The organism is candidate division KSB1 bacterium, from assembly GCA_034506395.1.
Lineage (GTDB): Bacteria > Zhuqueibacterota > Zhuqueibacteria > Thermofontimicrobiales > Thermofontimicrobiaceae > Thermofontimicrobium.
Window position 1 is genome coordinate 1 of record JAPDPQ010000035.1, and the last position, 51,586, is coordinate 51,586.

General features: G+C 44.7%; 43 protein-coding genes. 25 read left to right on the forward strand and 18 right to left on the reverse strand.

The genetic code is table 11. From position 1 onward, the window contains the following. The 18 genes from ONB37_17070 to ONB37_17155 form a co-directional block, all read left to right on the forward strand. Positions 1 to 835 (forward strand): phytoene/squalene synthase family protein (locus tag ONB37_17070; protein ID MDZ7401871.1); only part of this gene is annotated, 835 nt, incomplete at its 5' end. A gap of 522 nt (positions 836 to 1,357) precedes the next feature. Then, entirely contained in the window at positions 1,358 to 2,065 is a 708-nt protein-coding gene (locus tag ONB37_17075; GenBank protein ID MDZ7401872.1) for a lysophospholipid acyltransferase family protein, read from the forward strand. Positions 2,066 to 2,558: 493 nt separating this feature from the next. Then, the gene (locus ONB37_17080; GenBank protein MDZ7401873.1) at positions 2,559 to 3,680 is read left to right on the forward strand and encodes a glycosyltransferase; all 1,122 of its coding nucleotides are present in this window, start codon (positions 2,559 to 2,561) and stop codon (positions 3,678 to 3,680) included. A 389-nt stretch (positions 3,681 to 4,069) separates the two neighbouring features. Further along, on the forward strand, positions 4,070 to 5,545 hold the full coding sequence (crtI, locus tag ONB37_17085) for a phytoene desaturase family protein (protein MDZ7401874.1): 1,476 nt from the start codon (positions 4,070 to 4,072) through the stop codon (positions 5,543 to 5,545). 459 nt (positions 5,546 to 6,004) lie between these two features. Beyond that, entirely contained in the window at positions 6,005 to 6,805 is an 801-nt protein-coding gene (locus ONB37_17090) for a GxxExxY protein (protein MDZ7401875.1), read from the forward strand. 276 nt (positions 6,806 to 7,081) lie between these two features. Next, positions 7,082 to 8,500, forward strand: a complete 1,419-nt coding sequence (locus ONB37_17095) for a carotenoid oxygenase family protein (protein ID MDZ7401876.1) — start codon at positions 7,082 to 7,084, stop codon at positions 8,498 to 8,500. A 284-nt stretch (positions 8,501 to 8,784) separates the two neighbouring features. After that, positions 8,785 to 10,203 carry a hydroxymethylglutaryl-CoA reductase, degradative gene (locus tag ONB37_17100; protein MDZ7401877.1) on the forward strand — a complete coding sequence of 473 codons (1,419 nt, stop codon included), beginning with the start codon at positions 8,785 to 8,787 and terminating at the stop codon, positions 10,201 to 10,203. Between the two features lie 154 nt (positions 10,204 to 10,357). Continuing rightward, on the forward strand, positions 10,358 to 10,960 hold the full coding sequence (locus ONB37_17105) for a hypothetical protein (GenBank protein ID MDZ7401878.1): 603 nt from the start codon (positions 10,358 to 10,360) through the stop codon (positions 10,958 to 10,960). Between the two features lie 233 nt (positions 10,961 to 11,193). Further along, positions 11,194 to 13,584, forward strand: a complete 2,391-nt coding sequence (locus tag ONB37_17110) for a TonB-dependent receptor (protein ID MDZ7401879.1) — start codon at positions 11,194 to 11,196, stop codon at positions 13,582 to 13,584. A 114-nt stretch (positions 13,585 to 13,698) separates the two neighbouring features. Continuing rightward, positions 13,699 to 14,376, forward strand: coding sequence for a carotenoid biosynthesis protein (locus ONB37_17115; protein MDZ7401880.1), 678 nt, complete (start codon positions 13,699 to 13,701; stop codon positions 14,374 to 14,376). Positions 14,377 to 14,592: 216 nt separating this feature from the next. Then, positions 14,593 to 14,874: a DUF4258 domain-containing protein gene (locus ONB37_17120; GenBank protein MDZ7401881.1), complete on the forward strand. Its 282-nt coding sequence runs from the start codon at positions 14,593 to 14,595 to the stop codon at positions 14,872 to 14,874. Between the two features lie 19 nt (positions 14,875 to 14,893). Further along, entirely contained in the window at positions 14,894 to 15,157 is a 264-nt protein-coding gene (locus ONB37_17125) for a type II toxin-antitoxin system MqsA family antitoxin (protein MDZ7401882.1), read from the forward strand. 243 nt (positions 15,158 to 15,400) lie between these two features. Beyond that, positions 15,401 to 15,718, forward strand: coding sequence for a DUF5343 domain-containing protein (locus ONB37_17130; protein MDZ7401883.1), 318 nt, complete (start codon positions 15,401 to 15,403; stop codon positions 15,716 to 15,718). Between the two features lie 53 nt (positions 15,719 to 15,771). Then, complete coding sequence (locus tag ONB37_17135; GenBank protein ID MDZ7401884.1) at positions 15,772 to 16,014, forward strand: hypothetical protein; 243 nt, start codon at positions 15,772 to 15,774, stop codon at positions 16,012 to 16,014. 8 nt (positions 16,015 to 16,022) lie between these two features. Beyond that, a complete protein-coding gene (locus ONB37_17140) occupies positions 16,023 to 16,562 on the forward strand; it encodes a hypothetical protein (protein MDZ7401885.1) in 540 nt (179 codons plus the stop codon). Between the two features lie 104 nt (positions 16,563 to 16,666). Then, on the forward strand, positions 16,667 to 17,386 hold the full coding sequence (locus ONB37_17145) for a fatty acid desaturase (protein MDZ7401886.1): 720 nt from the start codon (positions 16,667 to 16,669) through the stop codon (positions 17,384 to 17,386). Positions 17,387 to 17,462: 76 nt separating this feature from the next. Further along, positions 17,463 to 18,041 carry a Uma2 family endonuclease gene (locus tag ONB37_17150; GenBank protein ID MDZ7401887.1) on the forward strand — a complete coding sequence of 193 codons (579 nt, stop codon included), beginning with the start codon at positions 17,463 to 17,465 and terminating at the stop codon, positions 18,039 to 18,041. A gap of 101 nt (positions 18,042 to 18,142) precedes the next feature. Continuing rightward, entirely contained in the window at positions 18,143 to 18,742 is a 600-nt protein-coding gene (locus ONB37_17155) for a Uma2 family endonuclease (protein ID MDZ7401888.1), read from the forward strand. A gap of 15 nt (positions 18,743 to 18,757) precedes the next feature. Here the strand turns inward: ONB37_17155 and ONB37_17160 are convergent, their stop codons facing one another. The 3 genes from ONB37_17160 to ONB37_17170 form a co-directional block, all read right to left on the reverse strand. After that, positions 18,758 to 19,294: a DNA-binding protein gene (locus ONB37_17160; GenBank protein ID MDZ7401889.1), complete on the reverse strand. Its 537-nt coding sequence runs from the start codon at positions 19,292 to 19,294 to the stop codon at positions 18,758 to 18,760. Between the two features lie 278 nt (positions 19,295 to 19,572). Next, a complete protein-coding gene (locus ONB37_17165; GenBank protein ID MDZ7401890.1) occupies positions 19,573 to 19,800 on the reverse strand; it encodes a DUF3343 domain-containing protein in 228 nt (75 codons plus the stop codon). Continuing rightward, positions 19,797 to 20,951 (reverse strand): aminotransferase class V-fold PLP-dependent enzyme, encoded by a 1,155-nt coding sequence (locus tag ONB37_17170; protein MDZ7401891.1) that lies wholly within the window; start codon positions 20,949 to 20,951, stop codon positions 19,797 to 19,799. The genes ONB37_17165 and ONB37_17170 overlap by 4 nt, the downstream gene beginning before the upstream one ends. 992 nt (positions 20,952 to 21,943) lie before the next feature. Here ONB37_17170 and ONB37_17175 point away from each other — a divergent pair. Genes ONB37_17175 through ONB37_17185 form a run of 3 tightly spaced genes read left to right on the forward strand, consistent with a single transcriptional unit; the run spans position 21,944 to position 24,674 of the window. Beyond that, positions 21,944 to 22,351, forward strand: a complete 408-nt coding sequence (locus tag ONB37_17175) for a tetratricopeptide repeat protein (GenBank protein ID MDZ7401892.1) — start codon at positions 21,944 to 21,946, stop codon at positions 22,349 to 22,351. 42 nt (positions 22,352 to 22,393) lie between these two features. Then, positions 22,394 to 23,494 (forward strand): hypothetical protein, encoded by a 1,101-nt coding sequence (locus ONB37_17180; protein ID MDZ7401893.1) that lies wholly within the window; start codon positions 22,394 to 22,396, stop codon positions 23,492 to 23,494. A 28-nt stretch (positions 23,495 to 23,522) separates the two neighbouring features. Then, complete coding sequence (locus tag ONB37_17185; GenBank protein MDZ7401894.1) at positions 23,523 to 24,674, forward strand: hypothetical protein; 1,152 nt, start codon at positions 23,523 to 23,525, stop codon at positions 24,672 to 24,674. 64 nt (positions 24,675 to 24,738) lie between these two features. Here ONB37_17185 and ONB37_17190 read toward each other — a convergent pair whose 3' ends face one another. The 7 genes from ONB37_17190 to ONB37_17220 form a co-directional block, all read right to left on the reverse strand. Next, on the reverse strand, positions 24,739 to 25,944 hold the full coding sequence (locus ONB37_17190) for an IS256 family transposase (GenBank protein MDZ7401895.1): 1,206 nt from the start codon (positions 25,942 to 25,944) through the stop codon (positions 24,739 to 24,741). 737 nt (positions 25,945 to 26,681) lie between these two features. Further along, positions 26,682 to 27,749: a Gfo/Idh/MocA family oxidoreductase gene (locus tag ONB37_17195; protein ID MDZ7401896.1), complete on the reverse strand. Its 1,068-nt coding sequence runs from the start codon at positions 27,747 to 27,749 to the stop codon at positions 26,682 to 26,684. Positions 27,750 to 27,918: 169 nt separating this feature from the next. Next, a complete protein-coding gene (locus ONB37_17200; protein ID MDZ7401897.1) occupies positions 27,919 to 28,959 on the reverse strand; it encodes a Gfo/Idh/MocA family oxidoreductase in 1,041 nt (346 codons plus the stop codon). Positions 28,960 to 29,445: 486 nt separating this feature from the next. Continuing rightward, positions 29,446 to 30,267, reverse strand: coding sequence for a sugar phosphate isomerase/epimerase (locus ONB37_17205; protein ID MDZ7401898.1), 822 nt, complete (start codon positions 30,265 to 30,267; stop codon positions 29,446 to 29,448). A 45-nt stretch (positions 30,268 to 30,312) separates the two neighbouring features. Continuing rightward, complete coding sequence (locus ONB37_17210; GenBank protein ID MDZ7401899.1) at positions 30,313 to 31,548, reverse strand: aminotransferase class III-fold pyridoxal phosphate-dependent enzyme; 1,236 nt, start codon at positions 31,546 to 31,548, stop codon at positions 30,313 to 30,315. Positions 31,549 to 31,749: 201 nt separating this feature from the next. After that, positions 31,750 to 33,687 (reverse strand): heparinase II/III-family protein, encoded by a 1,938-nt coding sequence (locus ONB37_17215; GenBank protein ID MDZ7401900.1) that lies wholly within the window; start codon positions 33,685 to 33,687, stop codon positions 31,750 to 31,752. 224 nt (positions 33,688 to 33,911) lie between these two features. Next, positions 33,912 to 35,846 carry a hypothetical protein gene (locus ONB37_17220; GenBank protein MDZ7401901.1) on the reverse strand — a complete coding sequence of 645 codons (1,935 nt, stop codon included), beginning with the start codon at positions 35,844 to 35,846 and terminating at the stop codon, positions 33,912 to 33,914. A 279-nt stretch (positions 35,847 to 36,125) separates the two neighbouring features. Here ONB37_17220 and ONB37_17225 point away from each other — a divergent pair, with 279 nt between their 5' ends. Continuing rightward, positions 36,126 to 38,363, forward strand: a complete 2,238-nt coding sequence (locus tag ONB37_17225) for a T9SS type A sorting domain-containing protein (protein MDZ7401902.1) — start codon at positions 36,126 to 36,128, stop codon at positions 38,361 to 38,363. 88 nt (positions 38,364 to 38,451) lie between these two features. On the opposite strand, the gene ONB37_17230 is transcribed toward ONB37_17225, so the two are convergent. Next, positions 38,452 to 39,012 carry a cytochrome c family protein gene (locus ONB37_17230; protein MDZ7401903.1) on the reverse strand — a complete coding sequence of 187 codons (561 nt, stop codon included), beginning with the start codon at positions 39,010 to 39,012 and terminating at the stop codon, positions 38,452 to 38,454. A 532-nt stretch (positions 39,013 to 39,544) separates the two neighbouring features. On the opposite strand from ONB37_17230, the gene ONB37_17235 reads away from it, so the two are divergent. Beyond that, on the forward strand, positions 39,545 to 40,372 hold the full coding sequence (locus tag ONB37_17235) for a hypothetical protein (protein MDZ7401904.1): 828 nt from the start codon (positions 39,545 to 39,547) through the stop codon (positions 40,370 to 40,372). Between the two features lie 352 nt (positions 40,373 to 40,724). Next, positions 40,725 to 40,892, forward strand: coding sequence for a hypothetical protein (locus ONB37_17240; GenBank protein ID MDZ7401905.1), 168 nt, complete (start codon positions 40,725 to 40,727; stop codon positions 40,890 to 40,892). Between the two features lie 152 nt (positions 40,893 to 41,044). Here ONB37_17240 and ONB37_17245 read toward each other — a convergent pair whose 3' ends face one another. The 3 genes from ONB37_17245 to nikR form a co-directional block, all read right to left on the reverse strand. Beyond that, on the reverse strand, positions 41,045 to 41,575 hold the full coding sequence (locus ONB37_17245; protein ID MDZ7401906.1) for a hypothetical protein: 531 nt from the start codon (positions 41,573 to 41,575) through the stop codon (positions 41,045 to 41,047). 284 nt (positions 41,576 to 41,859) lie between these two features. Beyond that, complete coding sequence (locus tag ONB37_17250; GenBank protein MDZ7401907.1) at positions 41,860 to 43,728, reverse strand: TonB-dependent receptor; 1,869 nt, start codon at positions 43,726 to 43,728, stop codon at positions 41,860 to 41,862. Positions 43,729 to 43,952: 224 nt separating this feature from the next. Next, a complete protein-coding gene (gene nikR, locus ONB37_17255) occupies positions 43,953 to 44,369 on the reverse strand; it encodes a nickel-responsive transcriptional regulator NikR (GenBank protein ID MDZ7401908.1) in 417 nt (138 codons plus the stop codon). A 420-nt stretch (positions 44,370 to 44,789) separates the two neighbouring features. On the opposite strand from nikR, the gene ONB37_17260 reads away from it, so the two are divergent. Next, positions 44,790 to 46,271 (forward strand): hypothetical protein, encoded by a 1,482-nt coding sequence (locus tag ONB37_17260; protein MDZ7401909.1) that lies wholly within the window; start codon positions 44,790 to 44,792, stop codon positions 46,269 to 46,271. Between the two features lie 416 nt (positions 46,272 to 46,687). Here the strand turns inward: ONB37_17260 and ONB37_17265 are convergent, their stop codons facing one another. The 4 genes from ONB37_17265 to ONB37_17280 all read right to left on the reverse strand — a co-directional run. Continuing rightward, positions 46,688 to 47,674, reverse strand: coding sequence for an alpha-L-fucosidase (locus tag ONB37_17265; protein ID MDZ7401910.1), 987 nt, complete (start codon positions 47,672 to 47,674; stop codon positions 46,688 to 46,690). Beyond that, on the reverse strand, positions 47,640 to 47,885 hold the full coding sequence (locus ONB37_17270; protein MDZ7401911.1) for a hypothetical protein: 246 nt from the start codon (positions 47,883 to 47,885) through the stop codon (positions 47,640 to 47,642). The genes ONB37_17265 and ONB37_17270 overlap by 35 nt, the downstream gene beginning before the upstream one ends. A gap of 116 nt (positions 47,886 to 48,001) precedes the next feature. Beyond that, positions 48,002 to 48,922 carry an alpha/beta hydrolase gene (locus ONB37_17275; protein ID MDZ7401912.1) on the reverse strand — a complete coding sequence of 307 codons (921 nt, stop codon included), beginning with the start codon at positions 48,920 to 48,922 and terminating at the stop codon, positions 48,002 to 48,004. 2 nt (positions 48,923 to 48,924) lie between these two features. Beyond that, positions 48,925 to 51,586, reverse strand: a 2,662-nt coding sequence (locus ONB37_17280) for a malectin domain-containing carbohydrate-binding protein (GenBank protein ID MDZ7401913.1), incomplete at its 5' end; no start/stop codon positions are given.

Consider the following 51,586-nt stretch of genomic DNA (forward strand, 5'->3'; position numbering starts at 1 on the left):
ATGGGCCAAGAGCTTCTATTTTTCGGCTCGATTTTTCCCGAAGGAGAAGCGCTGGGCGACGTATGCCGTGTATGGCTTCTGCCGCTATTCGGATAATTTGATCGATAATCCCAGGAACCGACCCAAGCAGCAGTTGATCAGTGAGGTGGCTTGCTTTCGGCGGGAGCTGCGACTGGCCTATCGCTGGGGCGAATCTGAGCACCCAATTTTGAAACCGTTCATTCTGGTGGCGAAAAAATACGGCATTCCCATCGAATATCCGCTCGATCTGCTGAAGGGCGTGGAGATGGACATCGAAGCCACTCGCTATCAGAATTTTGATGAGCTGTACGTGTTCTGCTATCGGGTCGCCAGCGTGGTGGGACTGATGATGACGCACATCATGGGCTACAAGGACGATCGGGCGTTCGAATACGCTGAGAAATTGGGCGTTGCCATGCAGTTGACCAACATCCTGCGAGATGTGAAAGAGGATAAAGAAATGGGGCGCATCTACCTCCCGCTGGATGAGCTGCAGCAGTTCGGTCTCACTGAGGCGGATGTGCTGAACGAGAATTTCAACGACCAATTCCGCCAATTGATCAAATTCCAGGTGGATCGAGCGCATCAGTATTATCTCGAGGCGCAGGCAGGCATTCCCATGCTCAACACCGATTCCCAATTTGCCATCTATTCCGCCAGCAAAATCTATCAGGGCATTCTGCGGAAGATCGAAGCGAGGGGGTACAATCCGTTCCTGGGGCGGGTGTATGTGCCGTTTGGCAAGAAGCTCAGGATTTTGATGGGGGAGGTTTTGAGGAGTAGGGTGAGGATGGTGAGGGAAAAATTGGGGTAAGTGGGTAATTTGGTAATTGGGTAATTAGTGCCCGAACGAAAACTATTGAATTTGTAACGACATTGTCATTCCGAACGAAGTGAGGAATCTGTTTTTTGCATAAGTATTGGACTTACAGATTTCTCTCCAGTTGGTGGAATGAAAGGTATCAGAATTTAAAATCAAGATTTTTTTCTGAGACCTTTAAATCAGCCAAAAGGCGGACCGCCAACTGGAGGCTCTGAGACCAAGAGTTTTTATTGGTCTTGGCTTAATGAGGTTAGGTAATTGGGGAAATCAGTATTTGGCAAAAAATGATTGTCTTATGCCCAACGGATAGATGAAGCCAACGGATTTTCTTAATGGTTGTCATCAGTTGGATTCAACTATTAGTTGGTTGAAAAAATCGAGCAACAATTATTGGATTAGTAAAATAAAAATACCAGACAGGATTAACACGATTTGCAGGATAGGATATTAAAAAATTTATCCTGTAAATTATCATCTTGTCAATCCTGTTCATCCTGTCAAGAAAAGATAATAATGATCAAAGCCAATCCCACTCGCTGGGCAAAATTTGTCTTTCATATCTACGTGATGCGGCTGATGAAGCGGCAGTTTCATGCGTTTCATCTGTTCGGCGACTTGCCGCAGCCTGATCCCAATTTGCCGCTGCTGCTGATCCCCAATCACAGCACGTGGTGGGATGGATTTTTTGTCTATCTGCTGAACGATCAGATTTTGAAGCGAGAGCCGTATTTGATGATGCTGGATCGCCAGCTTGCCAAATACAGATTTTTCGCCCGCATTGGGGCATTCGGCATTACGCCTGGTGATAGGGAAAATGTCAATGAATCATTGAATTACACAGTCGAGCTCTTGCAGAAAAAGAATGTGATGATCACCATCTTCCCGCAGGGCATTTTGCTCCCCTGGGGCAAACGGCCATTGAATTTTAAGAAGGGGATCGAGGCGATCATTCAATTGTACCAGAAACCGATCAACATTCTGCCATTGGCCATCCGAGCTGAGTACGGCGGCGAGCAACGGGCTGAGGTCTTTTTCCAATTCGGCCAGAATTTGATCGTCGATACTGATTCCTTTCAGGGCGTGAAATGGCTGGAGAGCATTGAATTGGGTTTGTTGGATGATCTGGCTGAAAAGATAAATCGAGGAGAAAAAGGAAGGCAGATTTTGATAGGGAGGGGGTCGATAAATGTCAAAATGGATCGATTGTTTGGGAGAAAATAATTTTTTTTCCAATCCGTCAGATGGCCATGCCCGTCAACCTAAGCACATGAATGGAAAAACGCTGTCACTCTGAGGACAGTGTGTGTGAAAATGATTGATTTGCCTGTCATTCCGAACGGATCCGCCAACTGGCGGAGGAGTGAGGAATCCCTATCTCACAAAAACATTGTACTTTAACCAGATTCCTCGCTTCGCTCGGAATGACTATTTTGGTCATCTATTTGTTATTTTCGCACGGTCTGGGGGCGTAGCGACGAAGAATCCCTTAGATAAATGCACGTACTTTCGATAGATCAAGAGATTCTTCGCTCCCTGCGGTCGCTCTGAATGACATTACACTCTTATGTCGACGCCAATTGCTAATTTGCACAAAATAACCTGACGGATGAAATCTTAAAATTAAATCCGTTGGGTTGTTTCAATCCGTTGGAGAAAATTCTTTTTGCTTTTTACTTAACTCACTCAACTTACTTAACCACTCAACTAAAAGACAATGGAAATCATTTTATACATCGCTCTGGGCATCCTTTTTCTGATTCTCTCAACCACGCTGTTAAACTTTTTCACCGCACCCAGGATCGCCCGAGCGCCGAAACTACGAACAACGCCTAAAGTCTCGATTCTGATCCCCGCTCGGAATGAGGAACAGAACATCGGCAAATGCCTGGATGGGCTGACAAAACAGGATTATCCGAATTTCGAAATCATTGTGCTCAACGATCATTCGGATGATAATACCCTACAGGTGATTCAGGAGCATCAAAAGCGGGACGAGCGAATCCAATCTATTAACGGCAAAGACCTGCCCGATGGCTGGCTGGGCAAGAACTGGGCCTGTCATCAACTCAGCCAGGTCGCCACGGGTGATATTTTCATTTTCACCGATGCGGATAATCGCCATGCCTCCTTCGCCGTGAAGAATACGGTGGCGCACATTCAGAATTTGAAGCTGGGACTGATCTCCGCCTTTCCGCAGCAGTGGACCGTGACGCTGGCAGAGAAGATGATCGTGCCGATCATGGATATTTTCGTCTATGGCACCCTGCCACTCTGGGCGACTTACTATCTGCCCTTCCCATCCATGGCGGCTGCCAATGGGCAATGGATCGCTTTCACCCGAGAGGCCTATCAGCAACTCGGCGGCCACGAGACCGTGAAAAATGAATTGGTGGAAGATACTTTTTTAGCTCGGCTGGCGAAGAAAAAAAGGATCAAAATTTTAACCACAGCGGGGACGGATGCCGTGTTCAGCCGTATGTACCAGAACGCCAACGAGGTCTGGCATGGCTTCTCGAAAAACTTTTATGGGCTGGCTGGGTATAATAACATTGTTTTTTTCGGGATCATCTTTTCCATGCTCATCGCCTTTGTGAGTCCGTATGTGTTATGGCTGGTCCCTGCTGTCCGAACGCTGGCTCTGGTGGCGATTGGAATGAATCTTTTGATCCGAATTCTGATTTCGATCAAATACAAACATCCCTTCTGGGTGAGCGTCCTGTTGCATCCGATTTCCATGCTTTATGCAGTTTTCATCGGGTTGAATTCATTTTTGAGCATCAATCGGGGGACGATTCGGTGGAAAGGGAGGGAGATTCGGGTGAGAGGTGGGCAGTAATCAGTAATCAGTAATCAGTGATCAGTAATCAGTGATCAGTAATCAGTTGGCAGTCAGCAGCCTTCAGTCAGCGGTTGCAAATAAGCAGTGACCAGTGATCAGTAAACAGTATGCTTTCAAACAAAGTTTTTGTTTTTAGATTGGAGGAGTTGTATAGAGACCAAAGATTCATGCAAAATTTGGTTTAGATCTTTAAAGATTTTGATATCTAATTTCTGTAGTTCTGGTTTTTGGTTGCACTTACCAAGAACAATATTACAGCCACGGATAATCGAGGCTATTTGTGAAAAAAAAATTTAATAAAATCACTGGCTGTTTTATCATCTTTGGGCAATCATATTCAACGACAGGCAAAGCAAAAATCAACTTAGCGAGAGAGGGAATATTTGATGAAAAAGAAGATAATCGTTATCGGCGGTGGGTTTGGCGGATTGGCAGTAGCCAATCGGCTGGCTGCCAAAGGTCATGAAGTGCATTTGTATGAAAAGCGGGACAAGCTGGGTGGTCGGGGTTATCAGTACGAAATTAATGGATTCAAATTCGATGGTGGACCGACCGTTATGACAGCACCCTATATTTTTGATGAAATATTCGAGGCAGCAGGAAAGAAGCGGGAAGATTATTTCAAGCTGGTGCCGCTTGATCCGTTCTATCGCCTGTTTGCGCCCGATGGCCGTTCATTCGATTATCGGCATCGACACGAGGACATGATTAAGGAGATCGAGAAATGGAATCCTGCGGACGTGAAGGGCTACAATAAATTTGTTGAGCAGACCAAAAAGATGTTCAATCTGTTTCATCCCTACACCGATCAGCCGTTCCTCGAATTCAAGAAAATGCTGAAAATCATGCCTGGCGTGATGCGGCTACAGGGGCAGTTGAGCACTTATACGTTCGTCTCTCGCTATATCAAAGATGAATATCTACGGCGGTTCTTTTCATTCCACCCGCTCTTGGTGGGCGGCAGTCCGTTCAAAACGCCTGCACTATACACATTGATCGTTCAATTTGAGAAGGAGTGGGGCGTTCATTACGCCATTGGCGGAACAGGTTCGGTAGTGGAAGGTTTGGGACGGCTGTTCAAAGAGCTCGGCGGCAAAGTTTATCTTGAAACCGAAGTCAAGGAGATTTTGGTAAACGGTCGCAAAGTGACGGGCGTGCGGTTGGCTGACGGGACGAAAGAGGCTGCCGATGTGGTGGTTTGCAATGGCGATGTGTCCTATTCCTATCGCTATTTGATCCCCGAACAATATCGCAAGAAGTACACCAATCGTTTTATTGACAAAATGAAGTACAGCATGTCGCTGGTAGTGATATATTTTGGCACGAAAAGGCGCTATCTCGATTCTCGACTGGCGCATCACAATATCATGTTTGCGTCTCGATATAAGAGCTTGCTCAAAGATATTACCACAGGGGACAAACTGCCTGAAGATTTTTCGCTTTATCTGCACATGCCGACGATCACCGATGAGTCCATTGCGCCGAAGGGCTGCGAGTCGTTTTACGTGTTATCCCTGGTGCCGACGCTGCGGGCTAAAATTGATTGGGAGAAAGAGATCGAGCCGTACAAAGAGAAGATTTTAAAATATCTGGAGGATCATTATCTGCCAGATTTGCGTGCGAATATTATTGCGCTGCATCATATCGATCCGCCGCATTTTCAGAACACGCTGAATAGCTATCTCGGAGCAGCGTTTGCCGTGCAGCCCAGTCTGCTCCAATCGGGCTACTGGCGGCCGCACAACAAGTCGGAGGAATTCGACAATCTTTATTTTGTCGGAGCAGGGACGCATCCTGGGGCAGGAGTGCCAGCCGTGCTTTCGTCGGGGAAGATTGCGGCAGAATTAATTGATCCAAGTTGATTTATTTCCCCACGGATGATAGGACTAGCGCTGATGATTTTTCTAATATGTCATCTGTGGTGGTTCTATCATCCGTTGGGAGAGAAAAATTAAATCCCCACGGATGATAGGACTAGCGCTGATGATTTTTCTAATATGTCATCTGTGGTGGTTCTATCATCCGTTGGGAGAGAAAAATTAAATCCCCACGGATGATAGGACTAGCGCTGATGATTTTTTTAATAAAGCTATCTGTGGCTGTTCTATCATCTGTTGTGAGAAATAAAATAAATCCCCACGGATGATAGGATTAACGATGATGATTTTTCTTATATGTCATCTGTGGTGGTTCTATCATCCGTTGGGAGAGAAAAATTAAATCCTCACGGATCATAAGACAACCACTGATATTTTTTTAAAAAAATTATCCGTGGCTGTTCTATCATCAGCGGGGCAAAAGAGAGGGAGGGTTATCCGATTATGGATTTGCTTTATGGCAACCTAACTTATCAAATCCGTAAAGCGATATTTTATGTTCATAATCACCTCGGATATGGGCTTACTGAGGAAATTTATCATCAAGGCTTGAAATGCTATTTTGAAAAGAATGGGATTCAGCACAAATCGAAACAGCGAGAGTCATTATTTCATCGAGGGAAAAGCATCGCAACCTTTGAATGTGATTTTCTTATTGAAGACCTTGTCATTCTGGAATTGAAAGTTATTCAAAGCAAGTTTTCGCAAGACCATCTTCGGCAAATGCTTGAATATTTAAAATTCTGGAACAAGAAACTTGGCTTATTGATAAATTTTGGATTTGAAAAAGCGAATATCCAAAGGTCGCTCTATTCTGAAAAAGATAAAAAATTATCTGAAAATTATGATCATTTTAAAAATCGACTTTGTGATGATGACAGAAAGGAATTGGCCGAAATAAGAAAAGCAATATTGAATGTGTTTGAAATTCACGGATTGGGATATGGCGACAGGATTTATTATGAGCTTTTGAAAGCTGAATTGAGTTTTAAGAATATGAATTGGAAAATGGATGTTGAAGTCCCAATATTTTTCGATGACGTTTTTTTGAGAAATTTTGAAATTCCATTTTTATTGGTTAATGACAAATTTCTGCTTGGGGTAAAAGCGCTTGCTGATGAAATTTCATCATATGATATTGCCAGAACATTGACATATTTGAGAAAATTAAACGTGAGATTTGGGCTATTTGTAAATTTTGGTAAGGAAGAGTTGCAAGTACGAGGAGTCTATAATAAAAGCTAAAAGTCCCCACAGATGATAAAACTACCACGGATGATTTTCTCAGGTAGGCTATCGGTGGCTGTTATATTATCCATGGGGAGAAAAAATGAATCCTTACGGATGATAAGACCGCTGCAGATAGTTTCTTAGGAAAATTATCAGAGGATGTTCTATCATCAGCGGGGCAAAAAAATAATATTTTCCCGAATGATAAGACCGCTCCAGATGTTTTTTCAGGAAGCTTATCCGTGGTTGTTTTATCATCCGTTGGGTATAAATCAAAAAAGGTGAGAGTATATGTCAAAAATTTACGATCTGGGCCTGACGAAAACCAAATCCGAATTCACAAATCAGGATTTGCCAGTCACAGGCAAAATCCCAGGTTGGCTGAAGGGCACCCTGTTCCGCAATGGTCCTGGGACGTTCGAGCTGGCACATGAAAAATATCGCCATTGGTTCGATGGCCTGGCCATGCTGCATAAATTTGTTATTGCCGAAGGCAAGGTGAAATATTCAAATAAATTTCTCAACTGTGCTGCCTACGATGAAGCCATGGCAACAGGACTGGTGCGCTATTCGGAATTCGCCACCGATCCAAGCCGCTCTCGATTGGGTAAAATTTTTGCTGTGTTCGATCAACGAATCACCGATAGCGCCAAAGTCAATCTGGCTAAAATTGCGGGCAAATACCTGGCACTGGGCGAGACATCGAAGCAGCTCGAATTCGATCCGAAGACGATGAAGGCGCTGGGCGTTTTTTATTATGAGAAAAAGTACAAGCAACACATCACCACGGTCCATCCGCAGTTTGATCTCAATGAAAATATGGTTTATCAATTGATCACCCGATTCAGTCGGGTGAGCCATTATCGTTTCGTGCGGATTTCTCCTGACGGGCGGACCAAGGTCGTGGGCGAAATTCCCGTCAGCAAGCCAGCCTACATGCACAGCTTCGGTTTGAGCCCAAACTACTTGATTTTGACTGAATATCCACTGGTGGTGCAACCGCTGGCGCTGCTGTTTCAGATCAAGCCGTTCATCGAAAATTTCAAATGGCAGCCGAAGCGGGGCACCGTGTTTCACATCATGGAGCGGGCCTCGGGCAAAGTGATCGCCCAAATCAAAACCGATCCGTTTTTCGCCTTTCATCATATCAACGCCTTCGAACAGGGCGATGAATTGGTGGTGGATATGAACGGTTATCCCGATGCCGAGGTGATCAAAGCGTTCTACCTCGATCGAATGAAAACCCCAGATTATGAAATCCCATTCGGTGATCTGCGGCGCTACCGCATCAATCTGAAAACCAAAACGATTCGCCAGGAAATCCTATCCGATGAATGCCTGGAGCTGAGCAACTTCGATTATCAGCGTTATCAATTTGATGGCAATTATCGGTTTGTCTATGGCGTGAGTATCAATAAAAACAAGCGCCAGGGGTTTTACAATCAACTGGTGAAATTCGATCTCAAGGGCGGCCAGACGAAAATCTGGTTTGAAGAGCATAGTTATCCAGGCGAGCCGATTTTTGTCGGCATGCCCTATCGGACCCGAGAGGACGATGGTGTTCTTTTGTCTGTCATTCTTGATGAACGGACTGAGCGATCGTACCTATTGATACTTGATGCGGAATCGATGCAAGAGATCGCCCGTGCTGAAGTACCACAGCCGATTCTATTCGGATATCATGGAGCATTTTGGGGTCAAATATTTTGATGAATTTTAATGCGTTTGAGAAAATTCCAAAAAAGAATAATCAAATGACAAAAAAATTTCAAAAAGCAATACACAAAGCCAAAAGCCATCCCATATTCTGAAGCCGTTGAAAAGAGAAAGCCAATATTTGCATTTAGAAATTAGGGATGGAAAACTATTTGGATTTTGTTTTTTATAATTCGAAATGTTTTGGATAATGAGTAGTAGAATTCCCAAAATTTATCGCTTTCTCTGAAAGGGGAAGGGGGAATGAGATTCAGAAATTTGTGAAAGGAGTGAATGATATGGAAACGACAGTGAAAACTCATAAACCGACTTTAAAATTTGAGACAAATGGACGGACTTCTCGTATTCCTGGTTTCTACAAGCTCGATCTGGCGCAGCGATTGGATAAATTGGACGAATGGATAAAGCTGACTCGAAATGAAAAATTCATCTTGAAGCGGGAAACGTTGACGCCCGAATTGGCCGATATCATGATCGAAAATGCCATCGGTGTGTTTGGTCTGCCGCTGGGAATTGCGGTGAATTTGCGGCTCAATGAAAAGGATTATCTGTTGCCCATGGCCATTGAGGAATCCTCGGTGGTCGCAGCAGCCAGCAACGCCGCCCGATTGATTCGGGAGAACGGCACCATGGTTGGCCAGGCCACCGAGCCGATCATGGTTAGCCAGATCCAAATCACCGATGTGGCAGATCCTGAAGCGGCAAAGCAGAAAATATTGGAGAACAAAGAGCGATTGCTTAGCGTGGCCAATCAAAACGATTTCACCATCGTCCGACTTGGCGGCGGCGCACGGGATATCGAAGTCGAAATTATCGATACGCTCAGCGGTTCGATGGTCATCGCCAACCTGCTGGTGGATTGTCGGGACGCCATGGGCGCTAATATCGTCAATACCATGGCTGAAAATTTGGGCCCGATCATTGCTGAGCTGGTGAACGGTACGGTCATCTGCCAGATCGTCTCGAATCTATCGGATCGGCGGATGGTGAAAGTCAAGTTTGAGCTGAACAATGTCGATTGCCTGGCACGGGCGGGATTCAGTGGGAGAGAGGCCGCAGAACGACTGGTCAAAGCTTATCACTTCGCCGAGGCCGATCCCCATCGAGCGGCCACGCACAACAAAGGCGTGATGAACGGCATCGATGGTGTGCTGATCGCTACAGGCAATGACTGGCGAGCCGTAGAGGCAGGTGTTCATGCGTACGCTGCCCGAGACGGCCGATACAAGCCAGTGACCAAATTTTATTTTAATGAAATTGGTCATCTCTGTGGGGAAATCGAAATCCCCATGGCCATTGGCATCGTGGGAGGGATCACCAAAATACATCCTGGCGTAAAAATTTTGCTGAAGATCATGAATGTGGAAACCGCATCGGAATTGGCTCAGGTGATCGGGGCTGCGGGGTTGATCCAGAATTTCGCTGCCATCTGGACGCTGGCCACTGAGGGCATCCAGAAGGGACACATGACGCTGCACGCCAAGAACGTGGCGGTTTTTGCTGGTGCATTGGGCGAATTGGCCATCAAGGTCGCTAATCAAATGGCCCATGAGGGACGGGTTCGTTTCGATCGGGCCAAAGAATTGATTAAGCAATTTATGATTAAAGAACAGTGTGAAGATCCCAGGCACAAAGATGATAAAGAATGCAAAGACCCTGAGCTGCTGAAGCTGCTGGATGATAAAAAGAAAAATTGATACGAGACCTGATTCCATCGCTCGAGGTGATGGAATCAGTTTACCAAAGATTTTAAAAAATCCGTGGGACTCATCAATCAGTTGGGCAACCTAAAAAAAAATCAGAAAGGATTTGAAATTGAAAAGGATTCTATTCTCAGTTTTTGGAATATTGTTGGCATCTTCTCTCTTGGCTCAAGCTAACGTCGATTCACTAAAGAGCGTCCTCAAAAATGATCCCAATAATGTCCAGGCATTGATCGCCCTGGGGGTTCATTATCATGATCTGGGCGTGGCAGGGGATTCCAAGGCCGTGGAGCAGGCCGAGCAATTGCTCAAAAAGGCCCTCTCGCTGGATCCAAACAATGCCTATGCTACGGGGTATTACGGTAGCGTCTTGAGCCTGAAAGCCAGGGATGCCAGTATGCCCTGGACCAAAGTCAAGTTTGCTAAACAGGGCTTCGAGCAGCTTGACAAATCGATCCAGATGAATCCCGATGATCTGGATGTGCGATTGATTCGGGCGATGAATAGCTATCAGGTGCCCAAAATGATGAACCGATTGCCGCTATCTATCGAAGATTTTGAATTCATTATCAAGCATAAAAAATTTGAATCCTGGACGTCAGACAATCGGGCGTTTGTCTATCTGCATTTCGGCAAGGCGCTGGAAAAGGATGATCAGCACGAGAAGGCGAAACAGATGTTTGAATTGGCGATCAAAGAAGCGCCTTTATCGAAATCGGCTCAGGAGGCAAAAAAGTTGGTTAAAAAATAATTTGTTCCAACGGATGTTTTAAAAATCCAATCCTCAAACATCAAATTACAAACAAATTTCAATTCCCAATGCCCAAATTCCACACGTTTGAGTGATTGAGACTTGAATTTTAAAAATTATCACGCCAGTAGGCGGATAGGTTTGTGATTTGTTTTTTGTGATTTGGGATTTTATCCGTTGGGTTGTTTCAATCCGTTGGAAAAAATAAATCAAAACAAAGGAATAAACATCTCATGAAATACATCATCACATCCATCTTAATTTTATTCATCATCCATCCATCTTTCGCCGATCAAAAGCCAGGCAGCATCACAGGCAAGGTGGTGGACAAGAAAAATTTGCAGCCATTGGTCGGCGCTAACGTGGTCATCGATGGCACTAACAAGGGTGCGGCCACGGATTTGAAAGGGAATTTCGTCATCGAGCGGCTGCAACCAGGCAGCTATAATCTGACGATCTTTTACCTCGGCTATATCACCGTCAAAAAGAGCAACGTCATTGTCAACCCGAATCGTTCTACCGTGCTGGAAGTGCAGATGGAGGAGACGGCGCTGGAGGTGGAGTCGGTCGAGGTGACGGCCAGCTATTTCCAGAAGGCGAAGGAGGCTGTGGTCAGCACTCGCAGCATGGATTTTGAAGAGATCCGCCGCAGCCCAGGCGACCTGGTGGATATTCAGCGGGCGGTGCAGGCGCTTCCCGCCGTGGTTTCGGGCAGCGACCAGATCAACGAGATCATCATTCGAGGCGGCTATCCTGGCGAAAATTTATTTTTGATGGACAATATCGAAATCCCCAATCCCAATCATTTCGCCATCCAGGGCGCTGGTGGCGGGCCGATCAACATGCTCAATAGCTACATGGTGCGCAACATTGATTTTTACGCAGGCGCCTTTTCCGCCAAATATGGGGACAAGGCGTCTTCGGTGATGGACATCTCGCTGCGGGATGGCTCGACCGAACGGTTTCGAGCCGAAGGCAGTCTCGGCATGGCGGGAGTCGGCGTGCTGGCCGAAGGACCGATTGGATCCAGTGGCAGTAGCTTCATCTTTTCCGCCCGTAAGAGTTATCTCGATCTCATCATTTCCTCGACGGGCCTGACTGCGGTCCCGCATTATTACAATTTGCAGGGCAAAATGACGCTCAACATCAATCCCCAGAATACGGTGTTCATCAATTCGGTCTATGGCAATGATAACATCAATATCGAAGAAGGCGACAAGGCGGGGTACGGTCGAGGCGCCGAAAATGTTGATACCAAAAATTCTACGTATGTGCTGGGATTGACCTGGCGGTCTTTCTGGGCGAAAAATTTCTACTCGTTGGTCACTGCTTCAGGCGTGCGCAATAACTTCTTTGTGGATGTGTATGAACGGCCTGCCCCCAAAATCAGGGACATTTATTTCACCAATAATTCCACCGAGTCGGAATACACTTTGAAATCCGATTTTGTCCTCCAGGCGCATAAAAATCTGGAGCTCAATTTCGGCGCTTCGCTCAAACGGGTGCAGTTCGATTATGACATCTGGGATGAGGCGGATACATTGTTCGTCTATGATTACCTCGGCCCCAATCCCAAAGCCATCATCGACACGTTCCAAATTTATCCCGAGCTGCGGATCAATCGCAACATCGGCTCATACAAAGGAGCGCTCTATGCCCAGGCTTCGCTGGATTTCTTAAAGCATTTTCGATTGACTTCAGGCGTACGTTACGATTATTTCGATTATAACCAGTTTTCATCCGTCAGCCCTCGATTGGGATTTTCTTATTTCGTCAACCCCAAATTGACGTTGAACCTGGCTTATGGCAAGCATTATCAATCGCCCGCTTACATCGAGCTGGCGGCGAATCCGCTCAATAAGGATTTGAAGAATAAATTTACGGATCAATATATCGCAGGCGTGGAATATCTGTTCAGGGACGACATCAAGCTGGTGGTGGAGGCCTATTACAAAAAATATTCCGATGTGCCGATGAACAAAACTTTGACGACGGTCGATCCGTTCGATTACAATGATCAGCGCTACGTCAATGCGGGCACGGCCGAGTCAAAGGGATTCGAGCTGTTCTTTCAGAAGAAAATCACCACAGGCTTCTCCGCCATTGTGAGCTATGCCCATTCGATCTCCCAGGCCACGGATCCCCGATTCAACACCAAATACAATTGGGATTACGACTACCGCAATGTGCTGACGCTGATCACGGGCTATAAGAAGAACTTGCAGAACAAGCTCTGGTTTGTGAATATGAAGCATAAGGCCTGGTTCAAGGCGTTGTCATGGTTGCCGTTTTTCCCTGCTGACGAAGTGGAACTGAGCGGCAAGTTCCGCTACCTGGGCGGTCGACCGTTCACCGCCCCTGTCTATTATCCGCACTTGCGCAAGTGGGTGGTGACCGAGCAACAGCAGCTCAATGCCGAGCGCTTTCCCGCCTACCATCGGCTCGATTTCCGCATCGACCGCCGCTTCATTTTTGACACCTGGAATTTGGTGATCTTTTTCGATCTGGTAAATATCTACAATCGGGACAATATCTGGGACTATAACTACAACGACGATGGGACTCGGGAGCGAGTGTTGCAGTATAAGACTTTGCCTGTCGGGGGAGTTTCAGTGGAGTTTTAAAATGGAGTGATGGAGTGTTGGATCAATGGAGTACTGGAGCGATGGAGGAATGGATTCCTCCTTCAATGCTCCAAAACTCCAGTACTCCAACACTCTAATTTAACGAAGAATGAGATGAAAAAATTAAAATCCTATTCAACCACAATTGCTATTGCCGCCCTCTACTTCTTCCTCTTCGCTGGCGGACTCTGGCACGTGCTGGGCGTGTTTCAAACGCTGATGCGCCTCCTGGCGGCGCCGTTGCTGATTGCCCTGTCGATCATCGCTTTTGCTGTTATTTTTAAAATTTTGCCTGATCAACAATCCAGGTGGCGATTGCTTGGCTGGTCGATGCTGGTGATTATCGCCAGTTTCTGGATTGAGTGGCTCGGTGTGAAAACTGGCAAAATTTTTGGAAATTATGCCTATGGCGAGACGTTGCAGCCGATCCTGTTAGGCGTGCCCATTGCCATCGGCTTTGCCTGGCTCTGCATGTTGCTCACCTCCACCGCCGTGGTGCAGCGAATTCTGCCCAAATTTTCCAGCTATCATTTTATCTTGCAAGCCATCAGCATCAGCCTGCTCATGGTGCTGTTTGACATCGTGATGGAGCCAGCGGCCATGAAATTGGGATACTGGACCTGGCTGGGCGACTCGATCCCAATTCAGAATTTTATCGCCTGGTTTATGATCAGTTTTATTTTTGCCATCATTGGCTTGCGACTCCGATTGTTCCAAGCAAAACTGCCCGCCATTGTGTTTCATGCCTACTTTGCCCAGCTTGTTTATTTTGGGATGGTGATTTTGAAATAGGAGAACCTGAGCGAGCCTGGCAAGCGACCGCAGGCTTTTTTATCAAAGAAATTAGCGCTTGACAAATAGAAATAATTTGCTATATTATATTAGCCTAAGAAGCTCAATTGAATGATTTTGGATAAAAACTCTATTGAATTTTCAGCAGGAAGATAATGCACCATATGGACAATAAAGATTAACTTTGCTGACAGAATACAACAGATGGAGTAAGGATTGTTCGATAACATCCTGCAACGAATGCGCAACAAGATTCGTACTGGAGACTACGTTATAACCCTTCACGCAGATGAAGAATTAGCTGCGGAGGATTTAAGTGTTTTCGATGTCGAAAGATGTATCCTGACAGGGAAAATTGTCGAGCGCCAAAAAGATCGTCAGACCAATGAAACAAAATATCGCATTCTTGGATTTGCGGTTAACGAAAATTTAATGGAAGTTATAGCTAAGCTTGGGCCCACAGGACGATTGTTTATTATCACAGCATATTCACTTTAAAATATTTTCGGAGCTGTATATGCTTAATAAATCAAACGAACGTAATGAAAAAATAAAGTGCGATAATTGCGGTGCTGCGGGAGTGATAGAGAAACGTATTACGAGAATTTACGGCCGAGGCCAGGATGCACTCGTAATTGAAAATGTGCCTATCATTGTGTGCCCGCATTGTGGAGTAAGCTATCTAGAAGCAAAAACTTTGCACGAAATTGAACGCATTAAGCTGCAACGTAAGAGTGTTGCCAGCCAGAGGACAATGGATGTTGTGGCTTTTGCGTTGTAATAAATGTAAAATTTTGCTGCAGGTGAAGCTTTGCCTAGACGTGATATAATGTCCGACAGCTTATTGCTGCAAATAATTTTTTCACTTACATGAAATAACTGGCTTGGAGGGATGGCATAATTTCGGGGGGAAAAATTTTCTGATCCAGCAAAAATTGTAGATAAATGAGGAAGCCAAGCACGAGGCTGACCTCCAAACAGGAGTATTTTTTAATTCAAATTAAAACTATAGGAACTAATAAAAATGGCCGATTTCCCTTATACATCTGTGACAGGAAAATTAAAGTCCTTTTTTGAAAAAATTGGACAATTAGGTGTACCTGACACGGTCGACAAAAAATGGATTGGATCAATCGGAATGAAAGCCTCAAATGATCCTACCATCATTCCAGTGCTTAAGTTTATTGGCTTTATTGACCAATCTGGCAAACCTACTGACAGATGGAAAAACTATCGTGATAAAACTCGTTCAAGAATCGTTTTAGCAGAGGCTATTCTTGATGGCTATGCTGAGCTTTTCAAAACCTACCCTGATGCTCATCGCCGAAAGAAGAGGAATTAAAATCCTTTTTTAGTACAAAAACTACAGGCGGATCACAAGTTGTAGCTAAAACAGTGACAACGTTTAAAAATCTTTGTGAGCTTACTGATTTGGAAAGTGCTGCTTATAAAGAACCATTGCCATTACAGATTGGAAAATTGGCACAAGATATTCCTGAAGCGCCTATCAAAATTATTCAAGATTTAGGGAAAGGGATTACTATCAATATAAACATTCAACTTACTCTTCCAGAAACAACTGATGAAAACGTATACGATAGATTGTTCTCATCAATGAAAAAACATCTTCTGTCATAAGGTATGGAATGACAATAGAAATAGCTAATACATTGAGGCAAAAAGCCCATGCATTTAAGGGAGAAGCTCATCTAATTTTATCAGGCTATGAGAGTTCTAAATCACGCATATTTTCTCTTGATAAAACAAGGAGCATATTGAATATGCTATCTCTTCAACAAGATGAGCTTTTTCAACAATCATTAGTTTGCATTGAAAGAGGTATTTTTCGTGCAGCTCATGTGATGGCATGGGCTGGGTTTATGGATTTTCTCGAACAAAAGCTCTCTTCAGATGGATTAATCAAGGTTAAGTCCGTAAGAACAGGATGGAACAGATATAATACAATCGAAGAAATTAGAGAGAATGTTCCAGAATTTCAGTTGATTGAAGCTGCACGTGATGTTGGATTGCTTTCAAAGTCTGAAACGAAAACTTTGTTGGGATTGTTATCCAAACGTAATGAGTGTGCTCATCCAAGTGCTTATAAACCAGGTTTGAATGAAAGCCTCGGTTATGTTTCAGAGTTACTAAATCGCATAAAGCAGCTTGATAATAAATCTTTGTAATTGAATAAATGGAGCCAAGCGACTGCTCGCATACCTGACGCTTTTCTGCTTCGCATCCCAAAGCTGCAGAAGTTCAAAATAAGATAATAAAAGCTTGATACCTAATGAAAAAATCCAATCCGTCAAATTCAATGAAATGCTTGCTCATTGTATTTACCCTCCTCGCCCTCTGGGCAGCCAGCTTAATATTTCTGCTCACCAGAAACCTGTCCGAACTTAATCCCTGGCTGATTCCCCTCGCCATCCTCTGGCAGACATTCCTCTACACAGGCCTGTTCATCACCGCTCACGATGCCATGCACGGCGCTGTATTTCCTGGCAATCGAAAAATAAATGATGCGATTGGCACGTTCGTCGTGTTTGTCTATGCCCTGTTTTCATATAAAAATTTATTGACCAAGCACTGGGATCATCACAAGTACCCAGCCAGTCCCCAGGATCCCGATTTTCACGATGGGGTGCATGAAAGTTTCTTCCAGTGGTATGTGCATTTTATCCGAAATTACATCACCTGGAAGCAGATCGTGGGCATGGCGATTCTGTTCAACGTATTGCTGCATTTGTTTCACATTCCCATTCCCAATTTGCTGCTGTTCTGGGTGGCGCCTTCGCTATTGAGTACCTTCCAGCTTTTCTATTTCGGAACATTTCTGCCGCATCGGGAGACAGTGGAAGGCTACAAAGATAAACATCGGGCACGGAGTGTGCGAATGCCCGTCTTCTTGTCATTGCTCACCTGCTATCATTTTGGCGGCTTTCATTGGGAGCATCACGCTCATCCGAATGTGGCGTGGTGGAATTTGCCAGTGACCAGAATGAAATAAAGCGCTGGCAAATTTGTTGTTGACATCGGTAGTATTTTTTTGTAAATTAAAACGAGCAATATTGAGGAGAACGGCGATGTCTATTCAACCGAAAAGACGGTTGACACCAGAAGAATATCTGGAAATTGAACGAAAGGCTGAATATAAAAGCGAGTACTTCAATGGAGAGATGTTTGCCTTTGCTGGTGCTAGCTTTAAGCATAATACAATTATTATAAATTTAATATTGCATTTGGGCCCTGAGGTAAGAAAGCGCAAATGCAATATCCATTCTAATGATATGCGAATCAAAGTCAGTGCCACAGGTTTATATACTTATCCTGATGTCTTCATCGTTTGTAATAAACCTCAATTTGAAGATGAGCATGAAGATATAATACTCAATCCCATTGTGATTATCGAAGTTCTATCTCCTTCCACTGAAAATTATGATCGAGGTACAAAGTTTGCCCATTATCGAACGATTAATTCATTATCGGATTATATTCTCGTGGCTCAAGACAAAATCCATGTCGAACATTACGCCAGGCAGTCAGATAGCTCATGGCTGCTAACAGAGTATGGTTCCATTCTTGATAAATTTCAAATTGAGTCTGTTGGTTGTGAGTTATCAGTGGCAAAGATTTATGAAAATTTAGAGATCGAAAACCGCTAATCGCTCGATTTTGGCTCATATTCACTTGGAGAAATTTTTAGCGGGAAGATTTATAATTTTCTTATCGCTGTATTAATAAAAAGCAATCATGGAGAAACATCATGTCGATTCAACCTAAACGACGCTTAACGCCAGAGGAATACCTGGAAATTGAGCGACAGGCTGAATATAAAAGCGAGTACTTTAATGGCGAGATGTTTGCCTTTGCAGGTGCCACTCGGGAACACAATCTGATTGCTGGGAATATTTATTCTAACTTGCATCAGCAACTCCGAAAAAAAACCTGTGAGGTATATCCCAGTGACATGCGGGTGAAGGTCACTGCAACAGGATTGTACACTTATCCTGATGTGGTCATCGTATGCGGAAAACCTCAATTTGAAGATGAGAAAGAAGACATTTTATTAAATCCCATTGTGATTATCGAAGTCTTATCCCCGACCACAGAAAACTATGATCGAGGAATCAAGTTCACACACTATCGAACAATTAGCTCGTTAACAGATTATATTCTCGTCGCTCAAGATAACATCCATGTTGAGCATTATGTCCGACAGTCCGATCGCTCGTGGCTCTTTTCGGAATACAAATCGGCTGACGAGAAAATTCAGATCGAATCTATTGGGTGTGAACTTTTAGTGGCGGAGATTTATGAAAAGGTAGAATTTGAAGGCGAAAGCAAAAGCTCTGCCAAAATTTGAAAACCTTTGAAAAGTTTACTTTCGATAAATGACCAACTCCCGATATCCCGACTTTGGATCATGCTCCCGCACAAATTTCAGCTCAGGCAAAATCCCAATCATAATCTCCGCAGTGGTATAAATCAGACAGCCCTCCATCAAATGCCCGCCGATGGTTTTGCCCGTGCTATCGGAAATCGCAATGTGCAAATGCGAGCCGTTTTTCGAGAGCGTGCCCGATAGCGAAACGATCTCGAATTTTTCATTGAGGAATGTCGCTTCATCTTGATTAGCAAAGCGGATGGCGGCCTGGCGCAGACTGCCAGCACAGGAGAGAATGCAGCCCGCTTCAATTTGATGCAGGTTGACCAGGCTATCCAGGCTTTTCCGCAAATCCTGAAATGGCGCCAGCCGAATCGCCAGGGCTTTGATGTTGGAGTATTTTTGAGTGTTATTGGATTGGGGCATTGGATCCAGAGAAGTTTTATGATTAAGGGAATAAACGGAAAGGATCACAATTCCAATAAATAAAATCAGACCTCCGAAAATCATTAAAGTCGTTTTGTTTTGCATTTTCAAATTATTTTCCTTAAAGCCTGATTAGTTGAAGTTAGATAGTGCCTGAACGAAAACCAGTCAACTACAAAAATGCGCTGTCATTGCGAGCGACGAAGGAGCGAAGCAATCTCTTGAAGTATTAACAGTGAACAACAGGATTGCTTCGTCGCTTCGCTCCTCGCAATGACGTGTATTCTTCAAATTTTTGTGAGTTCAATGACACGCTATCAAAGAGGAGAATTGAACGTCAACCATGCTAAGGTTCAGAACCTTCGAGAGGATTATGCTAAGGCTCAAATCTCAAAAATCCCCTGAACTTCAATCCCAGCACCATTCAGGCAGTTCACAATTTTTTCTCGATCCGCTCGCTGAAACCGCACGCACACCCCGCAATCCGAGCTGAGTTGACGGGGAACGGGGATCAATTTGCATTCGATATGTTGCTGATTCAACAATCGCTCGATGCGCATGGCGTGGTTGGTGGAATAGACCAGAATGACGGCGTAGGGGGATGGGGTCATCGCTCCTCCTCAGCCAATTTTCTGACAGCAGCGATGGCAAAATCGACCTCAGCTTCGGTGTTGAAAAATCCCAGCCCGAAGCGCACCGTGCCTATGGGAAATGTGCCGATGGTCTTGTGCGAAGCGGGCGAACAATGCAATCCCACCCGACAAAGAATGCCGAACTCTTCGTCCAATCGCAAACCGATATCTGATGGTGCTTTGCCCCGAATATTGAACGACACCGTGGCGATCTGTTTTTCGGCCTGCTGCTCCCCATAGACCTCAACTCCTGCAATGGATTTCAGCCCCGCCAGCAATCGCTGGGTCAAACGGATTTCATGGGAGCGAATGTTCTCGATGCCCTGCTCAAAAATCCAGCGGAGGCTGGCGTTCAATCCTGCCAGGCCCACGGCATTGGGCGTGCCGCTCTCGAACTTATCGGGCAGAAATTCAGGCTGACTTTCGTGCTCGGAGCGACTGCCCGTGCCGCCGCATTTGATCGGCTCAAATTTATTCAAATTCACCCGCTCGCCGATGATCAAGCCGCCTGTGCCCATGGGCCCGTAGAGCGATTTGTGCCCCGTAAAGCCCAGGAGATCGATGGCATCTCTTTCCATATCGATGGGCAACACTCCCGCCGTCTGCGCCGCATCGACCAGCAGCAGCAGATCATGTTTTCGAGCGATCTGGCCCACTTCAGCCACAGGCAGAATCGTTCCAACCACGTTGGAAGCATGGTTCAGCGCAATCATCACGGTGTTGGGACGAATGGCGGATTCGATAGCGGCTGGATCGAGCCTCCCCTGCTGGGAACATGGAACCACGGTCACTCCGACACCCTTTTGCTCCAGGCAGCGCAACGGCCGCATCATGGAATTGTGCTCCATGCTGCTGGTGATGACATGATCGCCAGATTTTAGCAGACCGTGCAACGCCAGGTTCAACGCCTCGGTGACATTGGAAGTGAACACGATTCGCATGGGATCCGCGACATGAAACAGTTCTGCCACCGCCTCCCGTGCACTGTAAACAATTCGGCCCGCTTCAATGGCCAGCCGATGTCCCGAGCGACCAGGGTTGGCGCCGACTTCATTGAGAAATTTCGCCATCGCCTCCAGCACGCAGGACGGCTTGGGGAAGGAAGTGGCGGTGTTGTCGAAATAGATCATTCGGAATTCCTTTTCATCCTCTTTGCGAAACTTATGGACCTTCGTACGAGATGTATTCTGCCATTGGCAAAATTTAATGTTGCTGCTCGTCTCAATTTTGTCCAATAAAATAAAAAAACTTGCACTAAAAATCAAACGAAATTATTACCAGGCTATTGTCGTCCAGTTTCCTAATCTCCTGAGGCGCATCGAGACTTTTCCATCAAAATTCGCTCTCTCGCCACCAACCCTACTGTTTTTGACCACATGCTGATAGCAATGAGCAACTATGTTACTAACCAAAAATTGATAGTCCCAAATTACTTTGATTTTCCATCAGTTACCGCTTTCAAAAAAATTGCAAAAGCTAAAAAAAATTCTTGACATTATTTTTTTTTTTTTAATTTAAACCAGAAAAATTCAACCAAGGGCTGGCAATCTGAGTCAACTTTTTCAACACAATGCGGATGTGAAAATTTGTTCAACTGCTAACTGCTCGCTGTTTTACTGATCACTGAAAATTGATTACTGATCACTGGCAACTGATCACTGAAAACTGGTTCCTGCTCCTTGAAGCCAACCCAAAACGAATAAGATCCATGTTCATTGAATAAATGTCATAATGTGATAAGAGCCGAAGTCATTCGGGTGCGCGACTGGCCTTGGGAACAGCAGAAGGCTGAAAGTATGGCGAAGGATGCTTTGGTGAAATTGCGTCGGAAAGCCTGCTCCGACTCTTATTGTCGTTCATAAGAAACGGGGGAGGCTTTTTTTATTTAACATGCGCTAAACTTAACCAAATTAGAGTTCTGCAAAATAAGAAAAAATGTCATTCCGAGCGAAGCGAGGAATCTGGTTAATCAAATGATTCAATAATAAATATAGATACCTCACTCCGCTGCGCTCCGTTCGGAATGACGGTGAAATTAGCATTTTGCAGAAGTCTATTTCCGTTGACAAAGGGGAGGTAGTCAAAGCTTCGCGAAGCGATCGGCGAATATCGGCAGGTGATCATGCCTAGCGAAGCATGTGGCAAAGAGGCAGAGGCCCATTATGACGTCGGGATTTGCTATGCCTGGTTGGGCAAAAAGGATTCTGCTGAGGTGATATTCCAGCAGGTGATCAACACCTATCCTGACAATATGGAAGTGGTGGCATATTCCAGGTATGGGTTATCGTGGGTGGATGTTCAGCGGGGGAAATTTCAGCCAGCCATCGAGCGTTTGCAACAACTGTTGGATCAGAAAATTTATTCTGATAAGGAGTTTTGTGCCCGAGTACAATTTGAGATTGGGCGCATTTATCTGGTCTTTTTGCATCAGGCGGAGCAGGCTGAGCAAGCGTTTCGAAAGGTGCTGGAGAATTATCCCGATGCCGAAGTGGCCAACCATCCCTTCCTGGCTAAGCTGAAAGGGAACTAGGCAATAGTTAGAAAACTAAAATAATCAGAAAGGAGCGTAGCCATGAGAAGAACAATTATTGCGATAATGGCTTGCTTATTTAGTTTATCTGGTTTTTTGCCTTCCGTCTATAGCCTACCCTGGCCGCCAGAGATGGATCTGATTTATATCAAATTTAATTATAATAGCTCGAGTTATAGCTACGATGCGCTGACAATCAAAAAGAATAATTCCACGGGGGTGCAGGTGCCCGAATGGTATCCAGCCTACAATCGCAATGAGCCCATGGCCTATATCAAGTCGCAGAGTGACCGTTTTATCGAGGCCCGTTTCTGGATCGATCGCACGGGATTTAACTATGCGGGGATTTATGCCGACATGTCGGGGTCGGGGATTGGCGATGTGCCAGAACAAAGTGTGAATTTTAATGACACGCAATATGCCACACAAACACTGGAGTGTTCAGGCTCGGTTCCTAACAGTGTGGGCATTCGAAGTTTCAGTTGGAACTGGTATGTAACGTATATCGATGAAGTTGAGTTTGAAGAGCCGATATGGATTGCTGAAAGTGGGGAGCATGAATATTATACGGTGCTGGATGAACCACAGGCGCCGATGTCCGTGCCCTGGACCGATGTGCTGGATTATTCCTGTGATTGGGCGAGCGGGCAATCAAGCGAAGCTAATGTTGTTAAAAAGATAACAGAGGGTATCTATAATATGGGCGATATAGATGGAGATATTGATTATGATTATTCAAGCTATTACTGTACTGATTATGATAAGCTAAAACTTGGAAGCTTTTTAGATGACATAACTTCTAAAAATAACGTGAAAGTAAATTGTACAGATTGTGGAAATTTGGTAGATGTTTTTACGGCAGCAGTTGGCTCTCAATCACATAGTAAGAGAATATGGTCAGGAATAAAAACAAAAGAAATTGATCCAATTGGAAGCATTTTTGGTTGGCGCATAGTCTATTGGAGTTACCACCAGTATGGTTGGATAAATAATTTGGTAGATGATTCCAGCCTAAGAGTAGATCGATATGGAACTCCAAGAGTTCCTACGAATATGAGCCAAAGCGATTATAATTATTTTTTGATTGATGGAAATCCTCCAGCTAATTCCCAAGTATACACTACCCAAATAGTAGAGCAGTAAATCCAAATTAATTTAAAGGAGAAAAGAAATGAAACATCGAATGAATTTAAGATTAGTGACATTTTTAATTTATATTTTCCTCTCTGTATTTATTTTTACAGAATCAAAATCTCAAGCTTTAAATGGATTTCATGTAAGAAGAGGAGTTTGGGGGGATCCTCCAAATGAATATCAATTTAAAGATGTACCAGCAAATGCAGGACTATTAGCTAAGTTTCCTCTGGAAGAAATATATCGAGAAGTCGGACCAGAATATCTTAATACTGTTGAACTTGATTATTGGATTTTTACTTCGATTTCAGATGCTGAAATGGCTATGGTTGAAAGATTAGATATGTCGTCCCTATTACTCAGAAATATGATTGATTATCCGCTTAATAATGGATTTATAGGAGATAATTGTTGGCATTCGATCGAATTAACAGGTTCAATTATTTTTATACGAAATAATGTATTGACGTTCATTAGTCCAAGGGACAAAAGTCAATTTGACTCTAAAACCATAGAGCAAATTAGCAGAAAAATCGATTCGGTTATTATCAAATCTGACAAAGTCGCTAGCCTTGCCGAAATCCCCGCTCCAATCATTAAAAATGTGAATATAATAAGCGATCTTCCTCAAGATATGCAAGATGTGGTAAAAATAAAGATAGATGCGAGCGATGTAAACGGAAAAAAATTATATTTCCGAAAATATGCCACGGGACTTGCTCTTGTTTCAGAAACTGGAGTGCTGACTATCTCTTTTAATAAGAATACTGATTTAACTGAAGATCCTAACAAAGTTAAAGTCAAGATTTGGGTTTGGAATGAAGATCGTTTAGTATCTTCAACTGAAAAAGAAATCCCTTTTTATAAAGCTTCCACAGGAAAATATGAAGGCCACTCTGCGGAAGTAAAACAGGCCTTCACTTTAATGCAAAACTGGCCGAATCCTTTCAATTTTTCAACAGCTATCGGCTACGTTCTGTTGAGACCGATGAACGTACGTCTCAGAGTTTTTGACATTTATGGGAGGGAGGTTAATACCTTAGTGAATGATTATCAAAACGTAGGGTACTATCAAGCTATATTCAATGGAAAGGATAGCAAGGATCAAATTCTTGCCTCAGGAATATATTTCTATATATTGCAGGCAGAATCGTTTCAGGAGAGCCGAGCGATGATACTTTTACGATAGCAGTTTTAATAAAAATAAGTAAAGCTGATTTTTCGGCAAAGTTTCCAAAAGTGTGTAAATTTATTTAGAAATCTTTAATTGGCTTATACTCCCAGTTTTCATTCAACATTTTAGATAAAGCGAGCATGATTCTCAGACAACTTTGTTCATTGGGAAAAGTCTCCATGACCTTGATGCGTCGTCTAAATTCTTTGAATGCTCGTTCAATGACATTGGTGGAACGGATTTTCGCCCAATGTCGATACGGGAACTGATAAAAGGCAATCAGTTCCTCCAAATCTTTTTCAAGGCAGTCAACGATGTGGGGGAGCTGTTGATGCCAGCGTGCCTGAAACTCGTTGAACCGTTGTCGTGCTTCGGCCTGGCTGGTGGCATAAAAAATGAGCTTGGCCTCAGCAGGAACAACGCCCCGCAAGCTGCGGGGACATTTGCCCACAATGTTTCTAATTTTGTGGACGATACAGCGCTGGATGGTCACCCCTGGTAATAGCGAACCCAGGGCACTGAGGAGACCAGCATTGCCATCGACGGTAACCAGTTTCAAGTGATCAGCGGAAAGCCCTCGTTGTAACAGTAGCAACAACAGACTTTCCCAACTGGCGGTTGATTCCCGACCGCCTAACAGGAATCCTAACAATTCTTTTTTACCGTCTTCGGTAATGCCAATAGCACAAAGTAATGCTTCCTTGGAGATCCAATGGCGCCTAATTTTCAAATTTACTGCATCCAGAAACAGATAGCAAATCTGGTGGCTGATGGGACGATTCATCCATTTCAGATATTCTTCTTTCAGCACTTGATTACATCGGGAAACCGTGGTCGCACTATAGTTGCGCCCCCAGATCGCTTGGGTGATTTTTTTCACCTTTCGGGTGCTGATGCCATTGACAAACAGATCAGCAATGGCTCGAGTAATCTTGTTTTCACGGCGGTTCCATCGATGGAACAATTTGGTGATAAATCGCCCTGTTCGAGACCTGGGAATGGGAATAGCTTTGATGACACCAAATCGAGTCTCAAAGCTTCGGTAGCGAAACCCGTTTCTGGAATCAGTTCGATCATCAGATCGCTGATAAGGTGCTGCTCCAATAAACGTTTCAAATTCATCATTAATCGTGTTAATGATGGTAATTCGGGCAATATGCCGAAGCTGTTGTTCCAGCATATCAAAGAACTCTTCACCATTGGGTATCAATTGGTCAGTGGTTTCAAATAAATTATCAGAACTATTTTCTTGACAATCAGCATATTTAATAGCAACATTTTCCATGAACGAATTCCTCCAGATAATTTCAAGATGATGATTGGTCAATTTTGAAATACTGGAAGAATAAGCCCTTTTTATGAAAATTGCAATTGAAATTTACACACTTTAGGTTATACTACCTTGACTTTTTTCAGAATTGTCCAGTCGCCGAGGGCGAGAAAGGAGCTTACAAGGTTATTGATAGCCCTTGAGGAGCTCAAATATGGTAAGCGATCACAGGGTTGGAATAAAAATCTTTAACATCCCCTCAATCCCCTACGTTGGCGGGTATTTCCTGCGGTCGCTTCATAGAGGAAATTGCTATAGCCACCCTATTGAAGGAGGCCAGAAGGGATGTCAAGAAAGTAGAGGCATAGCTGCTATTTTTTATCCCCCTGTGATCGGTTACCAATTATACTCCGCAAGGGCTCTGATTTTGGATATATATGCGATTGTCAGATTCCGAGTCATTTGCTGGGATTTATTGCGACATGTCGGGGTCGGAGGTTGGAAATGTGGTAGAGGAGAGCGTTAATTTTAATGATACGCATATGCAACGCAATCCATGGAGAGTTCGAGTTCGGTTGTGCGATTGGCCAAATGAGCGAACCTATCTTGGATGATCGTCTCATGATTTATCAGAGTCGCTTTATGATTGTGGATGGGGATAAGATAGGTGATCCTCAATCGATCTAAACCCGAGTCAGTCATCTTTTATTGAATGCTCTTTAAAGCTTGGATAGTTTTGAACTGCAGAAGCATTATCGAATCCGTACGGCCTTTTCCTGGGCGATGAGCGCTAATTCCGCTGCTTTGAATGTATGCTCTTGGGGCATGGCGTTTTGGGTTCGATTTAAACAATCCAATATTAGCTGCCCAAAATACGGAAATCCGACTTTGCCTTTAAGGGCAAAATGTTTTTCACCTTTACCATTGACCAGATAGAGGTGATCTCCATCTTCAGATCTGGCTACATCAATATATTTTCTCATTTCGATATAGCCATCTGTGCCCAAGATAAAGGTACGGCCATCGCCCCAAGTGCGTAAGCCATCGGGAGTAAACCAATCCACTCGAAAATAATTGGTAGCGCCATTATCGGCAATGAGATTGGCCTCTCCGAAATCCTCCAGTTCGGGGTACTGGGGATGATTGAAATTGGCCACATGGCTGGATACTACGGTAGCATCTTTTGCCCCAGCGTAAAATAAAAATTGCTCAACCTGATGGCTGCCAATGTCGCAAATGATGCCGCCATATTTTTCTTTGATGAAAAACCAAATGGGACGTGAGGCGGCATTCAAACGATGGGGGCCGAGTCCAATCACTTGAATGACGCGACCGATTGCTCCCTGCTCGATCAATTGTCCAGCGAAAACGGCGCTTTCGTTTTGCACCCTTTCGCTGTAACAGACCGCCCAGATCCTGCCGGTTTCCTTCACCTTCTTTCTCGCAGCCTCAAGCTGTGATAAAGTGGTGAAAGGCGCCTTGTCCGAGAAAAAATCCTTATTATGATTCATCACCCGAAGTCCGAGTGGGCCGCGCTCTGAGGGGATGTGGGCAGTTGCCACTAATTTGATGGTTCGATCCTCTAAAATTTCATATTCTGATGAAACCGATTTCGCAGCAGGAAATTGTTTGATGAATTCTGCAACTTTTCTGGGGTCTTCATCAAATACTTTCACAACGGTAGCCCCTGCCGCCTCTAATCCCTGGCACATCCCATAAATGTGGCCATGTTCCAAACCAATTGCGGCAATGGGGAATTCGCCTTTTTCACAAACTTGTTGCACAAATGCTTTTGGAGCATCAGTCATGCCATCTTGCATCGCTTCCTCCGTCGTTATTCATTTTGGCCTGGTTTGCTATTTCAACAATAAACCGATCTGTTAGCTCGGATGATAAAAATACAATGGTGAGGTATTGGGGAAAAGGCTGTTAATTCTATCCAGTTCTGCTTTTTCATTATCGCAATATTGCAAATTCCTGCTTTTGATATTAATGAAAATTTTGCAAAAGGAAGATCGGCCTGCCTTCTTTTGATGACCGATAAACTGCCAGCACGACTTCCAGTGCCTTTTTCCCTTCATTACCAGTGACCAGCGGTTCGCGATCGTTCTGAATTGCATCGATAAAATCATGATATTGGGCCAGATGTTCCTCGTGGCCTATTGCCATCGGATCAGAAAAACCGCTTTTGTGTGTGGCAGATTCAATGTCTTGGATATCTTTCTCTCCTTCGATATCCCAGGTTTTGATTTTTCCGCCTTCTAGAACCACTGAACCTTTTTCGCCGTGGATATCCAATCGCTCTGGGAAGCCAGGGAAGATACTGGTGGATCCTTCAATGACCCCCAAGGCACCGGTTTTAAAAGTGAGCAGCGCCACGCCCAGGTCTTCGGTTTCGATTTGATGAGTGAAAGTGCCGATCTTCCCATAGACTGAGTCTACTGGGCCCATCATCCATTGCAGCAGATCGATGGTATGGATGGACTGATTGATCAGAGCGCCGCCGCCATCCCATTGCCAGGTCCCGCGCCAACCGCCTGCGTTGTAATATTCCTGGGTGCGGAACCATTTAATGGATGCATTTCCAAGGATCAATTTTCCAAGTTTGCCCTGTTGGATTGTCCCTCTCAGCCGTTGGACCGCTTCGCCGAACCGATGCTGAAAAATGACTGTCAATTTTACTTGTGCTTTCTGACAAGCCTGGATAATTTGATCGGCTCGTTCTAAGTTGATCTCAATTGGCTTTTCAACGAGCACATGCTTTCCCGCTAAGGCAGCGGCAACAGCAGGTTCAAGATGCATCCCGCTGGGTGTGCAAATGCTCACAACATGGATATCCTCTCGCTCGATCAAATGATGAAAGTCGGTATAGTAAGGAACGCCGTATTTCTGCCCAGCCCTCTTCGCTTTTTGTTCAGAACGGCTGCAAACCGCTACGAGCTGGCAATTCTCTAATTGTTGAATGCATCGGGCATGAATGGCCGAGACATTTCCCGCGCCTATAATTCCAAAACCGAGTTTTTTCACCATGATTTGCCTGTTTAATTAAATTGATAAGCTCATCTAAGTAACGGATGATATCTTTCATTGTATCCATGAAATCGAATCGAAATGGATACAGGTAATCATCCATTGTCGCAGTAAAATAGCTGGCAGAGGTTTCCCGCGATTCAGCTAAGTAGTTTTAGCGAAAACTCACCTCAATGTCATTTCGAATGTGGGGAGAAAGCTCCAGATGAAATGATTTCAATACTACCAGATTCCTCCCTTCGTTAGGAATGACATTTATGCTAAAAACTTAATAGATTTCGTTCAAGCACTAATAATTAGGTCTTCGTCGCATATGCAACCCGTCTTTGAATCGGGATTCAATCGGCAAACCCCACCTCGTTTCGGCAGGAACATGATGCTTTCATGTTAATTTGATCAGAGGAGTCAAAAAATAGTTTGAACCCATCAGAAAATCAGAACCAGAGAAGCTTTATTCAGGTTCTAAATTTTTGTAGGAGGAAATCTTCATTTGTCCATCAAGCGTTTCATATATTCGACATAATGTGGAAACGCAATCTCGGGATCTGGCAGCTCGGGATGCCATCGCTTTTCCCATTCGAATGAGAGATAGCCAATATATCCGCCCTGTTTGAGTACATCATAAATTTGACGAAGGGGAAGATCGCCTTCGCCCATTAGGCAGGGCGTAAATCCCAGTGCAGTATCGGGCGCAATTTTCGAATCCTTCCAATGCGTGTGATAAACCCACTTTCCGATTTTTTCCCAGGTCTGTTCCGGAACCTCGCCGATGAACATGAAAGGATGATTCACATCCCATAATATGCCAACTTGATTAGAATCGACCAATTCCATCAGCGCTTTGAAGTGGTCCGCTGCCATCCAATCCTCATGGGTTTCAACGATGATTTTCGCATCCAGATCATCTAGGATTTCGATCATTTGAAACAGGGTGATAGCCGCCTGTTCGATCGCCTGGTCCCAAGAGAGCCCCCCGATATTGCCGCCAAAGATTCTGATGAAAGGCGCATTGAATTTTTCGCACCGCTCGGCATAGCGCTTCAGCTCTTCAATATGTCCCGCTCGTTTCGATTTGTCGGGTTCGGACATCCGAATCGAGCTGGCGAAGCAAACCAGTTCGATTTCAGCGTCGAGGAATTTATCCCTGGTCTCGTTGATTCGATGTCGAAATTCAGGCAATCGCGTGACATCGAGCTGGTCTTTAATCCCGCGAATCTCAATGCCTTGGAAACCGAACATTTTTGCCCGTGTGATGACCGTATCAAGATCCCAATATGGACAGCCAAGAGTGGAAAATGACAGTTTCATATCAAGATTTATCCTTTCAATTAACCACAAAAATCTTCTATTGTCTTAAAGATCGGATTTCAGATGATAAATCTCATCGTTAAAAACTTCCAGTGTATATTCAATGTCGCTTTCTGAAAGCGATGCGATCACACAAAGCGAAACGCCTGTTCCATCCTGCCTCACCAGAATCCCCCTGTCAGCGCATTGTTGAATAAATTTTAGCGTCAATTCCCTCTTTTTGTCAGCATCGTGAATTGTAAATTCAAATTTCACCGCCGGAGTTGGATCCATCAAGTTCATTCCAAAGTCGCTCTTTTGGCTGATGTCCCTCAACCCAGTCCGCAACCGATCTGCTATATCGTACAATCGTTCGATGATGTGTTCCTCTTCGATGATTTTGATAGTTTCGATAGCCGCAGCGATGGAGAGGGCTTCGCTGGCGAAGGTGGAGGTGATGAGATTGTCTTTCAGGGGCACCATCAATTCCTTTTTTCCAACAAGCACCGAGATCGGCATGCCGTTAGCCATGCTTTTCCCGAAGGCGGCCAGATCAGGAATGACGTGATATTTGTCCTGCGCTCCTCCCATCGCCCAACGAAACCCGGTGATGATCTCATCGAAGATGAGCACAATACCCTTTTGATCCGCCAGCTTTCTAATTTTCTGGAGAAAGTTATCCTTTGGCTCCACACCATAAGCGGCTGGGGTGAGAATGATGCAGGCGATTTTTCCATCGTGTTTGTCAATTAATTTTTCCAACTGGGGATAATTATTGAACTCAAAATCTTCGATCAAACTTTTATAGCAAGCAGGAATCCCTTGCTCGCCTATTTTCGCTGCCCACCAATCATGCCAGCCATGATAGCCACAGCTCAAGATCATCTCTTTCCCAGTTGCTAATCTGGCGGCGCGCACTGCAGCCGAAGTGACCTCCGCGCCCGTCTTCATGATTTTCACCATTTCAGCACAGGGGATTTTTGCGATGAGCATTTCGCTCAACTCAACTTCATTGGGGCTGGGCAATGAAAACAGGCTTCCCTTACCCAATTGCTCGATGATTTTGGCTTGAATCCTGGGGTGATTATAGCCGATATTGATCGGCGCCAGGGCAGCGATATAATCGATATATTTGTTGCCATCGATATCCCAAACATAAGCGCCCTCAGCCCGCTCGATATAGGCAGGAAAGTGCTCCATGTCTAAAAGATTATAGACCCGTTTGGCGTTGGTATTGGTGCCGCCGGGAATGATCTCCATTGCGTGGGCAAAGAGTTTTTTTGATTTTTCAAGGTTCAACATTTCAAAGGATCCTTTAAAAAGAAACGTGTCAATCCGAGCACAGCGAGAAGTCCAATTTGAAAACGATAAATCTTTGTTATGAGATTTATGATGGAAGATTCATTCGAAACGACCAGAAGATCAAATGCAACCAGAATGTGTGAAAAAAGACATCTGCAACGTGACCCTTCCCACGAAGCGTGCAATTATATTTTTTTAGAATCAGATCACAACAGTTAATTTTGGATAAATTTCTCTCGTCACAATTTTAACTTGGATCTTCTGACCATTTTCTACCGCTACTAAACTCCAGCCATTTTTAATCTTCTTCAAATTGAGTACTGGAGGTAAATCATCGTTCCGAATCGCCGCTGCAGCCGTGATCAAAACGACCTTATTTCCAGCTTTTTTAGACACCACCTCCATGAACGGATAGACGCCATGCTCTTCTGGGACAGGGAATCTATTGGTGTTCAATTGGATGCCATGATCGCCATCGCATATCCCAACCAATTTCGCCTGAGGACGAAAGAAGGTGAACTTGTTGCCAGCAATTTGGATCTTTCCGTTTTTGTCCTCATTGTCAACGAACCACCTCGCTTTGAAATCCGCCGGTTGATGGTTGGTCTGAAGCACATCCACCACTAAAATTAATCTCATTTCAGGAACTGCCAGCATCGTGCGATTGACGTTTTGGACATTTTGGTTCACCAATTGATATGCGTGAGTTGCATCGCTGGTGACTATCGCATAGCGATCGGTTTTTTCTTCTCTCACGACTTTCGCTTCGGCTAAAGACGCGTTGGTTCCTTCCCGTCCATCATGATACTGATGGCCCTTGTCGTCGATCAAAACCGTGTTATGGGCAGGTGAGGTACGCAGCCGCCAGGCAGGATGTTGATGGTTGTAAGGCGGATGCCAGGCATCCACCAAAAGATTTTCCGCAAAGCATTTCAGGATCAGGCTGTTTCGATCGGCATGTTCATGATTGGCAGGCCCGCCACTGCGCAAAGCGACCACAAAATCGTCTTTTTCAAACCCAGTCGAAACGATAACCCAACCAATATCGAAATGGCGATAAAACCATGAGCCAGTGGGTTTAAGCGAAGCAATGGTTGGATCATAAAAGATAACGGAAAAAATGCGATGTTTCTGGGCATGATTTTCCGCAGCGAATTGAGCTATGCCATCGCGATACTTTTGAGCGACCCAGAAGGCCACGTCCGAAAAGAAGCCGCTACCACCATCGCCGAAATTCACATGCCCTTCAGGATGCTGATGGCTTGGCATTCGGGTCATCAAAAAGAAATCGATGACTCCCCGCCAATTAATTTTTTCTGCCCAGTTGATATTCAATTTTCTTTCGAGGATAGCGAGCATGATGATCAATTCGCTGGCCGTATAATTGGCATAGCCAGATCCCTCGCTATAACTGCCATCTGAGGAGAACATATCGTAGAATTCGTGGTAAGTTTGCTCCACGACGCGCAACCATTCGGGCACTCGGGGATGACGGCCGTTGTAAAAGATCACCCCAAGAGCCAACGCGCTCATGGGCACGGCGCGCAGATTGGTCCGGGACAAGATCCACGGCCAGCGGCGCATGTCCCGATCCTCATAAAAGCTACTCTCCGGATCGAAACCCCAGCCGATCACTTTTTCCTTATTGAGCATTCCCCAGCAACTGCGATAGCACGGCTCGATGCCTTTCTCCGGCAATTGCTGCAACACTTCTTTTTTCAAATCATCTGACAATAGCTCCTCGATCCATTCATACGTCAGCACGAGGGTTTGCGTGGTGTAAGGCGCCCGCTGTAAGCCGATGACGTCTTTCCCTGCCTCGAGGAAATAATCCCATTTTTTGAATTGAATGATTTTCTCCAGTGCAAGTTTCGCCATCCTGCCACGATGTGTGTTACCAGTGATAAAATAAATGAACGCCTCGCGCTGCAGAATATCGCAGAGCCGAGGCAAATGCCAGATCTGATTATTGAACTCGATGCCCGTCTCCATAAATTCTCGATCATGGGTCAGATCAGTATTCAGCATTTCATCCCAGAATTTTCTGAATAGCGGCAGTTCCAGCCGACGACGAATTTCTGGGATCTCCTCAGGCGAAAAAAGCAAGTTTAATTTTTCAGTTGATGTTTTAGAATTCAATTTTGATAATAAGCTCATTGGATGAAAAAAGAGCAAACTGGAAGTTAAGCCTGAAAGTTTTAAGAATTGTTTTCTGGTTAGCATCATCAATTTTCCTTGTCTGATAAAATGAAGACACTCTCTTTTTCAAATGATAGAAGCGACCCAACTCATAACATTTTTCATCCATTGGGTTGCTATAATCCGTTGCAAAAAAAATTCTAATATGATCAATACACCAAAAATTATTTTGAAAAATACTTCGAAAGAAACATCCCCAATCCGCTCAAAAACAGCACCCCGCTGATCATGAAATTGATCCAAATTTTGATTCGAGCTGCGGGGGCGATCAAAACGAGCAATGAAAGGGCGCTGAAACCCATTGCCATCCAGCCGACCAGCGGGAAGATGTTGGACTGCTTTGCGTTCACGGAGGTAACTTCTTTGGCTACATCGATTGGGGTATTTAGTTTTTTAAAGAACCGATTTACCTCCTCTTGCGAAGAGTTTATGTCATCGCCGAACAGGGCGGCAAATTTGTAACTCAATCCGAAAAACGCGATCACTCCTAATGTCAACCAGAAATGAGCTGAGAATAGGAAATCCTTCTGAAGGAACGCGGACCAGTCACTAAACGATAGATTCGGATTATTGTTGGCGATCATAAAAATGAAGTATAATCCGATGCTCAATAACAAGCTGAAAATCAGGGCATGGAAATGATGTTGGTTATACAATCGTCCCAGCGGATTGGAAATAAATATGAACAATAAGGTGATGGCCACAGTGATGAGAAATTGTTGTCCCAAGGGATAATGCAACACAAACCGCGCTAAAGATGCTGTGAGCACGCCAGCCATAATGGAAGCCATGGCGGACCAACGGGAGATTTTTTTGGTCATAATCCCCAGAAACATGGGGATGGCGCTGGGCACCCCAGTGAGCCCAAAGAAAATATTGGTGAACGAAAACACCCAGTACCGACTGTGAATGATGATTAGGGCTAAAATCATGGCGATCAGGGCGAAGGCGAGCACAGCGATTCTGCCCACAAGAAGCGTTTGTTTTTCCGTGGCGCTCGGCTTGAAGCGGTTCTTATAAATATCGACTGAAATGATTGAAGAAACCGTATTCCAAACGCCGCTCATCGATGACATGGAGGCGGCCATCATGGCGGAGAGGAAGATGCCAACGATCCCCGCAGGAAGGTATCGCAACACCACGGCGATGAAAATATTTTCTTCGGGTTTGGTCACACGAGCGAAATAATCTAACAGGCTAATATCAGGCCACAACACTTTTCCAATCAGGGGGGGAATGCCGAATAGCAGTGGTGCGGTCAGAAATAGAAAGAAGGTCAGCCAGCCGACTTTCATCGCTTCCCTCTCGTCTCGGACGCTATAATAGCGCTGAGCTTTCTCGCCCACAGAATTGCCAAAGATATTGGCGGCGATGAGACCCAGCAGATACCAATGATCATACAGCGTGTGATCGGGCAACACATGCTTGAATTTCAATGGCGGAATCTGTTGGAGAACCTCTCCGATCGATTTGAATTCGCCTGATAAAAATATAGCGGGGAGCAAAGCGATACAAACGACGATCAGAATCAAAAATTGCACGAGGTCAGTGATACACACAGCCCATAGCCCGCCCAAAAAGGTATAGACGAGAATGACAATTCCAATGACGATGATCATACCATCGATAGCAGTCATAGAGCCAGGGAACATGGTCGGTGCACAAATCTTGCTCAATGATGCCAGATGATGGGCGGGCCAGTAAAGCATGGTCAGGGTTAGATAAATGCTAAGGAAAAGGTGGGTGGCATTATTGAATCGCGTTCTAATGTATTCAACAGGCGAGGTGACCCTGGAGCGCCGCCACCGTTTGGCAGAGAGGATGAAGCCAATGAAAAACGACGTGCCCCAGGTTGCGAAATATAGCAGCCCAAACCAACTGGTATGATAGACGAAACTGGCACCTCCAGTAAAGGTCCAGGCGGAGAACATGGTCATGTAAAGCGATACTCCCGAAACCCACCAGGGGATGAGATTGCCGCCGATAAAAAAATCCTTGCCCCCTTTCATAAATTTCGAAAAGTAATAACCAATCCCCAACATCAAGATGAGATAAAAGCCAATGACAACATAATCAACCAGAGGAAGACCAAATTTCATTCAGAGGCCTCAGTTATGATTGGGTAACACTGTGTCTGTTTCATCGAAAATTTAACATAAAAAAGTTCTGAGTCAAGCATTATTTTGTTGGATGAAAAAACTTTCGAAGGCTCCCACCCCTTGAAACGGTCTTTTCGATTAATCCCTCAAATGATTCTCAATTTTCGGGAATTGATATCGCCAGAAAGCAGAAAAATTTGGTTGCATGTTTTCCAAAATCATGTATCTTATTGGACAAAACCAATTCAGCTTATTGCCATTTTCGAATTGGGGTGCTCGATGAAAAAGATGATTCCAATTCTGATATTATTTCCTTGGGTGGCAAATCCCCTATTCTCTCAAGACATCTTAACCCAACTCATTCCCAAAAATGTGCATTTGTCATTTAACGGCACATTTGTCCATAACGGTCATTTACCGAGTGGCTTGGTCTATTCTGAGAATGGTCGCTATTGGTGTGAGTTTGAAATCGGCCATGTGGGCGACGAGGTGCGTGAGCTGAAGAGATTTCGATTATTTGAGGACGATCGGCTTTTATATGAACTCGCGCAACCGCCTGGCTCAGATTTTTATATCTCTAATTCTGGATTTTGTGCATTTTTGGATATGAGGCATCATTATAGGGGTGAATTGACCATTTACTTTTACTCCGAAACAGGTCGAGAGCTTTTTTTCGAGAGACTTGTTGGAGCCTCTTTATTTGGCTTCTCTCCGAAAGGCACAAAATTCGGGGTAGGGAATTCCCAATACCTCAAGATCATTTCTGTTCCAGATCGCCAGATCGAAAGCTACGATGGCGCTGATCAATTCGATATTTCAGAGGACGAGAAGCTGGTTGCTATCGCACTAAGAGGCAAAGCAAGGGTCTATTCGGAAAACAATTTGATTGGTGAATTCAATACTGGCTTTATTTACCCCCGAAAGATCAAGGTTTCATCTGAGCATCAATTTTTAGCTGTGATAGATAAAAAGCATCTCAAGGTCTATTCATTGATCAATGGGAAGCTGCTTTTTGAAGATGTGCTTGATGCGAAACGATCGTTTCGGGATCTGATTTTGCAGGATGGTCAAATTTTAGCTGGGATTCAGGATCGGGAAAAAGGGATTTCAAGTGGGATCTTGAAGGTCTATGATCAGCAAGGCCGGGTCCTCATTGAACGCATTGAGTCGAGCAAATCGTTCAAGACCTTCGATCAAAAGAAGCTGCTCCAAAAATCCCCAAAAGATTACAACCAGATTCCCTGGCCCTTTATCCCGTTCGATAGCGTTCATACGGTTTGGAATTATTACGAACAGCACATGAGCTATGGTTTGCCCGATTGGTCCTATCTTCATCAGGGATTGGATATCATCGTGCCCATGAATGAGCCGACTTTTGCGGTCGAAGCTGGGATCGTGAAATGTGTGCTGACGATCAGTGGGTACTGGCACTGGCGAATTGCGGTCAGCCAGGAACAGACATCCGATTTTTCGAAGGGCTGGTTATACGCGCATTTAATCCCCAGCACCATTCAGTTTGATGTTGGAGATACAGTGCAACAGCATGATTATCTTGGTGACATAGTGCAATGGCATGATGATTGGGGGCATATCCATTTCGTAGAGATTCAAGATTCAGGCCTGGTGTGGCGCTACGATGATAACGAGTGGGGGATCACCTATAATCCATTGCTGTCGCTTCAGCCCAATACCGATTTAATCCCTCCAATGATCGAGCCTGTTTTTGAGCATTCAAAATTTGTTTTTTGTCTTAATGAAACCAGTGATTATCTTGATCCAGATAGCCTATACGGTGATGTTGATATCATTGCCAAAATCGTCGATTATATCGGCGACTCTCCCTGGCAATTGCCTGCTTACGAGATTTTTTATTGGGTGAAAAAATTGCCAGAGGATACCATCGTTGTCCCTCGTACGTTGGGCCAAATTCTCAATCACGCTTATGACTTCTATGATTCTCATCACTACACTCCTTTTGCCACTGTGATTTACAAGCGCGATTCACTGCTCCTCCCGCCTCATTGGATGGATCTAGCGCGAAATTACTATCATATTTTGACCAATAATAATGGCGATTCATTAATCGATCTGTCGGAAAAAGACTTAGCCCTGTCGACCGATAACTTTCCCAATGGGGTATACCGGATCTTCGTTGAGGCTAGAGATCAATTTGGCAATACAACCGTGGACAGCATGGATGTGAAATTTAAAAATCGCACATCTGATATTGGTGAAAATCAAATTGCTGTTTCCGAAAAACTTCTATTGATCCAAAATTATCCCAATCCCTTTAATACTATCACAGAAATCTATTATGTTGTCCCAAAACCAGGAATAGTTTCGATAAAGATCTTGGATCTGCTCGGGAAGGAAGTTTGTGAGTTGGTTGACAGATATCAAAGTCCTGGGAGTTATCAGGTTGAATTTCAGGCTGATGGTTTAGCTAGTGGAATATATTTTTGCCAATTGAAAACCGCGATTGGTATGAAATGGAACAAAATGGTACTGCTGCGATAGCGATGAACTATTCGAGTGAATGAACGAAGAATAAAAAAGCCAATATCAGTTATATTGGCTTTTTTGTTTAAAAAATTCTATGCTTTGGTTATTTTTTGGGCAGTGGATGAGCAATGATTTTAACCGCCTCGGCAAATTTGAATTCTTTATAGGTTGGGCTTTTGGTGTTGTGGCATTTGACACACACCTCGTTGGTCGGCTTGATCAGACCATAATCGGCGCCTTTTATCTTTCCTGCGGTGATGTCTTTCATGATCTGCATGTTTTTATATTCCGATCCAGGACCATGGCATGCCTCGCAGGATACACCCTCCTCTAACGTGAGACTAACCTCTTTCATGGCCGCCGCTGCATGATAGCCAGTCACATGGCAGCTCAAGCATTCAGGGGCTTGCTGCGGATCGCCCTTTACACCAGCTTTCGCTGCGACTTGTTTAGCGTAATCTGAAGCCAACGTGGCATAGGCTTGGGAGTGCTTATCAGATTGCCATTTTTCAAAAATGTTGCCATTCTTTTCGCCCTTATGGCACATCTTGCACTTTGCCACTCCGACGTATTTAAAATTTCCCTTCTTGGCTTCCTGGGCAAATGACAACGCCATCGTGAAACCAACGGCCATGGCGACCAACAAGGTTGCTAATTTACGCATCGGATACCTCCTGAGTAAATTTTAGATCTGATTGATGATTAATTAAGTTTCCTACTTTAACTGACTCGTGACCCAAATGTTCATTTTTAATTAGATTTAAAATAGCAAATTTTGAACTGAATGTCAACAAAAAAATTGCCCAATTTGTAACAGCATCGCCATATCTTTTAATCTTGATTTTTCTGATTTCATTTGAGCTCCGTTTGCCCAAGAAGATTTCTTCAATCCAAGGCATTCCTTCATCGATGCAAAAAGATTTCTCCACAATGACCAAATGAAGAGCAAACGACTATCACCTTTGCAAATACAGCGAGCTTTGGGATTCTTTGATTCTGATTAATGGCAGTTAAACGACGCTTTCCTTGGCGGGCCTGACATCAAAGTTGCATATTTTGGAATTTTACATAAGTCTATTCTTGAAAATTCGACTCGCATCTCCGAAGCAACTTATGAATTCGCTCCATGGATTTCGCGGAACAAATCTCCAGAATTATCATTGAACAAGACAAATTAAAATGAAAGGAAAGTGGATATGATTAATTTAAAAATTTCTCATTACAAATTGGCGCTTTGGATTTTGGCTTTTGTGATTACAATTAGCTCAGCAGTATATCAGCGGCTCACAGGGCCAACCTATCCGAAAAGAGGCCACATTCAATTTATCAATAATCGGATCTCATATAAGCTGATCCGAAGTCAGAATGTGAATACCGATATCCCAATTGCCTTGACTGTGCCAGATAGCTCGATCAGTGGCTATGTCAGCTTTAAGCGTTACAAGTCAAATGACGACTGGTCTACTTTGCCATTGAGGCGCGAGCAAGCGAAGTTGGTCGGCGCGATCCCGCATCGCAACCAAGCTCCCGCTGGAAAATTGATGTATTATGTTTATTTGACCCGAGGAGATCAAAAGGTCTCCCTTACTGGGGAAGAGCCGATTGTGCTGCGGTTCAAAGGGCCAGTGCCTGCTTGGGTCCTTTTGCCTCATGTGCTGATCATGTTTTTGGCCATGTTATTTTCCAATCGCGCTGGGTTAGAGGCTTTGGATGCCAGAGGGTCAGCATATAAGTATCTCCGTTGGACGATCGGGTTGTTTTTCATCGGTGGGTTCATCCTAGGCCCGCTGGTGCAAAAATACGCGTTTGGTGCGCTATGGACTGGCTGGCCCTTTGGTCAGGATTTGACCGACAACAAGACGCTCATCGCTATGCTGGGCTGGCTCTTGGCATGGTATAAAAATCGCCGCGGAAGAGAGGGAAGAGGATGGATCATTTTCGCGGCATTTTTAATGTTAGCTGCGTATCTGATTCCCCATAGCATGTTTGGATCCGAAATCGATTATAGCAAATTAGGGGAATAATCTCAAGATTTTTTATCGCTATCAAATGATTTTTTAATGCAACTGGCCTCGATTTCTTTGATGAAGTCGAGGCCATCCGATCTGTTTATTGAACTATCTTGATGGCTCTGACAAGATACTTCCCGTGTTGATCCTCGACAGCTTCGATCTTGAAACCTACGCATTTGAGCATTTGTGCTAAATTCGTTCCTGAAGGCAAACGATGATTTTTCACTGCGCCACCAATTTGTCGATGAATAGCATTGATTTCCCAGCTACTATGCAAGTGCATAATCCCCAATTCACTTCTTGGTTTTAAAACCCGGTAGCATTCTCGAAAAGCCAATCTTTTTCCTTGGATGTGGGGAAGGACTTGGAACGCAATGATCATATCGAAGCTATTGTCCTGAAATGGCAGATGTGTTGCGCACGCACAAATGACAATCGGGTTATGGCGGCATCGATGAGCAGCGAGGCGAGTCATCGATTCGGCGAAATCGCAGCCGAAGATCTGAGCGGTCCCTTGCGTCAATTGGTATAAAAATGGGAAAAGCACACCTGTCCCACACCCAAGATCAAGAATCGTCCGGCAGCGAGAGAAATCCAAGCACTTCAGCAAATTGTGTATTCTATCATGAGACGGTAGCGGTTGGCAAGCCCAATCTTCCGCCTGTTGATCGAAATACCGGCGTGTTATGAGATTTTCCACCATAACTTTCTTTTGATGACATTCGCTCGCCATAGCATAAATAATACCATTGGAACGAGAAAAAGCTGCAACGCCACGCCAGGGAGCGTGAGGGTGATTTCAGCGATCGACCACTCCCTCGCGGGCAAGCCAAACAATGGGAGAATCGAAAAAATCATCGCGACTCGCACGATCCGTTCTGCCACAACGGCCAGCGGCAGAACCAGCCACAATGGCATTTTTCGCGCTTGAAACAGGAATGAAGCCAGTCCTGCCGCCGCCATGCCTTCAACCATCATGGAAACCGCTGTGGGAAACAACGGTGGCATGCCTGTCAAAACAGAGGAAACTATCGGACCTAATATTCCTACCAGCATGGCCAGCGGAAAACGAATGATAAATCCTGCCAATAAGATTGGCAAAAACATCGGCAGAAATATCATCCCCAGCCCAGCCAAATGAAATACAAATGGAACGATCACACAAAGGGCAATGAATAATCCCGTAATTGTTATCTGCTGTGTCGCTGTTTTCATATTTATCAGTTTCTGAATGATTCGAGTTCTGGGAAATGACCAAGTATAGCTTGGTGGGCTTAACCCTGCTCATCCCGAAGCATGTTTTCTACCTCAGATGAGCATCTTCGGAAATATCTTATTTTGCAGGCATGACAACACGAATTCCTGTTGTAGAGCGATTGGCTCTTTACCGATCGCAAATCGGCTTTTGCCCAAAATTCCGCTTAGATATGATCCGATTTTCCTGGCATCCCTTATTCTATTCAAATCATGAAAAGCAAAACATTAACAGAAGATTAAAATTAAAAGCTGAACATCATATTGCTGATTAGGGTTCTCCCTGGCATGGGATAACCTTTCAAAATTTGATAAGCTTGATCGAATAGGTTTTCGATCCCAAATTCCAATAGCAATCCTTCAAATAGCCTGTAGTTCATTTTCAAGTTAACCAGCGCATAATTGGGCAGCTTCTCGACGATCGTTTTAGGCGGTACTTGATTTAATTGATAGCTCGTGTAAAGCTCGCGGATGTGCTCGCCATAAAAAGTTATATTGAAGCGATTGAATTGATAACTCAGCATATAATTAAATTTGTTCGGCGCAAAGGGAATTACCTTATTGGCATTCAACCAAGAATATGAAAGGTTTGCGGAGAGATTTGTAATAGGTGTGATCTGAGCCGCAGCCTCGAATCCTCGGGCTTGAATCTCTCCGATATTTTGGTTTTGTATTTTGCCAGGGGCGATGGAGGTTGTTTCGATCAATCGATCGCCTTCATAATAGAAGCTGCAAACATCCAGCGAAAGGTATTTTCCCAGCGACTGATTGACTCCTACTTCATAATTCCATAATCGCTCAGGTTTAAGATTCGGGTTAGCTGGCGCGTAAAGGAACAGATCTTTGATCGATGGAGTGCGGAACCCTTTAGCTGCTGATGCCCGAAACGCTGTTGGAGACCAGGGATGATAAACCAGGCTGAATTTAGGAATCCACTCGTTTCCAAAATTGGAATTGTGTTCATAACGAATTCCAGAGCCCAAGATGAATTTTTTTGCCAGAACTTTTTGCAAATGTAGATACCCAGCATATTCGTCATTGAAGAACGTCCCGAGTTTTTTATTTCTGGAATGAGCCGTTCCGCCAAAACGTTTTGCGTCAAATCCGATTGTGGTTTTAATTTCGTGGGCCAAATCGAAATTCTGGAAGATGATGATGCCATTGGTCTGATCGTCGGAATTCCAACCATCGGATAATTGATGATGGCCGAAATTGCCATGAATTTTTATGGTTCCATTGGTGCTGTTGAATTGATTGCTGAATGTCAAATCCATGGAACTACGAACGATGTCGCCGTGATCGAAATATCCAGCAAGCAAAATGCGCTCTGGCCCTGGATCCTGAAATTGATATGGGGTGGCACTGCCATTGAAGTCAATTCGAAAGTGATTATCGATTTGGTAGCCAACTTTGATGGCATAATTTTGTGACTCAAAAGCAGAATTGCTGCGATGTCCATCAGACTTCAGATAGCCAGCGCTGACAAGATATTTCAAATGACCAAAGCAGCCCTGGTGTTGGAAACGATATTTTTGAGTATTGAAGCTGCCATAACTGATTGCCAATTTCGTTTCAAAGCCATGGGTTGGAAGCTCCTGAGTAATGATATTGACCACGCCGCCCAGGGCATTGGTGCCGTAGACCGCAGAAGCTGGTCCTCTGAGGACTTCGATGCGATCGACGTTGTCCAAAAAATAGGCGTCATTGATTGGATGGCTAAAAATGCCCTGAAAATCTGGCCGGCCGTCGATGAGCATCAATACTTGGGAATTGGGTTTTCCGCCCATGCCGCGGACTGTAATACTGCCACCAGCCAGTGCAGCAACACCATATCCTATCACTGCTCGTCGGGTCGTAAAAACTCCCGGGACCAAATACGAGACCGCATCTGCCACCGTGTTCAAATTGATCTGCCCAAGTACAATAGGGGAGAGGATGGTAATGCTGGCCGCAACATCTTTCTGCGGCAGCTCAAATCGCTGACCGGTAACCACCACTGGCGCGAAACGGTATCTTATTGAATCAGGTTCATTTGCTCTTTCATTGGCAAAATTTGTTGTGTTTAGATAGCAAATGAATAAAAAGATGAGTGCAACAGCTAAAATTTTTTTCATTGCTCCCTCCAATTTGATCGATTAGGATGCTACAAAACTAATTTTTGTGTTACGTATTAAAAAAAATAAATAGCCATCTTGAAAAAACTTTATCACTTCTCAGCAATCTCGTTTGCCCGATTTTTATCTTCATTGGTTTTCAAATTTTTATCCTTTCAAAATGGCTTCATGAGGTGATTCAATACGACCGGTCACATTCCTCAGTCATCCAACAAGCCGATCAACTAAACATCTTTCCCACTGGTTGTCATCACCAGCTTGCCATGCTTCACGCCTTTAAGGCTGATCAATTTATTAGCAATTTTGCGAATAATTTTGGTCTGTCCTTTCAACGCCAAAACCTCAAGGCAATGGTTGTTATCTAGATGAACATGCATGGTTGAAATGATCTGCTGATGAAAATCATGCTGGATATGGGTTAAAAGATGGGGCAAATCCCCAACTTCGTGGTCATAGATGATGGTGATTGTGCCCACTGCTTCAGCCTCACTATCCTGCCATTGTTCTCGAACCAGCTCGCTGCGAATGAGATCGCGAATGGCTTCGGAGCGATTGAAATAGTTCCGCTCCTGAATCAGATGATCGAATTTTTCCAGCAGGTCATTTTCGATGGAAACACCGAATCGGATCAGCTCGCTCATATTCTATCTCCAATAGCACGAGAAATGGACTCCATCTCGGCAGCGTATGTTAAAATAATTTTTTTTGGCAAAACACGTCATTCCGAATCCGCCGAGGTGGATGAGGAATCTGTACAAGTCAGTGGTTCCGTTTAATATTAAGATTCCTCATTCCGCTTCGCTCCATTCGGAATGACAGCAAATTTATGAGTTGTTACACACACTGCGGAAATGGGGTCCATTTCTATGACTTATTCTGTGTTAAATTTTTAGAAAAGATAGCACAATTTAAAGAGAATGTCAAGCGATATTTTTTAATTTCGTCGGGAATTGGGCTAGCTTTCACTGAGCAAATTCCTGTCGGAACACGGTTATTTGCCTATTCGTAAAATAGGATGAATAAAAAAATCTAAAATTGCTGACAAATCAAGGAGAACTGGCATGAGCCGAAAGCTGACCTTCCTGTTGGCTGCCGTTCTCTGCACTGCTGCCTTCGCCCAGGAAAAACCACTTCCTTCTTTCTTAATTCCCAAAAAAGATACCACCAAATCAAAACAAAAAACGGATCAGCCAATTGCTCCACCTTCGGTGCTGATTTTAGAGGATATTTTCGGTCGACTATACGATGGAGCCATGCTGTCGCAAAATTATCAGCGTGACCAATATAAACTCATATCCACAGGAACGGATGGTCAGAAATACCGTGAAACGTTTGACTATCATAATTTTTTATTATCCGGTGGCTATGGTCGCCGGGATAAATACCAGGTGAGTTCCTCTATTAACCTGACAGGCCAAGATCTAGATAATCGAAATACCAATCGAAATTTTAATCTCAATTTCATCTATCTGCCGGGCAATGCCTGGCAAATTTATAATCGGATTGCCACGCATGATCATGCTCAAAGCGACTTCAAAGACAATTTCTCCTGGGATGGCTCACTGCTTTATCTCTCCGGGGGCCAGGTCAGCCTCTTTGCCAATAAATTCCCGCACTTTCTCTTTTTCAGAGATATGTTGTTAGAGCCACAACAGCTATGGTTTTCATTTGATCCCGGTTATTCTTATCAAAGGTATAATTGGTCTAACTCTTCTGATGTTAATAAGGCCACTTATCTACCTCTGTTTTTCAGGTATGGTTTGTCGGATTGGTTGAATATGAGGGTTGCCCTCCAATACAATGCTGAAAAGGATAGTGACGATTATCCGATTCTTTCCATTGGTCCTTCGGAGAATGAGCAAATTGGCACTGGCAACCAAAAGCAGAGAATGGAAAACCTCAATTCCGATATTGGCTTATCTCTGATCCCTGATCGGCGATTTTTATTTGACGGATCGGTTAACTTTAACCATCAAGAGGAGACTTATAGCAGCACCAGTCGCTATTTTAGCGGTACTGAGGAATATTTCAAATCAGTTGACAAGAGAGATGGTTATGCCGTTCATCTTCGCGCCAACTATCTTTCCATCCGCCGAACCCTGTCGGCGGTTGATTACCGACGCTCGTTCCATAATGGCATTTATCTGAAACAGGCTGAGCTGAAAAATCAACTTCATTGGACCTCTTATTCTAAGAACTATGACCCTAATCTGAAATGGAGCCTTTACGATGCATTGGATTTGGGATTGACCGACCACATCAATCTGTTTCTCAATGCCGAATATTCCAGGGTGAGAGAAAAAGCTGAGAATGACAACGACAAAAGCACCTGGAATTATTCCTCAGGCCTGACCTTTTACAATTTGAATTTTTCTGGTGATGAGCTGAATGATTTCGATTATTTCTATGGCCGCATTGTACAGCCTAAGGATTATATTACAACCCTAAAGTGGATGCAATCACATCGAGGCTCTTCGATAAAAAGCAATCACATCGGCTTTAAGACAGGTCTGTTAACAAATATGGATGTTTCCCTATTATGAGTATCAAAAGGAATCATACAAATATGCCAATGAGTCGGCTCATGATCTTGGCGGAGGTCTACGGATAAATTTGCTGGATCAGCTCCGACTTCTGATCAATGCCTCCTATGGAAAGTCTCATTCAGAGAGGAGCAGCAATAGCTATGATATTCCCACCTCAAATCACTATCGATGGAATTTGAGGCTTGGTGCTCAGGCGGCATTTTGATTTATTGAAAAGCACTTTGTGTTGCTCTGGATCGAATCACATATACCATGTTTAGGTTATTAAATCGCAGAATAGGATATCAAAGAGATGAATATCTCATCGCTGCTCATCGCTATTTTTGCGTGGGAGATAGGCTATGCTTGTGTTCAACGAATGATATTTTTTGGATAGCATCCTTCAGCATCAAAGCTTCAAGCTGAGAATGACGCTAATCATGCAAATGCAATAATGTCCACTCATCTTCTTTTCGAAGTTTTCCTTTATCGGTTATGATGACATTTAAAAGAAGATTTGCATCCATTTGCTGAGCAATCTTCTGGAGATTTTTAATCTGGGATGGCGTCATCACAGAGTGGTCCCATTCGTGCCAGAACCAGTTGCCGTTCGGGAATTGATCGTTACCTTTGACCGACATGGTGGTTTCGATTTGGAGCGGCAAATAGATCTCTCTTCCCAGCCAGGGCCAGATCTTGCGGTCGTGAAAGTTGCTTTGGGTCAATTTTTCGCCGGTTCGCGCATCGACTGGGTGCAGAGGTACTCCTGGATAAGCAGTCGTGCTGTTGTTCATCACGATGCAATTCGGTTGAAGCGACTTGACATATTGATACAAATGATCCATCTGCCAGCGATAGGCGCCTTCGCTGCGCCAGGCCTGAATGAAACGGTCCTCGCGAGCCATGGCTTCGGCCGTTCCATGAACCATCTCTTCGGCTTCATTTTTGAGCGGCTTTTCCCAGCCCGATTGCTGCTTCTTCCAGAAACCATCGAACCATAACTCAACCAAATCACCATAGCCAGTCAGCAATTCCTTGAGCTGATTTTTCATGAATTCCACATAAGCGAACTCATCGGTGTCATGGCTTTTCTCGTGGCGGTCCCAGAGGGAATAATATATCCCCAATTTCAATCCATATTTTGCAGCGGAATTGACGACCCTTGCTAAATAATCATCTTTAAAAGGAGTGGCTTTGATGGAATAATCCGTGTATTGGGTAGGCCAAAGGCAAAAGCCGTCGTGATGCTTGGTGTTGACGACGATATATTTCATGCCTGCCGCAACAGCAACTTGACACCATCGGTCGGTATCCAGTTCTGTTGGATTGAATTTGCTGGGATTCAGAGTGCCATCGCTCCACTCTGCATCGTAATAGGTATTGATGCTAAAATGGATGAACATGCCAAATTTCAAATTCATCCAGGCTCTCTGAATCGGCGTCGGTTCTGGAGGCTTCGCTGCTGGTGGAAGAAGTGGTTCGTTTTTCTCCATCGGCCTGCCACTGCAGGTTTTTTGCGCGAGGAATAATCCTGCCCCCGCAAGGGCACTTTGTTTTAAAAACTTCCGGCGATTGCCCATCATTTTCAATCCCTTTTGCTTGAGTTAAAATACTGATCTGAGGATTAGCCATTTAAAAAATTCAACCTGGTTGACAATTCATTTTTTTTCACCTGGGTAATTCATAGCCACAAAGAACCGGAGAAGGCAGAGTTCCCTTTTTTTGAAAATGCAGCCGGGTTGATCAAATTACTTGAAAACGCCTCTGGATTTCAACCACCGCAGGCAAGCCGAAGACCAGTCCGCAGCAGTCGTTTTTTTACCCAGGCCGAAACCATGGCCTCCTTGCTCATAGATATGCAACTCCGCTGGCACACCGTGCTGGTTCAATGCCACAAAATATTCAATGCTATTTTGGACCGAAACCGATTTATCGTCAGCGGCATGCACCAAAAATGTCGGAGGCGTTTCAGCCGAAACTTGCAATTCATTGGAAAAAAGCTCGACCACCGCTGAATCGGGAGCCTCACCCAGCAGATTATCTCTCGATCCAGGGTGAGTAATTCGCGGTTTCATTGAGATGACCGGATAGATCAAAATGGCAAAATCAGGACGAGCGCTGGTGCTATCCGCGTCATAGATCTTTTTGTTGAAGTGGGTCGAAATGCTGGCAGCCAGATGACCACCTGCCGAAAATCCGATGACGCCGATCTTTTTGGGATCGATTTGCCAGCGCTGCGAATTGCGTCGTGCCATGCGCACCGCCTCCTGAATGTCCTGCAACGGCCCTATGGCTTTATTTTCCATGATCGCATCATCTGGCAAACGATATTTCAGGATGATGCCGACGATCCCGTTGGCAGCCAACCACTGGGCAATTTCGATCCCCTCATGGCTCATAGCGAGCCTGGCGTAGCCTCCGCCGGGACATATGATGACCGCGGCGCCATTTGCCTGCTCCGGCTTCGGAAAATAGAGCATCAATGTGGGTTCGATGACGTGTTGAATTCGATAGCTGCCGTTTTCTATGACGATCTTTTCTTCGGCGATGGCAGTATTCACTCTGGCGCCCGGTATTTTATCGGACCATAATTTAATAACTTCTTGGGAATAGCCAGTCGAAGAGACAAGCAGCAATAGCGCAAAGTGAAAAACTATAAAGAGTCTCATCTTCAAAACCTTTTGTTTAAACGAATCCCATTTATCACCGGGCTGCCCTTTTTACTTTGAAACGCGATTTCAATCCCCTTGCCATTGTCGATTGGAACTTGCACTTTGAACGAAACCGCTCGATTTTTCCCATACTGGCTGGCAAGATTCAAATCACTGATCACCGGAACGTTATTGATCATTATGTCGAATTCTCGCTCTTGATTGAAAGTCGATGGATTCTTTCCCAGACCGGAGATTTCGGCAAAATGGAGTTCTACTTCGTAGTCGCCGTTTGGGACATCGAATCGATACGCTATCATGCTGTCGCGTTGGGTTTGATAAAGTGGCTCGCGCTCGCTGGCAAAAATTTCCTGATCTGTCCCCCACCTCTTGCCCGGCCACATCTGCAGATCGCTTCCGCCAATGTAGCCCCAGCCGCCCAGTTGATAGGGCTGATCTGGCAACCAGATCAGGTTCTCACGTTCTTCAACGAAATAGAACGGCGCACCTGCGTTCACGCATAGTTCATTGACGCTTGACTCGCTCAGGTCTGCGGGCATGAATTGATAGGTAATATCCAGGTGGTCCGATATTGGTCTGCCATCCTGAAAGGTGCCAAGGCACAAGAGATGATTTCTACCTTCATGAAAAGGGACATCAAAATAGCACCTTTTGATGCTGTCAGGAGCTTGTTTTCCCAGACTAACGCCGTCGTGCAACAACTCGACGATCTGGCAATTGGAGTATATTTTTATGGGCTCGGTCACCCATTTTTTTCCGGGCTGGGGCACTCCACTCCTTAGCTTCCAATCTGAGGACGCGATTTTGACCACCGGCTGCTGCCGATTCCAGTTGGCCTGATAGAAATAGTAAACATCTTTGGGACGACGGTTGCGATAGAGCATCCCCTTCTGGTTGACATGGGGTTTGGTGTCTTTGCGCCCCTCCGAGCCAAAGTCCACCAGGTTCCAGATCACTGCCCCGGTGATGAATGGCCTCGATTGGATCATGCTCAGGTATTGTTCATGAAAATGTTGCTGCCACTCCGTCGAGAAGTCGAACCGCATGGGGGCATGGCTATGGATGCGCTCATCGCTGCCGGCACCATACTCACTGATGATGATCGGAACCGCAGGATAATCGTGATGAAAGGCATCCACAAAATCCAGGAATTTTTCAAATCCCTCGGAATACCAACCAAAATATAAATTCCAGCCGCAAATATCGGTCACATCCAACAAACTCGCCTGCTGGTATCGCCAATAGTCGCCATGGTGAGCGATGACGGTCATCCGAGATGGGTCTTCGGCATGAGCGATCTGGTTTAATTTTCGGGTTAACGCCGTGGTTTTTTCAATGATCCCGGGAAACACCTCGTTGCCAGATTCGAACGCGCGCAACAGGATCTCGTTCATTAATCCCCAAAAGAACACCGACGGATGATGATGGTGTTGTCGGATCATCTCGATCAGAGCGGTCTCCGAATTCCTGGCAAAGGCTTCGGACGCACCGATCAAATTGACCAGCGGGATCTCCTCCCAGGCGATCAAACCCAGTTGATCGCAAGCGTGCAGCACGGCCGGGTCCTGGGGATAATGGGCGATGCGGATGAAATTGGCGCCCATGGCTTTCAATAGCTTCATATCTTGATGGTGCAATTCGTCCGGGAGCGCATTGGCCATGCCATCGAAGTCCTGATGCCGATTGGCACCCAACAGTCGCAGTGGCACGTCATTCAGGAGAAAGCCTCGCTCTGGGTCGAACCGAAACGTTCGGAATCCCAGCGGCAGCTCGATGTTATCCAGCAGCCGATGGTGTTTCTGATCCAAAATTTTTACGGTCGCTCGATATAGATAAGGCTGATCGGGCGACCAGAGACGGATGTTTTGGAGCGTAAACTCATGTTCGAAGGGAATGGCCTGCCCGGGTCTGGTCCGAATTGGTTGGGAGACCCATCCGCCAATTTCCTTGCCAGAGGCATCATGGATGATTGTCTTCACAATCACTCGCTCGGCCATTCGGCTGTCATTTTTCAGTTGGCCGCGAACGTTGATTAGAGCGGTTTTCCCATGAATGGTCGGATGGATGAATACGCCCGGGCTGCCGTAATTGGCCATATCGAAATGGATCGGTTCGGTAATTTCGAGGAACACATCCCGATAGATGCCACCATAAAAAGTGAAATCAGCCGATATCGGCGGGATCTCGTTGGATGTCGAATTATCCACTTTTACCAGCACCCGATTGTCCGCCCCGCAGCGGATAAAATCGGTCGCATCGAACCGAAACGCAGTGTAGCCGCCAATATGCTGGCCCACAAACTTGCCATTGACATAGACCTCAGCGACCTGATTGGCACCTTCGAAGAACAAATAAATCCGCTTTCCCAGATAAGCATCAGGAAGAAATAAATTTTTATGATACCAACCAATTCCCTGATAGTAGCCATCTTCATCATCAAACGCATCGGCAACATTCCAGGAGTGAGGCAGATTCACCAGTTCCCAGCCCAAACTTGGGTCGTTCATTTTTTCTGCCTCGGCGATATTGCCCCGGTGAAAACGCCATCCCGAATTGATGGATAGTTTGATGCGACCTTCGGAAAACGTTACGTTAGCTGCAATCAGAAGGAGTGCGAAGCCATAACTTATGACCTGTCGACCGATTATCCTTAGTGTCATT

Coding starts and splice junctions, on each gene's coding strand:
- ONB37_17145 (MDZ7401886.1), top strand. CDS start 16,667: ATGAAAAAATCCAATCCGTCAAATTCAATGAAATGCTTGCTCATTGTA.
- ONB37_17130 (MDZ7401883.1), top strand. CDS start 15,401: ATGGCCGATTTCCCTTATACATCTGTGACAGGAAAATTAAAGTCCTTT.
- ONB37_17160 (MDZ7401889.1), bottom strand. CDS start 19,294: ATGCAAAACAAAACGACTTTAATGATTTTCGGAGGTCTGATTTTATTT.
- ONB37_17260 (MDZ7401909.1), top strand. CDS start 44,790: ATGAGCCGAAAGCTGACCTTCCTGTTGGCTGCCGTTCTCTGCACTGCT.
- ONB37_17155 (MDZ7401888.1), top strand. CDS start 18,143: ATGTCGATTCAACCTAAACGACGCTTAACGCCAGAGGAATACCTGGAA.
- ONB37_17205 (MDZ7401898.1), bottom strand. CDS start 30,267: ATGAAACTGTCATTTTCCACTCTTGGCTGTCCATATTGGGATCTTGAT.
- ONB37_17270 (MDZ7401911.1), bottom strand. CDS start 47,885: ATGGCTAATCCTCAGATCAGTATTTTAACTCAAGCAAAAGGGATTGAA.
- ONB37_17210 (MDZ7401899.1), bottom strand. CDS start 31,548: ATGTTGAACCTTGAAAAATCAAAAAAACTCTTTGCCCACGCAATGGAG.
- ONB37_17235 (MDZ7401904.1), top strand. CDS start 39,545: ATGATTAATTTAAAAATTTCTCATTACAAATTGGCGCTTTGGATTTTG.
- ONB37_17190 (MDZ7401895.1), bottom strand. CDS start 25,944: ATGGAAAATGTTGCTATTAAATATGCTGATTGTCAAGAAAATAGTTCT.
- ONB37_17220 (MDZ7401901.1), bottom strand. CDS start 35,846: ATGAAATTTGGTCTTCCTCTGGTTGATTATGTTGTCATTGGCTTTTAT.
- ONB37_17195 (MDZ7401896.1), bottom strand. CDS start 27,749: ATGCAAGATGGCATGACTGATGCTCCAAAAGCATTTGTGCAACAAGTT.
- ONB37_17250 (MDZ7401907.1), bottom strand. CDS start 43,728: ATGAAAAAAATTTTAGCTGTTGCACTCATCTTTTTATTCATTTGCTAT.
- ONB37_17165 (MDZ7401890.1), bottom strand. CDS start 19,800: ATGACCCCATCCCCCTACGCCGTCATTCTGGTCTATTCCACCAACCAC.
- ONB37_17175 (MDZ7401892.1), top strand. CDS start 21,944: ATGCCTAGCGAAGCATGTGGCAAAGAGGCAGAGGCCCATTATGACGTC.
- crtI (MDZ7401874.1), top strand. CDS start 4,070: ATGAAAAAGAAGATAATCGTTATCGGCGGTGGGTTTGGCGGATTGGCA.
- ONB37_17245 (MDZ7401906.1), bottom strand. CDS start 41,575: ATGAAAACAGCGACACAGCAGATAACAATTACGGGATTATTCATTGCC.
- ONB37_17200 (MDZ7401897.1), bottom strand. CDS start 28,959: ATGGTGAAAAAACTCGGTTTTGGAATTATAGGCGCGGGAAATGTCTCG.
- ONB37_17185 (MDZ7401894.1), top strand. CDS start 23,523: ATGAAACATCGAATGAATTTAAGATTAGTGACATTTTTAATTTATATT.
- ONB37_17090 (MDZ7401875.1), top strand. CDS start 6,005: ATGGATTTGCTTTATGGCAACCTAACTTATCAAATCCGTAAAGCGATA.
- nikR (MDZ7401908.1), bottom strand. CDS start 44,369: ATGAGCGAGCTGATCCGATTCGGTGTTTCCATCGAAAATGACCTGCTG.
- ONB37_17275 (MDZ7401912.1), bottom strand. CDS start 48,922: ATGAGACTCTTTATAGTTTTTCACTTTGCGCTATTGCTGCTTGTCTCT.
- ONB37_17140 (MDZ7401885.1), top strand. CDS start 16,023: ATGACAATAGAAATAGCTAATACATTGAGGCAAAAAGCCCATGCATTT.
- ONB37_17100 (MDZ7401877.1), top strand. CDS start 8,785: ATGGAAACGACAGTGAAAACTCATAAACCGACTTTAAAATTTGAGACA.
- ONB37_17180 (MDZ7401893.1), top strand. CDS start 22,394: ATGAGAAGAACAATTATTGCGATAATGGCTTGCTTATTTAGTTTATCT.
- ONB37_17150 (MDZ7401887.1), top strand. CDS start 17,463: ATGTCTATTCAACCGAAAAGACGGTTGACACCAGAAGAATATCTGGAA.
- ONB37_17125 (MDZ7401882.1), top strand. CDS start 14,894: ATGCTTAATAAATCAAACGAACGTAATGAAAAAATAAAGTGCGATAAT.
- ONB37_17265 (MDZ7401910.1), bottom strand. CDS start 47,674: ATGAATTTGAAATTTGGCATGTTCATCCATTTTAGCATCAATACCTAT.
- ONB37_17110 (MDZ7401879.1), top strand. CDS start 11,194: ATGAAATACATCATCACATCCATCTTAATTTTATTCATCATCCATCCA.
- ONB37_17080 (MDZ7401873.1), top strand. CDS start 2,559: ATGGAAATCATTTTATACATCGCTCTGGGCATCCTTTTTCTGATTCTC.
- ONB37_17225 (MDZ7401902.1), top strand. CDS start 36,126: ATGAAAAAGATGATTCCAATTCTGATATTATTTCCTTGGGTGGCAAAT.
- ONB37_17095 (MDZ7401876.1), top strand. CDS start 7,082: ATGTCAAAAATTTACGATCTGGGCCTGACGAAAACCAAATCCGAATTC.
- ONB37_17075 (MDZ7401872.1), top strand. CDS start 1,358: ATGATCAAAGCCAATCCCACTCGCTGGGCAAAATTTGTCTTTCATATC.
- ONB37_17230 (MDZ7401903.1), bottom strand. CDS start 39,012: ATGCGTAAATTAGCAACCTTGTTGGTCGCCATGGCCGTTGGTTTCACG.
- ONB37_17170 (MDZ7401891.1), bottom strand. CDS start 20,951: ATGATCTATTTCGACAACACCGCCACTTCCTTCCCCAAGCCGTCCTGC.
- ONB37_17115 (MDZ7401880.1), top strand. CDS start 13,699: ATGAAAAAATTAAAATCCTATTCAACCACAATTGCTATTGCCGCCCTC.